General features: G+C 73.4%; 48 protein-coding genes, 3 tRNA genes and 3 pseudogenes (1 of these 54 only partly in view). 30 read left to right on the top strand and 24 right to left on the bottom strand.

Annotation, left to right across the window (positions count from 1 at the left end; genetic code table 11):
* From ACFVZH_RS05540 to ACFVZH_RS05525, 4 genes are all read right to left on the bottom strand, one after another.
* Positions 1-2,301, bottom strand: the 5' portion of a protein-coding gene (locus ACFVZH_RS05540) for a S8 family serine peptidase (RefSeq protein WP_384893498.1). 1,383 nt of this gene lie to the left of the window's left edge; the window shows 2,301 of its 3,684 coding nt (coding positions 1-2,301); it begins with the start codon at positions 2,299-2,301; its stop codon lies off the left edge, out of view.
* Between the two features lie 153 nt (positions 2,302-2,454).
* Positions 2,455-3,717, bottom strand: a complete 1,263-nt coding sequence (locus tag ACFVZH_RS05535; protein WP_384893496.1) for an MFS transporter — start codon at positions 3,715-3,717, stop codon at positions 2,455-2,457.
* Positions 3,714-4,160: a GNAT family N-acetyltransferase gene (locus tag ACFVZH_RS05530; protein WP_384893494.1), complete on the bottom strand. Its 447-nt coding sequence runs from the start codon at positions 4,158-4,160 to the stop codon at positions 3,714-3,716. Before ACFVZH_RS05530 ends, ACFVZH_RS05535 begins: the two co-directional genes overlap by 4 nt.
* A 79-nt stretch (positions 4,161-4,239) precedes the next feature.
* The gene (locus ACFVZH_RS05525; RefSeq protein ID WP_384893492.1) at positions 4,240-5,592 is read right to left on the bottom strand and encodes a cytochrome P450; all 1,353 of its coding nucleotides are present in this window, start codon (positions 5,590-5,592) and stop codon (positions 4,240-4,242) included.
* Between the two features lie 125 nt (positions 5,593-5,717).
* Between ACFVZH_RS05525 and ACFVZH_RS05520 the strand changes: the two genes are divergently transcribed.
* The 3 genes from ACFVZH_RS05520 (at position 5,718) to ACFVZH_RS05510 (ending at position 9,369) form a co-directional block, all read left to right on the top strand.
* A complete protein-coding gene (locus ACFVZH_RS05520) occupies positions 5,718-6,971 on the top strand; it encodes a cytochrome P450 (RefSeq protein ID WP_384893490.1) in 1,254 nt (417 codons plus the stop codon).
* Positions 6,968-7,621: an NUDIX domain-containing protein gene (locus ACFVZH_RS05515; protein ID WP_384893488.1), complete on the top strand. Its 654-nt coding sequence runs from the start codon at positions 6,968-6,970 to the stop codon at positions 7,619-7,621. Before ACFVZH_RS05520 ends, ACFVZH_RS05515 begins: the two co-directional genes overlap by 4 nt.
* Before the next feature lie 146 nt (positions 7,622-7,767).
* Positions 7,768-9,369: a prenyltransferase/squalene oxidase repeat-containing protein gene (locus ACFVZH_RS05510; RefSeq protein WP_384893486.1), complete on the top strand. Its 1,602-nt coding sequence runs from the start codon at positions 7,768-7,770 to the stop codon at positions 9,367-9,369.
* A 198-nt stretch (positions 9,370-9,567) separates the two neighbouring features.
* On the opposite strand, the gene ACFVZH_RS05505 is transcribed toward ACFVZH_RS05510, so the two are convergent.
* Complete coding sequence (locus tag ACFVZH_RS05505; protein ID WP_384893484.1) at positions 9,568-10,050, bottom strand: MarR family winged helix-turn-helix transcriptional regulator; 483 nt, start codon at positions 10,048-10,050, stop codon at positions 9,568-9,570.
* Positions 10,051-10,160: 110 nt separating this feature from the next.
* Between ACFVZH_RS05505 and ACFVZH_RS05500 the strand changes: the two genes are divergently transcribed.
* From ACFVZH_RS05500 to ACFVZH_RS05485, 4 genes are all read left to right on the top strand, one after another.
* Positions 10,161-10,577 (top strand): organic hydroperoxide resistance protein, encoded by a 417-nt coding sequence (locus ACFVZH_RS05500; protein WP_384893482.1) that lies wholly within the window; start codon positions 10,161-10,163, stop codon positions 10,575-10,577.
* A 231-nt stretch (positions 10,578-10,808) separates the two neighbouring features.
* On the top strand, positions 10,809-12,869 hold the full coding sequence (locus ACFVZH_RS05495) for a phosphocholine-specific phospholipase C (protein WP_384893480.1): 2,061 nt from the start codon (positions 10,809-10,811) through the stop codon (positions 12,867-12,869).
* 186 nt (positions 12,870-13,055) lie between these two features.
* Positions 13,056-13,505 (top strand): hypothetical protein, encoded by a 450-nt coding sequence (locus tag ACFVZH_RS05490; protein WP_384893478.1) that lies wholly within the window; start codon positions 13,056-13,058, stop codon positions 13,503-13,505.
* A gap of 55 nt (positions 13,506-13,560) precedes the next feature.
* Complete coding sequence (locus ACFVZH_RS05485; RefSeq protein WP_384893476.1) at positions 13,561-14,991, top strand: DUF2252 domain-containing protein; 1,431 nt, start codon at positions 13,561-13,563, stop codon at positions 14,989-14,991.
* Between the two features lie 19 nt (positions 14,992-15,010).
* Here ACFVZH_RS05485 and ACFVZH_RS05480 read toward each other — a convergent pair whose 3' ends face one another.
* The gene (locus ACFVZH_RS05480; RefSeq protein ID WP_384893474.1) at positions 15,011-15,568 is read right to left on the bottom strand and encodes a potassium channel family protein; all 558 of its coding nucleotides are present in this window, start codon (positions 15,566-15,568) and stop codon (positions 15,011-15,013) included.
* Positions 15,569-15,846: 278 nt separating this feature from the next.
* Here ACFVZH_RS05480 and ACFVZH_RS05475 point away from each other — a divergent pair, with 278 nt between their 5' ends.
* The 4 genes from ACFVZH_RS05475 (at position 15,847) to ACFVZH_RS05460 (ending at position 19,101) form a co-directional block, all read left to right on the top strand.
* Positions 15,847-16,263: an SHOCT domain-containing protein gene (locus ACFVZH_RS05475; RefSeq protein ID WP_384893472.1), complete on the top strand. Its 417-nt coding sequence runs from the start codon at positions 15,847-15,849 to the stop codon at positions 16,261-16,263.
* Positions 16,264-16,305: 42 nt separating this feature from the next.
* Positions 16,306-17,010 (top strand): GAP family protein, encoded by a 705-nt coding sequence (locus ACFVZH_RS05470; protein WP_384893470.1) that lies wholly within the window; start codon positions 16,306-16,308, stop codon positions 17,008-17,010.
* Positions 17,011-17,112: 102 nt separating this feature from the next.
* Positions 17,113-17,745: an amphi-Trp domain-containing protein gene (locus ACFVZH_RS05465; RefSeq protein WP_384893468.1), complete on the top strand. Its 633-nt coding sequence runs from the start codon at positions 17,113-17,115 to the stop codon at positions 17,743-17,745.
* 24 nt (positions 17,746-17,769) lie between these two features.
* Positions 17,770-19,101, top strand: a complete 1,332-nt coding sequence (locus ACFVZH_RS05460) for a chloride channel protein (RefSeq protein WP_384893466.1) — start codon at positions 17,770-17,772, stop codon at positions 19,099-19,101.
* A gap of 138 nt (positions 19,102-19,239) precedes the next feature.
* Here ACFVZH_RS05460 and ACFVZH_RS05455 read toward each other — a convergent pair.
* From ACFVZH_RS05455 to ACFVZH_RS05445, 3 genes are all read right to left on the bottom strand, one after another.
* Positions 19,240-19,316: transfer RNA gene (locus ACFVZH_RS05455), tRNA-Ile, on the bottom strand.
* Between the two features lie 162 nt (positions 19,317-19,478).
* Positions 19,479-19,554 (bottom strand) — tRNA-Asn (locus ACFVZH_RS05450).
* Between the two features lie 5 nt (positions 19,555-19,559).
* Positions 19,560-19,632, bottom strand: a tRNA-Asn gene (locus ACFVZH_RS05445).
* 136 nt (positions 19,633-19,768) lie between these two features.
* Between ACFVZH_RS05445 and ACFVZH_RS05440 the strand changes: the two genes are divergently transcribed.
* From ACFVZH_RS05440 to ACFVZH_RS05420, 5 genes and pseudogenes are all read left to right on the top strand, one after another.
* Positions 19,769-20,080: a YtxH domain-containing protein gene (locus ACFVZH_RS05440; protein WP_384893464.1), complete on the top strand. Its 312-nt coding sequence runs from the start codon at positions 19,769-19,771 to the stop codon at positions 20,078-20,080.
* Positions 20,081-20,109: 29 nt separating this feature from the next.
* Complete coding sequence (locus tag ACFVZH_RS05435; RefSeq protein ID WP_384893462.1) at positions 20,110-21,549, top strand: FGGY family carbohydrate kinase; 1,440 nt, start codon at positions 20,110-20,112, stop codon at positions 21,547-21,549.
* A gap of 97 nt (positions 21,550-21,646) precedes the next feature.
* Entirely contained in the window at positions 21,647-23,380 is a 1,734-nt protein-coding gene (locus tag ACFVZH_RS05430) for an ABC transporter ATP-binding protein (protein ID WP_384893460.1), read from the top strand.
* On the top strand, positions 23,380-25,332 hold the full coding sequence (locus ACFVZH_RS05425) for an ABC transporter ATP-binding protein (protein ID WP_384893458.1): 1,953 nt from the start codon (positions 23,380-23,382) through the stop codon (positions 25,330-25,332). Before ACFVZH_RS05430 ends, ACFVZH_RS05425 begins: the two co-directional genes overlap by 1 nt.
* A 15-nt stretch (positions 25,333-25,347) precedes the next feature.
* A pseudogene (locus tag ACFVZH_RS05420) lies at positions 25,348-25,431 on the top strand (hypothetical protein); the annotation flags it as partial.
* Between the two features lie 141 nt (positions 25,432-25,572).
* On the opposite strand, the gene ACFVZH_RS05415 reads toward ACFVZH_RS05420, so the two are convergent.
* From ACFVZH_RS05415 to ACFVZH_RS05390, 6 genes are all read right to left on the bottom strand, one after another.
* A complete protein-coding gene (locus tag ACFVZH_RS05415) occupies positions 25,573-26,637 on the bottom strand; it encodes an RNA polymerase sigma factor (protein ID WP_384893456.1) in 1,065 nt (354 codons plus the stop codon).
* 53 nt (positions 26,638-26,690) lie between these two features.
* The gene (gene dnaG / locus ACFVZH_RS05410; RefSeq protein WP_384893454.1) at positions 26,691-28,580 is read right to left on the bottom strand and encodes a DNA primase; all 1,890 of its coding nucleotides are present in this window, start codon (positions 28,578-28,580) and stop codon (positions 26,691-26,693) included.
* Positions 28,581-28,609: 29 nt separating this feature from the next.
* Positions 28,610-29,869 carry an NAD(P)/FAD-dependent oxidoreductase gene (locus ACFVZH_RS05405; RefSeq protein WP_384893452.1) on the bottom strand — a complete coding sequence of 420 codons (1,260 nt, stop codon included), beginning with the start codon at positions 29,867-29,869 and terminating at the stop codon, positions 28,610-28,612.
* A gap of 117 nt (positions 29,870-29,986) precedes the next feature.
* Positions 29,987-31,306 carry a deoxyguanosinetriphosphate triphosphohydrolase gene (locus ACFVZH_RS05400; protein WP_384893450.1) on the bottom strand — a complete coding sequence of 440 codons (1,320 nt, stop codon included), beginning with the start codon at positions 31,304-31,306 and terminating at the stop codon, positions 29,987-29,989.
* A 35-nt stretch (positions 31,307-31,341) separates the two neighbouring features.
* A complete protein-coding gene (locus ACFVZH_RS05395) occupies positions 31,342-32,295 on the bottom strand; it encodes a sirohydrochlorin chelatase (protein ID WP_384893448.1) in 954 nt (317 codons plus the stop codon).
* Positions 32,296-32,464: 169 nt separating this feature from the next.
* On the bottom strand, positions 32,465-32,926 hold the full coding sequence (locus tag ACFVZH_RS05390) for a GNAT family N-acetyltransferase (protein WP_384893446.1): 462 nt from the start codon (positions 32,924-32,926) through the stop codon (positions 32,465-32,467).
* A gap of 76 nt (positions 32,927-33,002) precedes the next feature.
* On the opposite strand from ACFVZH_RS05390, the gene ACFVZH_RS05385 reads away from it, so the two are divergent.
* Genes ACFVZH_RS05385 through ACFVZH_RS05375 form a run of 3 tightly spaced genes read left to right on the top strand, consistent with a single transcriptional unit; the run spans position 33,003 to position 36,654 of the window.
* Positions 33,003-33,725 carry an aquaporin gene (locus ACFVZH_RS05385; protein WP_384893444.1) on the top strand — a complete coding sequence of 241 codons (723 nt, stop codon included), beginning with the start codon at positions 33,003-33,005 and terminating at the stop codon, positions 33,723-33,725.
* A gap of 37 nt (positions 33,726-33,762) precedes the next feature.
* On the top strand, positions 33,763-34,503 hold the full coding sequence (locus ACFVZH_RS05380; RefSeq protein WP_384893442.1) for a vancomycin high temperature exclusion protein: 741 nt from the start codon (positions 33,763-33,765) through the stop codon (positions 34,501-34,503).
* Between the two features lie 45 nt (positions 34,504-34,548).
* Positions 34,549-36,654, top strand: a complete 2,106-nt coding sequence (locus tag ACFVZH_RS05375) for a molybdopterin oxidoreductase family protein (protein WP_384893440.1) — start codon at positions 34,549-34,551, stop codon at positions 36,652-36,654.
* Here the strand turns inward: ACFVZH_RS05375 and ACFVZH_RS05370 are convergent.
* The 5 genes and pseudogenes from ACFVZH_RS05370 to ACFVZH_RS05350 form a co-directional block, all read right to left on the bottom strand.
* Positions 36,641-36,949: pseudogene (locus ACFVZH_RS05370) on the bottom strand (gamma-glutamylcyclotransferase family protein); the annotation flags it as partial. The gene ACFVZH_RS05375 and the pseudogene ACFVZH_RS05370 sit on opposite strands and share 14 nt — an antisense overlap.
* A 102-nt stretch (positions 36,950-37,051) precedes the next feature.
* Positions 37,052-37,360, bottom strand: a pseudogene (cutA, locus tag ACFVZH_RS05365) (divalent-cation tolerance protein CutA); the annotation flags it as partial.
* Positions 37,357-39,231 (bottom strand): ABC transporter ATP-binding protein, encoded by a 1,875-nt coding sequence (locus tag ACFVZH_RS05360; protein ID WP_384893438.1) that lies wholly within the window; start codon positions 39,229-39,231, stop codon positions 37,357-37,359. The gene ACFVZH_RS05360 and the pseudogene cutA, both read right to left, overlap by 4 nt.
* On the bottom strand, positions 39,228-40,961 hold the full coding sequence (locus ACFVZH_RS05355) for an ABC transporter ATP-binding protein (protein ID WP_384893436.1): 1,734 nt from the start codon (positions 40,959-40,961) through the stop codon (positions 39,228-39,230). Before ACFVZH_RS05355 ends, ACFVZH_RS05360 begins: the two co-directional genes overlap by 4 nt.
* A 12-nt stretch (positions 40,962-40,973) precedes the next feature.
* A complete protein-coding gene (locus ACFVZH_RS05350) occupies positions 40,974-41,588 on the bottom strand; it encodes an NADPH-dependent FMN reductase (RefSeq protein WP_384893434.1) in 615 nt (204 codons plus the stop codon).
* Between the two features lie 92 nt (positions 41,589-41,680).
* Between ACFVZH_RS05350 and ACFVZH_RS05345 the strand changes: the two genes are divergently transcribed.
* The 5 genes from ACFVZH_RS05345 to ACFVZH_RS05325 all read left to right on the top strand — a co-directional run bounded on the left by ACFVZH_RS05345 (position 41,681) and on the right by ACFVZH_RS05325 (position 46,162).
* A complete protein-coding gene (locus tag ACFVZH_RS05345; RefSeq protein WP_384893432.1) occupies positions 41,681-42,442 on the top strand; it encodes an aminotransferase class IV in 762 nt (253 codons plus the stop codon).
* Positions 42,443-42,473: 31 nt separating this feature from the next.
* On the top strand, positions 42,474-44,183 hold the full coding sequence (locus ACFVZH_RS05340) for a right-handed parallel beta-helix repeat-containing protein (protein ID WP_384893430.1): 1,710 nt from the start codon (positions 42,474-42,476) through the stop codon (positions 44,181-44,183).
* The gene (locus ACFVZH_RS05335) at positions 44,180-44,587 is read left to right on the top strand and encodes a hypothetical protein (RefSeq protein WP_384893428.1); all 408 of its coding nucleotides are present in this window, start codon (positions 44,180-44,182) and stop codon (positions 44,585-44,587) included. Before ACFVZH_RS05340 ends, ACFVZH_RS05335 begins: the two co-directional genes overlap by 4 nt.
* Positions 44,588-44,934: 347 nt before the next feature.
* Positions 44,935-45,447: a hypothetical protein gene (locus ACFVZH_RS05330; protein ID WP_384893426.1), complete on the top strand. Its 513-nt coding sequence runs from the start codon at positions 44,935-44,937 to the stop codon at positions 45,445-45,447.
* A 97-nt stretch (positions 45,448-45,544) separates the two neighbouring features.
* Positions 45,545-46,162 carry a class F sortase gene (locus ACFVZH_RS05325; protein WP_384893424.1) on the top strand — a complete coding sequence of 206 codons (618 nt, stop codon included), beginning with the start codon at positions 45,545-45,547 and terminating at the stop codon, positions 46,160-46,162.
* Positions 46,163-46,174: 12 nt separating this feature from the next.
* On the opposite strand, the gene ACFVZH_RS05320 is transcribed toward ACFVZH_RS05325, so the two are convergent.
* From ACFVZH_RS05320 to ACFVZH_RS05310, 3 genes are read right to left on the bottom strand one after another with little or no spacing between them, the layout of a single operon-like run.
* On the bottom strand, positions 46,175-46,960 hold the full coding sequence (locus ACFVZH_RS05320) for a sulfite exporter TauE/SafE family protein (RefSeq protein ID WP_384893422.1): 786 nt from the start codon (positions 46,958-46,960) through the stop codon (positions 46,175-46,177).
* A gap of 37 nt (positions 46,961-46,997) precedes the next feature.
* Positions 46,998-47,189: a hypothetical protein gene (locus tag ACFVZH_RS05315; RefSeq protein ID WP_384893420.1), complete on the bottom strand. Its 192-nt coding sequence runs from the start codon at positions 47,187-47,189 to the stop codon at positions 46,998-47,000.
* A complete protein-coding gene (locus ACFVZH_RS05310) occupies positions 47,182-48,489 on the bottom strand; it encodes a ferric reductase-like transmembrane domain-containing protein (RefSeq protein ID WP_384893657.1) in 1,308 nt (435 codons plus the stop codon). The genes ACFVZH_RS05315 and ACFVZH_RS05310 overlap by 8 nt, the downstream gene beginning before the upstream one ends.
* A gap of 329 nt (positions 48,490-48,818) precedes the next feature.
* Between ACFVZH_RS05310 and ACFVZH_RS05305 the strand changes: the two genes are divergently transcribed.
* The 6 genes from ACFVZH_RS05305 to ACFVZH_RS05280 all read left to right on the top strand — a co-directional run bounded on the left by ACFVZH_RS05305 (position 48,819) and on the right by ACFVZH_RS05280 (position 55,881).
* Positions 48,819-50,027: an NAD(P)/FAD-dependent oxidoreductase gene (locus tag ACFVZH_RS05305; RefSeq protein ID WP_384893418.1), complete on the top strand. Its 1,209-nt coding sequence runs from the start codon at positions 48,819-48,821 to the stop codon at positions 50,025-50,027.
* Between the two features lies 1 nt (position 50,028).
* A complete protein-coding gene (nirB, locus tag ACFVZH_RS05300; RefSeq protein ID WP_384893416.1) occupies positions 50,029-52,590 on the top strand; it encodes a nitrite reductase large subunit NirB in 2,562 nt (853 codons plus the stop codon).
* Entirely contained in the window at positions 52,587-52,940 is a 354-nt protein-coding gene (nirD, locus tag ACFVZH_RS05295; protein WP_384893414.1) for a nitrite reductase small subunit NirD, read from the top strand. Before nirB ends, nirD begins: the two co-directional genes overlap by 4 nt.
* A gap of 37 nt (positions 52,941-52,977) precedes the next feature.
* On the top strand, positions 52,978-53,562 hold the full coding sequence (locus ACFVZH_RS05290; protein WP_384893413.1) for a TetR/AcrR family transcriptional regulator: 585 nt from the start codon (positions 52,978-52,980) through the stop codon (positions 53,560-53,562).
* An 82-nt stretch (positions 53,563-53,644) separates the two neighbouring features.
* Entirely contained in the window at positions 53,645-55,096 is a 1,452-nt protein-coding gene (locus tag ACFVZH_RS05285; protein WP_384893411.1) for an MFS transporter, read from the top strand.
* A gap of 23 nt (positions 55,097-55,119) precedes the next feature.
* Positions 55,120-55,881 (top strand): SDR family NAD(P)-dependent oxidoreductase, encoded by a 762-nt coding sequence (locus tag ACFVZH_RS05280; protein ID WP_384893409.1) that lies wholly within the window; start codon positions 55,120-55,122, stop codon positions 55,879-55,881.
* 15 nt (positions 55,882-55,896) lie between these two features.
* On the opposite strand, the gene ACFVZH_RS05275 is transcribed toward ACFVZH_RS05280, so the two are convergent.
* The gene (locus tag ACFVZH_RS05275) at positions 55,897-56,310 is read right to left on the bottom strand and encodes a VOC family protein (RefSeq protein WP_384893407.1); all 414 of its coding nucleotides are present in this window, start codon (positions 56,308-56,310) and stop codon (positions 55,897-55,899) included.
* Positions 56,311-56,394 lie beyond the last annotated feature (84 nt).

Here is a 56,394-nt window from a genome sequence, read left to right as displayed (position 1 = left end):
GCCGGAGAGACGGGTGCCGTCGACGCTCGCCTCCAGCATCGGCTTGCCGAGGCGCCAGACGGTCCGGTACTCGAAGGTGCCGGTCGCGGGCTTCGCGGTGGGCGCGGCGAAGATCGAGTCGTACTTCGGCGGGACCTGGACGGCTCCGCCGTAGGAGGCGCCGTTCGCGTCGCGGTCGAACTCCATGAGGAGCTGGCGGGTCTCGGTCCGCTTCTCGACCTCGGCGCGGATCTCGCGCAGCTGCCGGCCGTCGAGGGTGATCTCGCGGTCGCGGTCGAGGGTGATCTCCGGCTGGGTGAGGAAGCCGAGGCCGAGGGAGTCCTTGCCGTGCGAGCCGCGCACGTCGAGGAAGGTGTCGACGGTGTACGTGCCGGGCTTGAGGCGCAGTTCGAGGGTGCCGGACTCGCCGACGAGGGCCGGGAAGGGGTCCTCGCCCTGTGCGAGCTTCTGCACGCCCAGGTAGGCGGGGGCGGGGGCGCCGTCGCGGTCCTTGACGTGGACGGTGAGGGTGTAGCGCTCCTCCTCCTTCACCAGGCCGAGCGCGGTGTGCGCGACGGCCGCGCCGCCGACGGTGGCGGTGACCCGTCCGGAGGACTGGCCGACGGGGGCCTTGGCGCCGTCCCCGGTGACGGTGGTGGACGCGGAGCCGTGGGCGGGGACGGTGAGGGTGGTGTCGGCGAGGGTGGCGACACCGGCCGGCATGCCCTCGACGGCCAGGTTCAACTCGACGGCGTCGTCGGAGGCGTTGGTGTAGGTGACGGTCTTGGTGACCGGCTTGTTCCCCTCGTACGGCCAGGAGAAGAAGCCGAGGTCGGCGGAGCCGGTGGCGGTGACGTTCGCGGAGATCGCGGCGGCCACGTCGACCCGGCCGGCGCCCAGCTCGTACGAGCCGGCGTCGAGTGTTTTGGACGAGGACATGAGGGCGTCCTTGAGGCGGGCGCCGGTCCAGTCGGGGTGCTTCTCGGCGAGCAGCGCGGCGACGCCGGCGACGTGCGGGGTCGCCATCGACGTACCGCTCATGGAGGTGTAGAGGCCGCTGCCGGCGACGAGCTGGGAGCGGGCGGCGAGGATGTTCACGCCGGGTGCCGACACGTCGGGCTTGAGGGCCTGGTCGCCGTAGCGGGGGCCTTGGCTCGTGAAGTAGGCGGCCCGGTCGGCGGAGTCGACGGCGCCGACGGTGAGCGCGGCGTCGGCGGCACCGGGCGAGCCGATGGAGCCGGGGTAGCCGGAGTTTCCGGCGGCGATGACGAAGAGGGCGCCGGTCTCGGCGGAGAGCGTGTCGACGGCCTGGGCCATCGGGTCGGTGCCGTCACTGGGTTCGCTGGAGCCGAGGCTCATCGAGACGATCTTCGCGTCGATGTCCTTGGCCGCCCACTCCATGCCGGCGATGATCTGCGACTCGGTGCCGGAGCCCTGGTCGCTGAGGACCTTGCCGACGGCGAGGGTGGCGCCGGGGGCGACGCCCTTCTCCTTGCCGTCGGAGCCGGCTCCGCTGCCGCCGACGGTGGAGGTGACGTGGGTGCCGTGGCCGCCGCGGTCGGCGACCTCCTGGCCCTCGATGAAGGACTTGGTCTCGGCGATGCGGCCGACGAGGTCGGGGTGCGCGAGGTCGGCGCCGGTGTCGAGGACGGCGACCTTGACGCCCTTGCCGGTGAGCCCGGCCTCCCATGCCTTGGGGGTGCCGATCTGCGTGTTGGACTCGGCCATCGCGGCCTTGACCCGGCCGTCGAGCCAGACCTTCGCCGGGGCGGCCGCGGCCCGGGCGGTGGCCGGGGCGGTGAAGCCGCGCCAGAAGGCGGCGGGGTCGGTGGCGGTGACGGCGGCGCCGCCGATGCTCGGCAGGGCGCGAACGGTCTCGGCGCCGCGCGGGGCGGGGGCGGCGGACCTCGCGGCCTTGGCGCCGCCGTACGTGACGATCAGGGGCAGTTCGCCGGTGATGCCCTGCTCGACGAGGCCGGTCACGTCGAAGAGGCGCGGGTCGAGCGCGCCGGAGGCGAGGTAGGGGCGGGCCTCGTCGGGGACGACCGTGACGCGGCCGTCGGAGATCTGGCTGCGGACCGCGCCGGTGGCGCCCTTTGCCCGGTCGACGGTGACGGTGCGCTGTCCGCCGCCGAGCTCGGTGAGGGTGACGCGGTCGCCGGTCACCAGGGTGACGGTGCTGCTCGTCGCGGTCGCCTTGAAGGTGTCCGGCACGGCGGAGGCGGTGTTCCCGGCGGCGGCGGTCTGCCCGGCCGAGAGCATCACGAGGGAGATGCCCGCGGCGAGCAGCCCGGCCCTCCCTCTGGCGATGGGTGTGGTCATCGTCGAACTCCTCGCGGACCCGGGGTCGGGGGTGTTTCCGGGTGCCGCGAGGAGTCTTGGCCTGTGGGGCGGGTGTTGACCCCCGTTACTCCTGGCGGTTATGTGCCGTGGCGGTCAACCGCCAGGCAGGGATGGGGCGTTCGGGGAGAAGCGTCACGGAGTGGGGTCGAGGGCGTCATAGCGGCGGAATCCGCGTCCGTACAGCGCGAGGACGCCGATCGCGAGGACGCACGCGATCCCGCCGCCCGTGAGGGCCACCGTCGGGGAGGTCAGATCGGCGACGGAGCCCGCGAGGAAGTCGCCGAGCCGGGGCCCGCCGGCGACCACCACGATGAAGACGCCCTGGAGCCGGCCGCGCATCTCGTCGGGTGCGGCGACCTGCATCATCGTGTTCCGGAAGATCATCGACACGGTGTCGGAGTAGCCGGCGAGGGCCAGCAGGAGCAGGCCCAGCCAGAGGTTCCGGGTCAGGCCGAAGGCGGCGATCGCGGTGCCCCAGCAGGCCACCGAGATGAGGATCGCCTGCCCGTGGTGGCGGATACGGCCCTGCCAGCCGGAGAGGACCCCGCCGAGGAGCGCCCCGAACGCGGGCGCGGCGACGAGGAGTCCGGTGGTCCTGGCGTCCCCGCCGTACCAGAGGACGGCGACGGCGGGGAACAGGGCCCGGGGGTGGGCGAGGATCATCGCGCAGAAGTCCGAGAAGAACGTCATCCGCAGATTGGGGCGGGTCGCGAGGAAGCGGAGTCCGTCGAGGACCGAGGCCCGCTTCGTCCCCGTCCGGTCCGGGAGCATCGACGGCAGCCGCCACATCGCGTAGAGGCTCGCGGAGAAGGCGACGGCGTCCACGAGGTACGCGGTCTGGTAGCCGGCGACTCCGACGATCAGGCCGCCGAGGCTGGGTCCGACGAGCGTGCCGAAGGTCATGACCATCGAGTTGAGCGCGTTCGCGGCCCGCAGCTGCTCGGGCGGCAGGAGCCGGGGGATCATCGACGTGCGGGCGGGCGAGTTGAGCGCGGCGCACACGGCCTGGAGGGCGACGATCCCGTACAGGAACCAGACGCGGTGGAAGCCGGCGAACGCGGCCCCGGCGAGGGCGATGGACAGCACCGCGGACCCGCAGGCGCTGGCCAGTCCGAGCTTGCGGCGGTCGACGGTGTCCGCGATCGCCCCGCCGTACAGGCCGAACACGACGAGCGGGACGAGGGAGAACAGTCCGACGAGCCCGACGGAGAACGGCGAGCGGGTGATGTCGTACACCTGGAGGGAGACGGCGAGGGCCGTCATGCCCTGCCCGACCCAGGAGACGGTGCTCCCGAACCAGAGGCGGCGGTAGTGCACGGAGGTCCGCAGCGGGGTGAGGTCGGCGAAGACCCTGCGGCGGTCCTGGTGTTCCTTCTGTTCCTCGGTAGTGGTCACGCGACGTCGTACCGCAGTTCGGGGCGCGCCCAGTGGATCCGTCCGGTGGGCGGGACGGTCCCGGTGCGGACGGCGCCCGTCCGCAGGTAGAACTCCTCGGCCGGCGGATGCGCGACGACCCGTACGGAGGCCAGCCCGGCGGCCCTCGCCTCCCCTGCCATGTGCTCCATCAGCAGCCGTCCGATGCCGAGGCCCTGGGCCGCGTCCGCGACGAACGCGAGGTCGAGCTCCGCCTCGTCGACGAGCAGCGCGTAGAACCCGAGGACGCGGCCGCTCCCGTCGACGGCGACGAACACGGGGTGGTGCTCGATGTACGCGCCGCCCACCTGGTACCCGTCGACCATCGAGGCGTAGTCCCCGCGATAGGCGCGGGAGGCCCGGACGAGCCGGGTGAGCCGCTTGGAGTCGTCGGCGGTGGCGCGCCGGACGGTGATGTCGAACATGGGGCGAGTATAGGACCGAGGTCCGGTGATGATCCTTACAATTGAGTGAACGCGAGCACGGCCGGGCGTTCAGTGATCCTCAGTGGTCCGCGGCGCCCCGCTCCGCGAGCAGCATCGGCTGCGGCCCCGGGGAGAGCACGATGCGCGGGACCGGCCGGGGCGGGCGTGGGGAGGCCGGGGTCATGCGCCAGCGCGAGGCCATGGCGGCGAGGGCGAGCGTGGCCTCGACCGTGCCGAAGACGTCGCCGATGCACTTGGTGGCGCCGAGGCCGAACGGCACGCAGGCGTCCCTCGGCACCTCTCCGGCGGCCCAGCGGCCCGGGTCGAAGCGGGCCGCGTCCCGGAAGACGTCATGGCGCCGGTGCACCAGGTAGAGACAGCAGATCACGAGGGAGCCGGGCGGCAGCGAACGTCCGGCCAGCTCCGTCTCCCGGACGGCGGTGCGGGTGACCGCCCACGCCGGCGGATAGAGCCGCAGCACCTCGCGGACCACGTCGCCGGTGTACGGCAGCCGGGGCAGGTCGGCCCCGGTGACCGGCCGCCCGCCGAGGACCGCGTCGAGTTCCCCGTGCAGCCGCGCCGCGACCTCCGGGTGGTCGGCGAGGAGCCGCAGGGCCCAGGCGACGACCGAGGAGGTGGTCTCGGCGCCGGCCAGGACCAGGGTGGCGACCTGGTCCCCGAGTTCGGCGTCCGAGAGCGCCCGGCCCCGTTCGTCCCGTACGGCCAGGAGCAGCGAGAGGGCGTCGCCGTGGTCGACGCCGGTGGCGCGGTAGGCGGCGACGATGGCGGCGACGCCCGCCCGCCACCGGGCGAGGGCGCGGCGGTAGCGGCGGCGGGCCGGGGAGGGCACGCGGTCGAGGGCGGGCGCGACGACGCGGGCGTAGACCCCGCGCAGCAGGACGTCGAGGGCCTCCCGCAGCTCCTCGGCGGCCCGCGCGGTGACACCGGCGGAGAACAGGGTGCGGACGGCGACGGCGGTGGTGAGCCGGAACGCCTCCTCGGTGACGTCGACGACGGCCCCCGACCGCCAGCCTCCCGTGACGACCGCGGTCTCGGCCGCCATGACGGCGGCGTAGCGCTCCATCAGCGAGTGGTGGAAGGCGGGCTGGAGGACCCGCCGTTGGCCGCGGTGCTCGGCGTTCGAGCAGGTCGCCAGGCCGTTGCCGAGGACCGCGCGGACCTTGTCGTAGAGCACCCCGCCCCGGTCGAAGCTCCCGCGGTCGGTGAGGACGCGGCGGACGAGCGCGGGGTGGCTCACCACGTGGACGGTCCGGGGCCCCATCCGTACGCGCACCACGTCCCCGTGGTCGGGCAGGGAGTCGAGGAAGGCCAAGGGCCGGACGGCGAGGTACGGCAGGTGCCCGAGGAACGGCCAGGCCCCCGGCGCCGTACCGTGACGCGGCTCCTCCGCCCCCGTCACGTGCGGGGTCATCACACCTCCACCCCGGCCCCGGTGACGGCGCGCCGCCCGGGTCCGGCAGTGAGTCCCGCGGAAGATCGAACCGGATCTGAAGATCGCACAGAGCGCTACGATACGTCATCATGCAATCGCAATGCGTGACAGTCGGCACGCCTCCCGACTTCCTCGACGACGACACGGTGGCGGCCTGGAGCGCCTCCCGGGCACCCCTGGTCGACCTCCTGCGCCAGGCCCGCACACCGGGCCGGCTCACCGGCTTCCGCCGCTCCGGCGGGCCGGCGGTCGTGATCACGGAGCCCCGGCACGTGCACCAGGTGCTCGGCGTCGGCGGCGACCGCTTCGTCAAACGGTCGCACCGGGCGCGGCCGCTGCTCGGCGACGGGGTGCTGAGCGCCACGGGCGACGCATGGCGGTCCCAACGGCGGCTGCTCCAGGCGATGTTCACGGGCCGGGGCATCCGGCGCTGGGAGCATCACATCACCGGGGCGGCGGCGCGCGTCGCCGACCGCTGGGCGGACCGGGCCCGCCGGGGCGAGCCCACGGACATCGCCGAGGACGTGCAGTTCTTCACCGTCGACACGATCTGGCGCTCGCTGACCGACCGTCCGCTGGACCACGCGACGTACGTCGACCTGGCGGCGGTGCAGGACATCGTCGCGGTACTGCCCGCCGACGGCGGCGGCGCGGCGCTCCCGCCCGAGGCGGTGGCCGGCATCGCGGCGCTCGACGAGCGGATGAGCCGGGCCCTCGCCGCCGCCCGGACCCGTCACGCGGCCGACGGCGGAGGCGTGAGCGTCCTGCACCGGCTGCTCGACGCCGCCGGGACCGATCCGGCGTACACGGACCGGCTGATCCGCGACGAACTGGTCACGCTGCTCGTCGCCGGGTACGAGAGCAGTGCCCGCACCCTGACCTGGGCCTTCGTGCTCCTCGACCGGCACCCCGAGGTCATGGAGCGGGCCGCGGGCGACGCCGGGGCCGTCCAGGGGGTGATCTCCGAGACCCTGCGGCTGTACCCGACGGCCTGGCTGCTGCCCCGGCACAGCCCGGCGGACGAGACGCTGGACGGCTGGCACATCGCGGCCGGCACGGACCTGCTCGTCTGCCCGTACCTCACCCATCGCGATCCGGAGGTGTGGCCGGACCCCGAGCGGTTCGACCCGGGCCGCTTCGCCGCCCGTACGCCGCCGCCCGGCGCGTACCTCCCCTTCGGCATCGGCCCGCGCGCCTGCCTCGGCACCCGCTTCGCGATGCGGGAGATGGAGGAGCTGCTCGGCGCGCTGCTCGCCCGGTTCACCGTCGAGGTGACCGGGCCGGCGGGCGAGCCCGTGTTCGGCATCAACCTGCGGCCGGCCGGGCCCCTGCACGCCCGGATCCGCGAGCGGACGTGAACGCGCACGCCCCCGACCCGCACGCCCCTGACCCGCACACCTCCGACCCGCACGCCTTCGGTGCGCCCGCCCCCGGTACGCCTGCCCCCGACCCGCGCCCCTTCGGTACGCCCGCTCCCGGCACCTCCGGCTCCGGCGCGCACCGCCCCGAGCGCCCGGACCGCGTCGAGCGCGTGGACTACGTCGATCCCGGGGACCGGGTGGTGGCGCAGGGCCGCCGTGCCGCCGTGGCACCGGACGGGCTGCTCCGCCGGTACGCGGCGACCGTCTGCACCGACCGCGCCGGCCGGGTCCTGCTCTACCGACGGACCGCCTCGGCCCGGGCCTACCCCGGCCACTACGACGTGCTGGTGGGCGGGGCGGTGCGGACCGGCGAGGAGTACCGGGCGGCCGCGCTCCGCGAGCTCCGGGAGGAACTGGGGTGGGCGACGGCGCCCGGTCTCGCCGAGGTCTACCGGGTCCGCGTCGACGACCCGCACGGCGCCTGCTTCCTGACGGTCCACCGCTGGGCCGCGGACCGTGCGCCCCGGCCCGATCCGCGGGAGATCGCCTGGTGCGGCTTCGTCTCCCCGCTGGTGGTCGTGACCGGCGGCTACACCCCGCTGGTTCCCGCCGGCGCGGAGGCCGTGCGGCGCCTCTTCCTCCTCTGACCCCCGCCCTCCGTACCGGCTCCCCCGCCTCCGTGCCCGCTTCCCCACCCTCCGTACCGCCCCACCCTCCGTACCGCCCCACTCTCCGTACCGCCCCACTCTCCGTACCGCCCCACTCTCCGTACGACACCGATGAAGGACACCCCATGCCGATGTACTGCGCGCTGCCCTTATCCGGCGCCTCCCTCGCCGTCCCGGGCCGGGCGTCCGGGCCGACGCCGCCAGGGAATCCCCTCGACCGCGCCCGGGCGCACCTGGCCACCCGGCTCGTGGCGGCCGCCGGGCCGGACGGCCTGCTGCGGGCGCCGTGCGACAGCCGGCTCCTGGAGTCCGCGCTCGCCCTGCGGCTGCTCACGGTGACGGGGGTGGACCCGGACGCCCAGGAGCGGCTCACCCGCCGTCTGAAGACGGCCCTCGACGAGGGCGCCCCCGACCCGTTGCAGGAGGCGGCGGCCCGGGCGGCACTCGGCGAGTACGCGGACGGGCGGGCCGCGCTGACCCGGCTGCTCGGCGGCTTCGACCACTTCACGGCCGCCCGCAAGCGGCTGATGTTCCAGACGGTCCTGGCGGAGCTGGGCGCCGACGCCTTCCCCGAACTCCCCTCCCCCGAAGCGGTCTTCGACGCGCGTGGCCAACAGCGGTGGCTGGTCACGGAGATGGCCGCGCTGAAGGTCCTGTACGCCTTCGGCACCGGCGCCCCGCACCTGGTCGGCGAGGACGACTGGCGGGTCCTCGCCCCGTCCTCGCTCCCCGGCCCGCCCCCGTACGGCAACCACCTCGCGCGGCTCCTCGCCCTGCTGGCGCTCCGGCGCCGCCCCCGGTACACGACGGCCGTCCGGGCGCGGGCGCGGGAGCTGCGCGACGGGCTGCACGAGGACGGCGGGCTGCCGTTCATCACGGGCATGGACGTGTTCGCCACGGCGACCGGCGGTCTCGCCCTGGCCGGCGCGGGTGCCCCCGCGCACACCCTGCGGGCCCTGGCCACGGCCCTGGCGGAGCACCGGAACCCGGACGGCGGCTGGGGCTTCGACCGGGGTGTCGCCCAGAGCGACGTCGACGACACCTCGTACTGCGTGGAATTCCTGCGCGCGGTGGCCCCGGAGCGGTTCGGGGCCGAGGTGGCGGCCGGCGAGCGGTATCTGCTGGCGCGGCAGGGCGAGGACGGCGGCTTCCCGACCTTCGAGCGCGGGACCGCCTCCGAGGCGGCGATAACGGCGGCGGCGGTGAACGCGCTGGCGCCCGAGCCGGCGCACCGGCCGGCGGTGGAGGCGGCGGTCCGGTTCGTCGCGGCACGGCAGGAGGCCGCCGGGCCGTTCGAGCGCAGCTGGAGCCTGAACGAGAGCAACGCCCTGTTCCGTACCGTCCTCGCCTGCGACTCCTTCCGGGCCGTGTCGCCCGGCCACCCGGCCGGGACCGAGGTCGCCCGGGCCCGGGAGCGGGCGGTGGCCCGGCTCGTGGACACCCAGAACGCGGACGGCGGGTGGGGGCACCTGCCGTCCGACCCGAGCGACCCGATCAGCACGGCGTACGCGCTGATCGCGGTGGCGCGGACGCCCGCCTCGCCGCCGGCCAGGGGCGCGACCGAGCGGGCGGTGCGCCACCTTCTGGAGCGGCAGCGGCCGGACGGCGGCTTCGTCTCCCGCCCTGACCAGGCCGGGCCGCGGCCGCTGGCCTATCACGTACCGCTCCTGACGGACGTGTGCGTCCTGCTCGGCCTGAACCACGCGCGCGCGGCCGCCGGCCGCTGAGACCGCCCGCGTCCACCGGCGGCCGCCGGGTCGGGCGGCCCGGGCACCCGGGCAGCCGCCCCGGCCGCCCGGGCTCCACCGGCAGTCCCCGAGACCGCCCGGCTCGCCCCGGCAGCCCTGGGCACCGCCCGCCTCGCCCCCGGCAGCCCTGGAGACCGCCCGCCTCGCCCAGGCGGCCGCCGAGACCGCCCGGGCGCCCTAAGCGCAGCCGCTCAGGGCGTCCGGGTCGACGGCGTCGAGGCGGGCGGCCAGGGCGTCGAGGCGCTCGCGCAGTCCGCGGATCTCGTCGAGTTCGAGGCCGGTGGCGGCGGCGATGCGCCGCGGGACGCCGAGGGCCTTCTCCTTCAGGGCGGCCCCGTCGCCGGTGAGGCGGACGGTGACGGACCGCTCGTCCTCGGGGCTGCGGCGGCGCTCGACGTATCCGGCCGCCTCCAGCCGCTTGAGCAGCGGCGACAGGGTGCCGGAGTCGAGCCGGAGCCGCTCGCCGATCCCCTTCACGGGCAGCTCGCCGTGCTCCCAGAGCACGAGCATGGCGAGGTACTGCGGATAGGTGAGCCCGAGCTCCTTGAGGGCCTCGCGGTACACGCCGTTGAAGGCGCGGGTCGCCGCGTGCAGCGAGAAGCAGATCTGGTGGTCGAGCCGGAGGAAGTCCTCGTCCGGGACGGTGTCGAGCGTCTCCATGACTCCAGGATACGCGAGACCCCTCACACGCGATTGAGTTGTGCACAACTTAATCGTGCGCTACTAATAGAGAGCCACCCCACCGCAGGACAGGACAGGACGGAAGAACCATGGACGCGATCTACACCGCAGTCGCCACCGCGAACGGCCGCGAGGGCCGGGCCGTCAGCTCCGACGGCCACATCGACCTCCCCCTCGCCCACCCCCAGGCCCTCGGCGGCAACGGCCTGGGCACCAACCCCGAGCAGCTCTTCGCCGCCGGGTACGCGGCCTGCTTCGCCAGCGCGATGGGTCTGATCGCCCGCCAGGAGAAGATCGACATCTCCGAGGCGTCGGTGACCGCCGAGGTCTCCATCGGCAAGGACCCCGCCGACGGCGGCTTCGGGCTGGCGGTCGTGATGCGCGCCGAGTTCCCCGACCACCTCCAGGGCGAGCCGGGCCTGAACCTCCTGGAGAAGACCCACGCCTTCTGCCCGTACTCCAAGGCCACCCGCGGCAACATCAAGGTCGAGCTGGTCGTCGAGTAGGTTCCTGTCGGTTTTTGAGCGCCTCCGTGGGTCAATGGCCCACCGGGGGCGTTCGCTTGTGAGTTTTCACGTCCGGGCACGGGGGATTCGTCTGGCGTACGACGGGCAGTCATGGGACGGCTGCCGGGCAGTGGTTCGCGGGCGCTCTCCTTGGGGCGCCCGTCGGCCGGTCCGCCCGGCCGCCGCATCCGCACCCCACCGTCCGTACGACACCCGGAGGGCAACTCCCCCATGACCGACCTCAATCGCCGCCGGTTTCTCCAGCTGACCGGCGGCGCCGCCGCGTTCACGCTCCTCTCGGAGAGCATCGCCCGCGCCGCCTCCATACCGGCGCAGGGCTCCACCGGCACCATCCAGGACGTCGAGCACATTGTCGTCCTGATGCAGGAGAATCGTTCCTTCGACCACTATTTCGGGGCGATGAAGGGCGTACGGGGCTTCGGCGACCCGCGTCCCGTGACCCTGCCCAGCGGGAAGTCGGTCTGGAACCAGGCGGACGGCGGCGGCAAGGTCACCCTGCCGTTCCGTCCGACCAGCGACAAGCTGGGCATGGAGTACCTCCAGGGGCTCAACCACGACTGGGCGGGCGGCCAGAGCGCCTTCAACAAGGGCAAGTACGACAACTGGATTGCGGCCAAGACCAAGGCCACCATGGCGCACCTCACCCGTGAGGACATCCCGTTCCACTACGCGCTCGCCGACGCCTTCACCATCTGCGACGCGTACCACTGTTCGTTCATCGGCTCCACCGACCCCAACCGCTACTACCTGTGGAGCGGGCACACCGGCAACGACGGCACGGGCGGCGGCCCCGTCCTCAACAACGCCGAGGCGGGCTACGGCTGGACCACCTACCCCGAGCGCCTGGAGGCGGCCGGGGTCTCCTGGAAGGTCTACCAGGACATCGGCGACGGCCTGAACGCCGCCGGCTCCTGGGGCTGGATCAACGACGCCTTCCGCGGCAACTACGGCGACAACTCGCTGCTGTACTTCAACAACTACCGCAACGCCCAGCCCGGCAACCCGCTGTACGACAAGGCCCGCACCGGCACGGACGCCAAGAACGGCGACGGCTACTTCGACGTCCTGCGCGCCGACGTCCAGGCCGGCCGGCTGCCGAAGGTCTCCTGGATCGCCGCCCCGGAAGCCTTCTCCGAACACGCCAACTGGCCCTCCAACTACGGCGCCTGGTACATCGCGCAGGTCCTCGACGCGCTCACCTCGAACCCGGACGTGTGGGCCCGTACGGCCCTGTTCATCACCTACGACGAGAACGACGGCTTCTTCGACCACGTCGTCCCGCCGTACGTCCCCGGCTCGGCGGCGCAGGGCCTCTCCACCGCCCCGACCGCGCTCGACCACTTCGCCGGGAAGGCGGGGTACGTCGCCGGCCCGTACGGCCTCGGCCCCCGCGTCCCGATGATCGTCGTCTCGCCCTGGTCCACCGGCGGGTACACCTGCTCCGAGACCTTCGACCACACCTCGGTCATCCGCTTCATGGAGAGCCGCTTCGGGGTGCGCGAAACCAACATCTCGCCCTGGCGGCGGGCCGTCTGCGGCGACCTGACCACCGCCTTCGACTTCACCCGCACCCAGACGCAGGCGGCCGCGCTCCCGCCGACCGCGGGCTACTACCCGCCGGACCGCAACCGCCACCCCGACTTCCTGGCCACCGCCCCGGCCGTCGGCACGATGCCCCGCCAGGAGCCGGGCGCCAAGCCCACCCGCCCGCTGAAGTACGCCCCCTACGTCGACGGCAGCGCGGACACCGCGGCCGGCACCTTCCGCCTCGCGTTCAGCGGCGGCCCGGCGGCCGGCGCCCAGTTCTACGTCACCTCGGCCAACCGCACCGACGCCCCCTGGACGTACACGGCCGAGGCGGGCAAGTCGATCGCCGACACCTGGAACACCAAGTACTCCAAGGGTGTCACCGACCTCACCGTCCACGGCCCCAACGGCTTCCTGCGCCGCTTCCGCTCCCCCGGCAAGACCGCCGTCCCCGAGGTCAACGCCCGGCACAACGCCACCACGGGCAACCTGGACCTCACCTTCACCAACGCGGGCACGGCCGACGCCCGCCTCACCGTCACCCACGCCTACGCGGGCGGCCCGCGCACCGTCACGGTCCCCCGCGGCGCCACCGTCACCCACACCGTCGACCTGAGCACCAGCCGCGCCTGGTACGACGTGACGATCACCTCGGACACGTCCGCCGACTACGTCCGGCGCCTCGCCGGGCACGTGGAGACCGGCGCCCCGGGCGTCACGGACCCGGGCATCCTGACGTACTGACCCGGTGCGGCGGGTGCGGCCCCTCGCCCGCGCCCGCCGCCACCGCGCCCGCCGCCGAGCAGGCCGCCCCGGCGACCGCGATACTCGGAGGTGGGCACCCTGGCCCGGCATCCCGAGGAGGCACGAGCAGACCGACGGCCCCAAGGGATGCCCGGCAGAGCGACCGCGAGCTGCGAGGTGACTTCCATGAGCCAGCACACACCCACCGGCGGGCAGGGGAACGCCGGTACCGCACCGAGAAAGGCGCAACGGTCCGAAAGCGGCATCGCCGGCGGAGGCACCGTGTTCGCCGCGGTGCTGCTGTCCGTCTCCGGCGTCATGGCCGTCCTCCAGGGCATCGCGGCCATCGCCGAGGACGACGTGTACGCCCGGCTCGGCAGCTATGTCTTCGAGTTCAACCTGACCGCCTGGGGCTGGATCCACGTCGTCCTCGGCGCCGTCGTCGTCCTGACCGCGGTGGGCCTCTTCATGGGCTCGAACGCGGCGAGGGCGGCGGGCATCTGCCTGGTCAGCCTCAGCCTGATCGCCAACTTCCTCTGGCTGCCGTACCAGCCGTGGTGGGCGATCACGATCATGGCGATCGACGTGTTCATCGTCTGGGCGCTGTGCGCCAGCTGGACGCACACCGCCGACTGACCCGGTCCCCAGGTGTTCCGACGGCCGGTACAAGGGCCAGGCAGGAGGGTTCCCGATGCCCCGGAAAGCGACCACGTCGATGCGCGCGGCACGCCACGCCACTCCGCAGGAGCGCGCCGCGCTCGGCAGGAAGGCCCGGCGCCGCTCACCGCGGTCGGGCCACTCCGTGTACCGGCCGGCCGGCGACCGGCCCGACCCGCTGACGATCCTGGAGGCGCAGTCGTCGACACGGGTCCCCGAGCTCGTCCCGATCCGCTACGGCCGCATGACCGAGTCCCCGTTCCGCTTCTACCGCGGCGCCGCCGCGATCATGGCGTCCGACCTGGCCGGCACCCCTCGCTCGGGGCTCACGGCCCAGCTGTGCGGGGACGCGCACATGCTGAACTTCCGCCTCCTCGCCTCACCGGAGCGGCAGTTGATGTTCGACATCAACGACTTCGACGAGACGCTCCCGGGCCCCTGGGAATGGGACGTCAAACGGCTGTCGGCGAGCCTCGTCATCGCCGCCCGGGCGAACGGCTTCGACGACGCCGAGCGCTCCCGCATCGTCCGGCGCACGGTCCGCGCGTACCGCGAGGCGATGATCCGCCTCGCGGGCATGCGCACCCTCGACGTCTGGTACGCGAAGATCGACGCGGACCGCCTCGAAGCGCTGGCCACGGACGCGCTCCACAAGCGCGGCCGGAGGAACCTGGCCCGCGCCATGGCCAAGGCCCGTACCCGTGACAGCCTGCAGGCGTTCGACCGGCTCACCGAGACGGTCGACGGCCGGCGGGTGATCGCGGCGGACCCCCCGCTGCTCGTTCCGGCGGCCGACCTGCTGCCCGACGTCGAGCGCAACGCCCTCGAAAAGCAGTTCCGCCGCCTGATCGAGCAGTACGGCGCCACCCTGCCGTCCGACCGGCGCACGCTCCTGGCGGACTATCGCCTGGCCGACGTCGCCCGCAAGGTGGTCGGCGTCGGCAGTGTCGGCACCCGCTGCTGGATCTTCCTGCTCCTCGGCCGGGACGACCAGGACCCGCTCTTCCTCCAGGCCAAGGAGGCGGACACCTCCGTGCTCGCCCCGCACGTGGGCGCGAGCGCGTACCGCAACCAGGGCGAGCGCGTCGTCGCCGGCCAGCGGCTGATGCAGGCCACCAGCGACATCTTCCTCGGCTGGGAGCGCGTGGACGGGTTCGACGGCCGACGGCGCGACTTCTACGTGCGCCAGTTGCGCGACTGGAAGGGCATCGCGATGCCGGAACGGATGCGCCCCAGGGACATGGCGGCGTTCGGCGACCTGTGCGGGGTCACGCTGGCCCGCGCGCACGCGCGCTCCGGCGACCGGATCGCCATCGCCGCGTACCTGGGCGGCGGTGACTCCTTCGACCGCGCCCTCGCGACCTTCGCGGAGCTCTACGCCGACCAGAACGAGCGCGACCACCAGGCCCTGGTCGACGCCGTACACGCGGGCCGGCTGCCCGCGGAGGAACTGCCGTCGGCCTGACCGGAGCAGGCCCGCCGGGTCACGGCGCGAGGGGCGGGCCGCCGTGCTCGTCGCCCCGCGCCTCCAGGCTCCGCAGGCGCCGGCCCTCCTGGACCGCGCCCAGCAGGAATCGGGCCGCCACGCCGATGAGCAGGAAGTTGGCCGTCATCTGCCCGGTGGTCAGCAGCCGGGCGAATTCGGTGCGCGGGGTGATGTCGCCGAAGCCGACCGTGCTGAACACGGTCATCGTGAAGTAGAGGGCGTCGGTACGGGACAGTGTCTCGCTGAAACTCTCGGGTGCGCTGCGCCCCAGCAGGTAGTAGGTGGCGGAGAAGAGCAGTACGAAGAACGGCAGCGCCGTCGCCACCGCCGCGATGGCCCGGAGTCCCGGGCGTGCGGCGCGTATGACCGTGCGCACCTGCCAGGCGATGAGCAGGGCCACCAGCACGACGCCGCCGACGAGCACCGCCACGGTGCCCGCGTCGAAGGACGAGTCCAACGGCAACAGGTAGTAGGCGGCCAGCACGGCCGCCAGCGACAGCATCGCCCGCACCGCGGTGAGCACGGCCGACCGGCGGACCCCCGGATTCCCGTCCACGTTTCCCCTCTCGCTCGCACGGAACGCGTGACCGTGCCACACCCCTGCCGGCGGGCGGTCACTGTCCCAGGGGACCCCGGCGCCCTGCGGCAGGCGCACCGGGAGATCACCGTCCCGGCGGAAGCCGTACTCCGCCGACCGGGTGACACGGCCCTGGCCGGTCCCCGCCCGGCGTGCGGCGAACGCCGCCCCGGCGCAGTCTGGAGGCAATTCGTCTCGCCGGACCGCGGGCTTCCGAACGGCTGCCGCGGTCCGTCACGACCGGCAGGAGATCGGCGATGAAGGACTCGATGGTGACCCTGGCAGCGGACTACCCGCTGCTGAACGTGTTCTGGACCATGCTGATGCTGTTCCTGTGGGTCCTGTGGTTCATGCTGCTGTTCCGCATCATCGGCGACATCTTCCGCGACGACGAGCTGGGCGGCTGGGGCAAGGCGGGGTGGACCGCCTTCGTCATCCTGCTGCCCTTCCTGGGCGTGTTCGTCTACCTGATCGCCCGCGGGCGCACCATGGGCGAGCGCGAGCTGAAGCGGATCCAGCAGAACGAGGAGCAGTTCCGCACCTATGTGCGCGAGACCGCCGGGAGCGGCGGCAGCCAGGCGGACGAACTGGCCCGGCTCGCCGAGCTGAAGAACAGCGGCGCGATCACGGAAGCCGAGTTCGCGCAGGCCAAGGCGAAGGTCCTCGCGAGCTGACGGGGCCGGCCGGAGCACGGCTCAGGCGCGGGGTGCGCGCCCATGGTCCTCGACCTGTTCCTCATCGGCCTGGCCATCACGCTCTACCCCCTGCCGGTCATGGCCTTCGTGCTGGTCGTGTCCGCGCCCCGCGGGGTGTACAAGGGGCTGGCCTTCATCCTCGCCTGGCTCGCCTGCCTCGTGGCGGTGATCGCCATGGTCCTGCTGTTCACGGGCGGGCAGCCGCCCGCGCCCCGCTCCGCGCCCTCGATCGCGGCGCTCGCGGCGACGCTGGTCATCGGCGTGAGCCTGATCGTCTACAGCGAGCACCGGCGTCGCCGAAGCCGCCGCGCCGTCGCCGCCGCGGCCGCTTCTCCCGCCTCCCCGCCCGCCGGGGAGGCGGAGGGGTCCGGCGGTTCCGGGCGGTCGCTGCCCTCCCGGATGGACCAGGCCACCGGATGGTCGGCGGCCGGGCTCGCCGTTCTCCTGCAGCCCTGGGGGATGGTCAGCGCCGCGGCCACCACCGTCGTGAAGGCCGACCTCTCCCATGCCGAGTCCTTCCTGGTCCTCCTCGGCTTCTGCGTCCTGGCCACCGCCAGCCTGCTGGCCATGGAGCTGTACATGGTGTTCGCGCCGGAGAAGGCCCAGCTCAGCCTGGCGCGCCTGCGCGCGTGGCTGACGCGCCACAAGGACCCGGCGATCGTCCTCACCTGTCTCCTGCTCGGGCTGTGGCTCGTCGGCCGGAGCCTGTACCAGCTCACGGGATGAGCCCCCGCCCAGGGGCAGTTCGCGGGTGCCGTGGGATGTCGGATCCGGCATCCGGCATCAGAATGGGCGATATCCACTGTTCGCCCCGGTTTGGAGACATCCATGAAGGATCTCAAGTTCGAGCAGAAGCGCTCGTTGTCGCGCCTCGAAGCGGCCGCTCAGCTCACGGCGCTCGCGGCGGCACTGAGGGAAGGCGGCGAAGTCGACCTGGAGTTCGGCCTCGGGACGCTGACCCTGAACATTCCCGAGGACCTCCGCACCGAGGTGGAGGTCGAGGTCGCCGACGGAGAGGTCGAGCTGGAGATCGAACTCAAGTGGCCGACAGCACCGAGCCGGAAGGCCCGGGAGACGGAACCGAAGAAGCCCGCCCCGAAGGGCAAGACCCCGACGGCGGGCAAGGAGAAGCCCGCGCCCAAGGCGAAGACCCCGACGCCGAGCACGGCAAAGACCGCGCCGAAGGGCAGGACCCCGGCCGCGAGCACCGCGAAGACCCCGCCGAAGGCGAAGACCCCGACACCCGGCACGACAAAGACCACGCCGAAGGGCAAGACCCCGGCCGCGAGCACCGCGAAGACCGCACCGGCCGGTAAGACCCCGGCGGGCGCGAAGAAGGCCGCGCCGAAGGGGAAGGGCGCGCCCGCCAAAGCCGGGCCGACCGGCGCCGGCACGAAGCGGGGCAGCGCCGGTACGAAGAAGGGCACGAGCGCCAAGCCGCCCGCCGCGAAGAAGCGCTGAGCGAGGCCGTGAGGAGGGCCGCCCATGGCGGAGACCGATGCCCGGCCGGAGGAGTCCGACAGCGGGGAGCAGCCCCTGGAGGCGGACCGGCTGCGCGACCTGCTCCTCGCCCCCGGCTATCTCCAGGCGCTCGCCTTCTCCGCCCTCGTCGGCGTCCCGGTCTCGCTCGTCGCGTTCTGGTTCCTCGCCGGGCTGCACAAGCTGGAACACCTCGTGTGGGCGGACCTGCCCCACGAGCTGGGCTGGGACACCCCGCCGTGGTGGTGGCCGCTCCCCCTGCTCCTCGTCGCGGGGGTCGTCGTCGGGCTGGTCGCCGTGCGTCTGCCCGGTGGCGGCGGGCAGGTCCCCGCGTCCGGCCTGCACGCCGGCGGGGCCGCGCCGGTCACGCTGCCGGGCGTCCTGATCGCCGCGACCGCGAGCCTGCCCCTGGGTGCGGTGCTGGGACCGGAGGCACCGCTGATCGCTCTGGGCGGCGGTCTGGCCCTGCTCTTCCGCGGCCTCGTCCGGGGTCCGGCGACCCCGAAGACCACGATGCTGCTGGCGGCGGCCGGGGCCGCGGCCGCCATCGCGGCGATCTTCGGCAACCCGCTGGTCGCCGCGGTGCTCCTGATGGAGGTGGCGGGGGCCGGCGGGCCGCAGCTGTTCGCGGTCATGCTTCCCGCCCTGCTGTCCAGCGGCGTCGGGGCCCTCGTCTTCACCGGTTTCGGGCACTGGACCGGGCTGGAGACGGGCAGCCTCAGCCTCCGTCTGCCCATGCCGTTCCCCCGTCTGGACGCGGGGGACGTGCTCTGGACGATCGCCCTCGCCCTCGCCGTCGCCGTCTTCCTCCACCCGGTCCTGACGGCCGCCCGGCGGGTCGCCGCCTTCGTCTCCGCCGGAGTGCTCGGCCGTACCGTGCTGTGCGCCGTGGCGGCGGCGGCCTGCGCCGCGCTCTACGCCCTGATCACCGGCCGCACCCCCGCGGACGTGGCCCTGTCGGGCCAGGCCACCCTGGGCCGGCTGGCCGCCGACCCGCAGGCGTGGGGGGTGGGGGCACTGGTCGCCGTGCTGCTCTTCAAGGGCGTCGCGTACGCCCTCTGCCTGGGCAGCCTGCGCGGCGGCCTCGTCTTCCCCGCCCTCTTCCTGGGCGCCGCCGCCGGCGTCCTGGTGGCCCCCCTGCCCGGCCTGGGCCTCGCCCCGGCGATGGCGGCGGGCATGGCGGCCGCCTCGGCCGCCACCCTGCGCCTGCCGGTCAGCAGCGTCGCCCTCGTCGCCCTCCTGCTGGGAGGCGTCGCGATGATGCCCGTCGTGATCCTCGCGGCGGTGATCGCCTTCGTCACGACGGAGCTGCTGCCCCGGGACACCTCCTCCGGCTGACGCGGACGAGCCGCGGGCCCCGGCGGCGCATATGGGTGATCCCGGCGTGTCGCTGCCGTGACCCGCGCCACCCGGGTGCACCGTGGTGCATGAAAAAGCTCGTGGCGCAGGGAAAAACCTTCCTGCGTCCACGAGCGGTGGTGGGGCGGGTGGGACTCGAACCCACGGCCGACGGATTATGAGTCCGCTGCTCTAACCGGCTGAGCTACCGCCCCGATCGATGAGGCGCGTACATGTGTGCGCGCCGTCTGCCGCAGCATAGCCGCTCATACGATCTCCTGCTCCGGAAGATCGGCTCTGCTGACCAGGAAGACCGCGCAGCGCAGCGCATGGTTCCCGGAGACGCGAAAAAGGACCCCGAAGGGTCCTCTTCCTGGTGGCTCCCCCGACTGGACTCGAACCAGTAACCCTCCGGTTAACAGCCGAATGCTCTGCCAATTGAGCTACAGGGGATCGCGCTCCCCCGACTGGACTCGAACCAGTAACCTGCCGGTTAACAGCCGGCTGCTCTGCCAATTGAGCTACAGGGGATTGCTGCGTTGCACCGAACGTACCCAGTCCGGCTGAACCGGGAGGGCGCTCGTTCGCTGCGAGACATACATTAGCGCAAGCAGGGGGGTGCTCCGCCAATCGGTATCCCCAGGACCTCCAGGGAAGGATCGCAGCCGTGCGGTACAAGCTGACCTTCGTCGTGGGCCTAGCCCTCGGTTACGTGGTGGGTACGCGGGCAGGCCGCGAGCGCTACGAGCAGATGAAGAAGTCCGCGAAGGACTTCACCAGGAACCCGGCCGTGCGCAACGCCGCCGAGTCGGCCGCGCAGACCGGACGTCAGGTCGCGGGCAAGGCCGCCCACCTCGTGGGCGACAAGGTCGGCGACCGACTGCCCGCCTCGGTCACCAACCGGGTGCAGTCGCTGCGCGACCGCGGCCGGGTGAACGGCAAGGTCGAAGAGGACGACTGGGGCACGAGCAACACCTGAGGGCCCCGCGTGCGGCAGAATCATGTGCCATGGGGATAGTCGCCGGACTGGACAGCTCTGCTGAGTTCACACGCATCGTCGTCTGTGACACGGACACGGGTGCCGTACTGCGCCAGGGGTACGCACCTCACCCCGGTGAACCGAAGGCCGTCGACGTCGATCCGCAGGCGTGGCTGCTCTCGCTCGGGGAGGCCGCCACCGGCGGGATCCTGGAGGGCGTGGAGGCCATCGGCGTCTCCGCGCAGCAGCACGGGCTCGTGCCCCTCGACGCACAGGGCGGCCTGGTGCGGCCCGCGCTCGTCCGCAACGACAGGCGGGCCCAGGTGGCCGCCGCCGACCTCGTCGAGTCGCTGGGCGGACGGCAGGCGTGGGCCGAGGCCGTGGGCTGCGTCCCCGGTCCCGGGCAGGCGGTCGCCAAGCTGCGCTGGCTGGCCCGGACCGAGCCCGACCACGCCCGCCGGATCGCGATGATCCTCCAGCCGCACGACTGGCTGGTCTGGCAGCTCCTGGGCCGGCCGGCCCGCCGCACCACCGACCGCGGCGCCGCCTCCGGCACCGGCTACTGGTCCGCCCGCACCGGCTCCTACCGCCCCGACCTGGTCGAACTGGCCCTCGGTCACCAGGCCATGCTGCCCGAGGTCCTCGGGCCGGCCGAGGCGGCCGGCACCACCCCCGAGGGGCTGCTGATCTCCGCCGGCACCGGCGAGACGATGGCCGCCGCCCTCGGCCTCGGTCTGGGGCTCGGCGACGCGGTCGTCTCGCTCGGCGCCTCCGGCTCCGTGATGGCCGTCCACCACGAGGCCCTCGCCGACCCCGGCGGCATGATCACCTCCTTCGCCGACGCCACCGGCATGCACCTGCCCGTCGTCCACACCTCCAACGCGGTACGGGCGCTGCGCGGCACCGCCGAGATGCTGGGCACCGAATCCCTCGAAGAGCTCTCCGCGCTCGCCCTGAAGTCGACCCCGGGCGCCTCCGGGCTCGTCCTGCTGCCCTATCTGGAGGGCGAGCGGACCCCGAACCTGCCGCACACCGCGGGCACGCTCAGCGGGCTGCGGCGCGAGTCGATGAAGCCCGAGCACCTGGCGCGGGCGGCGTTCGAGGGCATGCTCTGCGCGCTCGCCGACGCCCTGGACGTGCTGCGCGGGCGGGGTGTCGAGGTACGCCGGATCTTCCTGCTCGGCGCCGCGGGCGCCCTGCCGGCCGTGCAGGCGCTGGCGCCGGCGCTGTTCGGCGCGCAGGTCGTCGTCCCCCAGCCGGCCGACTACGCGGCACTCGGTGCGGCCCGGCAGGCCGCGTGGGCCCTCGGGGCGGCCCGGGGCACCCTGTCGCCGGCCACTCCCCCGGCGTGGCAGGGCGCGGCCGCGCAGATCCTGGAGCCGGGCGACGAACGGGCGGCGGGCCAGGCGGTACGCCAGCAGTACGTGGCCACGCGGGAGCAGATCCATCCGGGCGCCTTCGGCGGGTAGGACGCCGCGGGAACGGTTCGTAAAGTCTTCCCCAGGGCTCGCCCCGCACGGCAAAACCGAGTCGTAACGCCCCGAGGCCGCGGGCGATAGTGGAGCCGTGCTCATAAGACTTCTCCGAACCCATCTGCGGCCCTACCGAAAACCGATCGCGCTGCTCGTCCTGCTCCAGTTCCTGCAGACCTGCGCGAGCCTCTACCTGCCGACCCTGAACGCCGACATCATCGACAACGGTGTCGTGAACGGGAACACCGGCTACATCCTGCGGTTCGGCGCCCTGATGATCGGCGTGTCCGTTGTGCAGGTCGTCTGCAACATCGGGGCCGTGTTCCACGGCGCCCGGACGGCGTCCGCGCTCGGCCGTGACGTGCGCGGCGCGGTCTTCGACCGCGTGCAGTCGTTCTCCGCGCGGGAGCTCGGCCACTTCGGCGCGCCCTCGCTGATCACCCGCACGACCAATGACGTGCAGCAGGTCCAGATGCTGGTCCTGATGGGATTCACCCTGATGGTCTCCGCGCCCATCATGTGTGTCGGCGGCATCGTGATGGCGCTCGGCCAGGACGTGCCCCTTTCGGGCGTACTGCTCGCGGTGGTTCCGATCCTCGCCGTCTCCGTCTCGCTGATCGTGCGCCGGATGAGGCCGCTCTTCCGGACCATGCAGGTGCGGCTCGACACCGTGAACCGGGTGCTGCGCGAGCAGATCACCGGCAACCGGGTGATCCGGGCCTTCGTGAAGGACGGGTACGAGGAGGAGCGGTTCCGCGGGGCCAACGCGGAGCTCACGGACGTGTCGATGTCGACCGGCCGGCTGATGGCGCTGATGTTCCCGGTCGTGATGACCGTCGTGAACATCTCCAGCGTGGCCGTCGTCTGGTTCGGCGCGCACCGCATCGACAGCGGCGGGATGGAGATCGGCGCGCTGACCGCCTTCCTCGCCTATCTGATGCAGATCGTGATGGCCGTCATGATGGCCACCTTCATGTTCATGATGGTGCCGCGGGCCGAGGTGTGCGCGGAGCGCATCGAGGAGGTCCTCTCGACCGAGTCCAGCGTCGTACCGCCGTCCCGGCCGGTGACGGAGCTCGACCGGCGCGGACACCTGGAGGTCCGGGGCGCCGACTTCCGGTATCCGGGTGCGGAGGAACCGGTCCTCACCGACGTCGCCCTGGTCGCCCGCCCCGGCGAGACCACGGCCGTCATCGGCTCCACCGGCAGCGGCAAGTCGACCCTCCTCGGACTCGTCCCCCGCCTCTTCGACGCCACCGGCGGCACAGTCCTCGTCGACGGCGTCGACGTCCGCGAACTCGACCCCCGACTCATGGCCAAAACCGTCGGCCTCGTCCCCCAGAAGCCCTACCTCTTCTCCGGAACCGTCGCCACCAACCTCCGCTACGGCAAACCCGACGCCACCGACGACGAACTCTGGCACGCCCTCGAAGTCGCCCAGGCCGCCGACTTCGTACGACAGCTGGAAGCCGGGCTCAACGCCCCCATCGCGCAGGGCGGCACCAACGTCTCCGGCGGCCAGCGGCAACGGATCGCCATCGCGCGGACCCTGGTGCAGCGGCCGGAGATCTACCTCTTCGACGACTCCTTCTCCGCGCTCGACTACGAGACGGACGCCCTGCTCCGGGCCGCGCTGGCCCGGGAGACGGCGGACTCGACCGTGGTGATCGTCGCCCAGCGCGTCTCCACCATCCGGGACGCCGACCGGATCGTCGTCCTCGACGAGGGCCGGGTCGTGGGCACCGGACGGCACCGGGAACTGATGGCGGACAACGAGACGTACCGGGAGATCGTGCTCTCCCAGCTGACCGAGGCGGAGGCAGCCTGATGGCCGGTCCTGGCGGACGCATGATGGCCGGTGGCGGCCCCGACCAACGGTCGATGGACTTCAAGGGCTCGGGCAAGCGGCTGCTGAGGCAGCTGGCGCCCGAGCGCGGCACGCTCTGGGTGATGCTCTTCGCCGGTGTGCTGTCGGTGGCGGCCTCCGTGGTCGGCCCGAAGATCCTCGGCAAGGCGACCGACCTCGTCTTCGCGGGCGTCGTCGGCCGGCAGATCGAGAGCGGGACGAAGGCGGAGGCGATCGCGGGGCTGCGCGCCTCGGGCGACGACGGCATGGCGGACATGCTGTCCGGGGTCGACTTCACGCCGGGTCAGGGCATCGACTTCGCCGCGGTCGGCGAGGTGCTGCTCGTGGTCCTCGGGGTGTACGTGGCGGCGGGCCTGCTCATGCTGGTCTCCACCCGCATGTCGATCAAGGTGATCAACCGGACGGTCTACCGGATGCGGGAGGACGTCCAGACGAAGCTGGCGCGCCTGCCCCTGTCGTACTTCGACAAGGCGAAGCGCGGCGAGGTGCTGTCCCGGGCGACCAACGACATCGACAACATCTCGCAGACGCTCCAGCAGTCGATGGGCCAGCTGATCAACTCGCTGCTCACCATCGTCGGCGTCCTCGGCATGATGTTCTGGATCTCGCCGCTGCTCGCCCTGGTGGCGCTCGTGACGGTGCCGGTGTCGGTGTTCGTCGCGGCGAAGATCGGCAAGCGGTCGCAGCCGCACTTCGTCCAGCAGTGGAAGTCCACGGGCACGCTCAACGCGCACGTGGAGGAGATGTACACCGGGCACACCCTGGTGAAGGTCTTCGGCCGGCAGGAGGAGTCCGCGCGGGACTTCCGCGAGCAGAACGAGGCCCTCTACGAGGCCGGGTTCAAGGCGCAGTTCAACAGCGGTGTGATGCAGCCGGTGATGGTGTTCCTCTCGAACATCAACTACGTCCTGGTGGCCGTCGTCGGCGGTCTGAAGGTGGCGAGCGGCACGCTCTCCATCGGTGACGTGCAGGCGTTCATCCAGTACTCGCGCCAGTTCTCGATGCCGCTGACGCAGGTCGCGTCGATGGCGAACCTGGTGCAGTCGGGCGTCGCCTCCGCCGAGCGGATCTTCGAGCTGCTCGACGCCGAGGAGCAGGCGCCGGACACCCCGGCCGACGAGCTGGGGACGTCCCCGGCCGACCGCAGGGGGACGGCCGACCTCAAGGGCAAGGTCGCCCTGGAGGACGTCTCCTTCCGCTACGAGGCCGACAAGCCGCTCATCGAGGACCTGTCGCTCACCGTCGAACCGGGCCAGACGGTCGCCATCGTCGGCCCCACCGGCGCCGGCAAGACGACGCTGGTGAACCTCCTCATGCGGTTCTACGAGGTGACCGGCGGCCGGATCACCCTGGACGGGGTGGACATCACCCGGATGACCCGCGAGGAGCTGCGGACCGGCATCGGCATGGTCCTCCAGGACACCTGGCTCTTCGGCGGCACCATCGCGGAGAACATCGCGTACGGCGCCACCCGCGAGGTGACCCGGGAGGAGGTCGAGGAGGCCGCGCGGGCCGCGCACGCCGACCGGTTCGTCCGCACCCTGCCCGACGGCTACGACACGGTCATCGACGACGACGGGGCGGGGGTCAGCGCGGGCGAGAAGCAGCTGATCACCATCGCCCGGGCGTTCCTGTCCGACCCGGTGATCCTCGTCCTCGACGAAGCCACCAGCTCCGTCGACACCCGCACCGAGGTGCTCATCCAGAAGGCGATGGCCCGTCTCGCCCACGGCCGCACCTCCTTCGTGATCGCGCACCGGCTCTCCACCATCCGGGACGCGGACGTGATCCTGGTGATGGAGAACGGCTCGATCGTCGAACAGGGCACCCACACCGAGCTGTTGGCGGCCGGCGGGGCCTATGCCCGGCTGTACGCCGCGCAGTTCGCGCGGGCGGTGGCGGAAGTCGACTGACCCGGCGTGTGGCCCATGCCGCACGATGTGCGGCATGGGTCATACGGCGACGCCGTCGCCTTCGGGGAGTTCATCCGGAAGTCGGGCGGCTGGAAGTTCGCGGGGATCGGTCAGGGGTACGCCTCCGGGCTCGCCGGGCTCGTGAGGCGTCGTCCGCGACGGTCACGGGCGACGGCGACCAGGTGGTCACCGTGGCTTCGACGCCGACGGCCCGTGGACGCTCGCGGTCGACGAGCTCGACTAGTCGAGGTAGCCGCGCAGCTGGTCGGCGTAGGCGTGGTCCCGCAGTTTGGTGAGGGTCTTGGACTCGATCTGGCGGATGCGTTCGCGCGTCACGCCGAAGATGCGTCCTATCTCCTCCAGGGTGCGGGGCCGGCCGTCGTCGAGGCCGTAGCGGAGCTGGACGACCTTCCGTTCGCGTTCGCCGAGGGTGGAGAGGACGTCCTCCAGGTGGCGGCGGAGCAGCAGGAAGGCGGCGGACTCGACGGGTGAGGCGGCGTCGCCGTCCTCGATGAGGTCGCCGAGGGCGACGTCGTCCTCCTCGCCGACGGGGGCGTGCAGGGAGACCGGTTCCTGGGCGAGGCGCAGGACCTCGCCGACCCGTTCGGGGGCCAGGTCCAGCTGGGCGGCGACCTCCTCGGCGGTGGGTTCGTAGCCGCGTTCCTGGAGCATGCGGCGCTGGACGCGGATGACCCGGTTGATGAGTTCGACGACGTGCACGGGGACGCGGATGGTCCGGGCCTGGTCGGCGAGGGCCCGGGACATGGCCTGGCGGATCCACCAGGTGGCGTAGGTGGAGAACTTGTAGCCGCGGGCGTAGTCGAACTTCTCGACGGCCCGGATGAGGCCGAGGTTCCCCTCCTGGACGAGGTCGAGCATGGTGAGGCCGCGGCCCACGTACCGCTTGGCGACGGAGACGACGAGGCGGAGGTTGGCCTCGATCAGCTTCCGCTTGGCGATCCGGCCGAGGACGACGATCCGGTCCAGGTCGCCCGCCAGCCGGGAGTCCAGGTCGGGGGTACTGGCGAGCTTCTCCTCGGCGAAGAGCCCGGCCTCGACGCGGCGGGCGAGTTCGACCTCCTCCTCGGCGGTGAGCAGCGGGATGCGGCCGATCTCGCGGAGGTACTGGCGGAAGAGGTCGGAGGAGGGCCCGTTGCCGCCGAGGTCGGTCCTGCGCCGCTGGACCGGGACCTCGGGGCGTTCGGCCTGCTCGTCCGGTTCGGTGGTCTGGATCTCGGTCTGCACGGCGGGCGACCTCCAGGTGGGGCGGAACGGCACCGTCGTCCAGTGTGGGGTACGACACATCGCCGCCACGAGGGGCGTGCGGTGACTTTTTGAATCCGGACCGTGACCGACGGTCAGAGTGCGGCGGCGCCGTTGTTCCGCAGGGACTGCCCGTACTGGGTGAGCACCCACAGCTCGTTCTGGACGGCCGTGTGCTGTTCCGGGTCGCCGTGGGCGCCGAGCCGGGCCAGGGTGCCCTGGACGTCGCGGATGCGGCGGTCGACGGCGCGGAGCCGGACGGTGACGAGCTGGTCGCCGGCGTATGCCTCGTCGACGTTCTTGGCGAAGATCGTCTCGACGGCGAGTTCGGTGACGAGGGCGCGGACCGTGTCGTTCGGGGCGGCCTCGCGGACGGTGGCGAGGTAGTCGGAGGGGGCGCCGGTGGCGCCGCCCGCGTCCTGGACGCACTGGCGTACGGCGGCGTACGGCGGGGCGGTGAACTCGTCGATGCCGTACGCGTCGAAGGCCGGGGAGACCAGTTCGGGGCGCTGGAGGGCGAGCTTGAGCAGTTCGCGCTCGGTGCGGTGGGCGGGGCTGCGCAGGTTGAGCGCGGGCCCGGAGGGGGCGGCCGTCGGGGCCGGGGTGTCGTAGCCGCGCTGCGGGGCCGGCTGCGCCGGGCCCTTGCCGCCGCGGTCGCGGGCCCAACGGGCGAGCTGGGCGACCCGCTTGACGACGAACTGGGTGTCGAGGATGCCGAGCATGCCGGCGAGCTGGACGGCGACCTCGTGCTGGGCGCCGATGTTCTTGATGCGGGCGACGACGGGGGCGGCCTCGTCGAGGGCGGCGGCGCGGCCGGCCGGGGTCTCCAGGTCGTAGCGCTTCACGATCTGGCGGAGCGCGAACTCGAAGAGGGGGGTGCGGGGCTCGGCCAGCTCCGCGACGGCGGCGTCGCCCTTGGCGAGCCGCAGGTCGCAGGGGTCCATGCCGTCGGGGGCGATGGCGATGTACGTCTCGGCGGCGAACTTCTGGTCGTCCTCGAAGGCGCGCAGGGCGGCCTTCTGGCCGGCGGCGTCGCCGTCGAAGGTGAAGATGACCCGGGCCGAGCCGTTGTCCATGAGGAGGCGGCGGAGGATCTTGATGTGGTCGCCGCCGAAGGCGGTGCCGCAGGTGGCGATGGCGGTGGTGACGCCGGCGAGGTGGCAGGCCATGACGTCGGTGTAGCCCTCGACGACGACGGCCCGGCTGACCTTGGCGATGTCCTTCTTGGCCAGGTCGATGCCGTACAGCACCTGGGACTTCTTGTAGATCGGCGTCTCGGGCGTGTTGAGGTACTTGGGGCCGTTGTCGTCGTCGCGGAGCTTGCGCGCGCCGAAGCCGACGACCTCGCCGCCGACGTCCCTGATCGGCCACATGAGGCGGCCGCGGAAGCGGTCGATGGGGCCGCGGCGGCCCTCCTGGGAGAGGCCGGAGACGGTCAGTTCCTTGTCGGAGAAGCCCTTGCCGCGCAGGAAGCGGGTGAGGTGGTCCCAGCCGGCCGGGGAGTACCCGACGCCGAAGTGCTCGGCGGCGGCCTGGTCGAAGCCGCGCTCGGCGAGGAACTTCCGGCCGATCTCGGCCTCGGCCGAGCCGAGTTGGTCGACGTAGAACTGGGCGGCGGCCTTGTGCGCCTCGACGAGGCGGATGCGCTCCCCGCGCTGGTGGCCGGGGTTGTAGCCGCCCTCCTCGTACCGCAGGGTGATGCCCGCCTTCGCGGCGAGACGCTCGACCGTCTCCGAGAAGGAGAGGTGGTCGATCTTCATCACGAAGGCGATGGTGTCGCCGCCCTCCTGGCAGCCGAAGCAGTGGAAGAGTCCCTTGCCCGGGCTGACCTGGAAGGAGGGCGACTTCTCGTCGTGGAAGGGGCAGAGCCCCTTGAGGTTTCCGCCGCCCGCGTTGCGCAACTGGAGGTACTCGGACACGACGGCGTCGATCGGGACCGCGTCCCGTACCGCCTTCACGTCGTCATCGTTGATCCTGCCTGCCACGCATGAAGTCTACGGGGACGCGGAGGGTGTCAGAGGAGTGTCTCCAGGGGGACGGAGGGGTCGGCGAGGGCCTCGGGGTCCACGGCCGTACGGGAGCGGATGAGGTCCTGGATGGGCTCTGTGACGTCCCACACATTCACGTTCATGCCGGCCAGGACCCGGCCCTCCTTCAGCCAGAAGGCGATGAACTCGCGCTTGCCTGTGTCGCCGCGCACCACGACCTGGTCGTACGTGCCGGGGGGTGCCCAGCCCGAGTACTCCATGCCCAGGTCGTACTGGTCGGAGAAGAAGTAGGGGACGCGGTCGTACGAGACGTGCTGCCCCAGCATGGCGCGGGCGGCGGCCGGGCCGCCGTTGAGGGCGTTGGCCCAGTGCTCGACCCGGAGCCGGGTGTGCAGGCGCGGGTGGAGGGCGGCGGCCACGTCCCCGGCGGCGTAGATGTCGGGGTCGGAGGTGCGCAGCGACTCGTCGACGGCGATGCCGCCGCCGTCGGCGCGGTCGACGAGCGCGAGCCCGGAGTTCTCGGCGAGGGCGGTACGGGGGGCGGCGCCGATCGCCGCGAGCACGGCGTGCGCCGGGTGCTCCTCGCCGTCGTCGGTGCGGACGGCGAGGACCATGCCGTCCTGGCCGACGATCTCGGTGAGCCGGACGCCGAAGTGGAAGCGGACGCCGTGGTCGGTGTGCAGGTCGGCGAAGAGCTGGCCGAGCTCGGGGCCGAGGACCCGGTGGAGCGGGGTCGGGTCGGCCTCGACGACGGTGACCTCGGCGCCGTAGCCGCGGGCCGCCGCGGCGACCTCCAGGCCGATCCAGCCGCCGCCGGCGATCACCAGGTGGCCGTTGTCCCGGCCGAGGCCGGCGAGGACCTGGCGGAGCCGGTCGGCGTGGGCGAGCCGGCGCAGGTGGTGCACGCCGGCGAGTCCGGTGCCGGGGACGTCGAGGCGGCGCGGCTCGGCGCCGGTGGCGAGGAGCAGCTTGTCGTAGCGGATGACGGTGCCGTCGCCGAGGCGCACCGTGCGGGCGTCGCGGTCGACGGCCGTGACGGACTGGCCGAGGTGCAGCTCGATGTCGTGCGCCGCGTACCAGGCGGCCTCGTGGACGAAGACGCCGTCGCGCTCCTTGGCGCCGGTGAGGTAGCCCTTCGAGAGCGGTGGGCGCTCGTAGGGGTGGTCGCGTTCGTCGCCGATGAGGATCACCCGGCCGTTGAACCCCTCGGCGCGCAGGGTCTCCGCCGCTTTGGCCCCGGCCAGGCCCCCGCCGACGATGACAAAGGTCTGATCTGCGTCGACCACGTCGTTTCCTCCTCTTTGCGACCGCTTCCAACCTACGCCCCCCGGCGTTCGTCGGGCCGTTCCGGCTCGGGGCGTGCATGCGAGCGTCCCGCACGGAGGGGGGTGAGGGAAGAGGACCTACGCCCGGTGGCGGCGGAGGTGGGCGTGGAGGGCCCGGGCGGAGGCGTCGGTGAGGTTGGCGATCTGGTCGACGATGACGCGCTTGCGGGCGCGGTCGTCGCCCGCCGTGTCGAACGCCGCGCGGAACTGCGGTTCGAGGCCGTCGGGGGCGCGGACGACGAGGGCCTCGGCGAGTTCGGCGACGACGATGCGCTGGTCGGCGCGGAGAGCCTCCTGCTCGGCGCGCTGCATCACGTACCGGTCGGCGACGGCCTTGAGGACCGCGCACTCGTTGCGCGCCTCGCGGGGGACGACGAGTTCGGCGGCGTAACGGGTGAGGCGGCCGGAGCCGTACCGCCCGCGGGTGGCGCCCTCGGCGGCGAGGCAGAAGCGGCCGATGAGCTGGCTGCTGGCGTCCTTCAGACGGGCCTGGGCGACGGCCGATCCGTCGTAGCCGTGCGGCCACCACTCCTGGTCGACGAGCCGGTCGAGGGCGTCGGCGAGTTCCTGCGGGTCGGTGTCCTCGGGGACGTAGCGGCCGATGGCGACCGCGAAGACGTCGGCGCGCTCGGGCTCGGCGAAGAGGAGGTTGGGGTCGATGTGCCCGGCGTGCAGGCCGTCCTCGAAGTCGTGGACCGAGTAGGCCACGTCGTCGGACCAGTCCATCACCTGGGCCTCGAAGCACTTGCGGTGGCCCGGGGCGCCCTGCCGGACCCAGGCGAAGACGGGCAGGTCGTCCTCGTACACGCCGAACTTGGGCGAGCCGGGGTCCTCGGGGTGACCGCCGCGCGCCCAGGGGTACTTGGTGGCCGCGTCCAGGGCGGCCCGGGTGAGGTTGAGGCCGACGCTGACCAGCTCCCCGTCGGCGTCCTTGACGAAGCGCTTGGGCTCGATGCGGGTGAGGAGGCGGAGCGACTGGGCGTTGCCCTCGAAGCCGCCGCAGTCCTTGGCGACGTCGTTGAGCGCCTGCTCGCCGTTGTGCCCGAACGGCGGGTGGCCCATGTCGTGGGAGAGGCAGGCCGCCTCGACGAGGTCGGGATCGCAGCCGAGGGCGGCGCCCAGCTCCCGCCCGACCTGCGCGCACTCCAGGGAGTGCGTGAGCCGGGTACGGGGACTGGCGTCCCAGGCGTGGCTGCGGGTGCCGGGGGTGACCACCTGCGTCTTCCCCGCGAGCCTGCGCAGCGCGGCGGAGTGCAGGACACGGGCCCGGTCGCGCTGGAAGGCGGTACGGCCGGGGCGTTTGTCGGGTTCGGCGGCCCAGCGCTCGGTCGCCGCGGGGTCGTAGCCGGGGGTGTCGGTGGTGGTGTCCTGTCCTGAGGTGTCCGTGATGCCTTCCATGCGTCGACGGTAACCGGAGGGACCGACAGAAGCGCTCAGACGGCGGCGAGTTCCCGCGTGTGAGTGGTGGTGCGGGCCGTGCGGGCACGGTCGTAGCGGTGCAGGACGAGCCGGGCGAGGGCCGGGTGGGCGCCGAGCGGGGCGGCGGCGATCCAGGGGGCGTGGGCGGCGGCGCGGGTGGCGAAGAGGCCGGGGGCGGTGAAGCAGGAGGCGATCGCGACGCGGTGGCGGCCCCGGGCGGCCAGGGCGCGGACGGCCTCGGGGACGGTGGGCGCGGCGGCGGAGGCGTACGCGGGGACGACCGGGACGCCGCCGAGGCGTTCGCCGAGCAGGGCGGCGATCCGGCGGATCTCGGCCCCGGACCGGGGGTCGCGGGAGCCGGCGGAGGCGAGGACGACGCCGGTGGTGCCGGAGGCCCCGTCCCCGGGCGCCCAGCCGGCGTCGGCGAGCCGGCCGGCGAGCGCCTCGACGAGCAGGGGGTGGGCGCCGAGCGGCTCGGCGACCTGGGCCCGCAGCGCCGGTACGGCGGCGACGGCGGCCGGCAGGTCGTGCGTGACGTGGTGTCCGGGGGCGAAGAGCAGGGGGACGAGTACGGCGTCCCGGCCTTCCGCGGCGACCTCCGCGAGGGTGTCGTCGAGCAGCGGCGCGTTCAGCTCGATGTGGGCGAGGCGCACGTCGAGTGCGGGGCGCAGCTCGCGGACCCGGTCGAGCAGCCGGCTCAGCGTGGCCCGCGCCCGGGGATCCCGGCTGCCGTGTCCGACGGCGACGAGGGTCGGGGCGGGTGCGGCCGGGGCGGGGGTGGCGGTGACGAGCCCGGTGCGGCTCTGTCCGGCGAGGGTGGTGACGTTCATCGGTGGGCGTGCCTCCTCGACGTTCTTCCGCTGTGGACGGCCGTCCGGACGCACCTGGGCGAGCTGCGCCCCGAGCTGTCCGGCGATCCTTCCCGGCAGCCCGGCGGCGCCGGCGAACGTACTGTCCGGCTCCGTCATGCACCGATCGTGACGGCGGCACGTTGCCGTCCCGTTGCGTGGGGGTCACGACTGTTTGCCGTGGCCTCACCGACGCGGTGCGGGCCGTGTCAGGGGCTTGGCGGCCCCGGCCCGGGGGCTTCGCGCGCTTGGCGCCGTCGGGCCGGGGCGGCGTGAACGCCCGGAGCCCTTACTCCGCCGGGCTCCACACGTATCGGACGTCCGGCTCGCGCTCCTCGTTGCGCCGGCCGTCGGTGTGCTCGGCGGCGACGAAGCCGTGCCGTTCGTAGAAGCGCCGCGCCGGGGCGTTGACCTGGAACGTCCACAGCGCCAGCCCGTCCGTACGGCGCTCCTTGGCCAGCTCCACGAGACGGTCGCCGATGCCCCGGCCACGCCACGGCGGGTCGATGTAGAGCTGGTCCAGGTCCTCGCCGTCCAGCACCATCATGGCGACGACCGAGTCGTCGACCGTCGCCACCCAGGTCTCCAGGCCGGGGACGACGATCTCCCGGAGCCAGTAGCGGACCTCGTCGTCCGTATGAGCCCGGCGCACGTCCGGGAGCGCCGCCGTGTACGAACGCAGCCACACGTCGGCCACGGCGGCGGCGTCGGAGTCGACCGCACGGCGGATGACACAGTTGTCGATCTTCATGGCCCGGATCGTACGGGCCCGCCCGCTTCTCCCTCTCCTCTTTTTTCCTTCCGAATCACGGAATATCTTTTCCGCTATGAGAATGTCCCCGCCCGCGCTCCCCCGGCGCGCCGCCGCCGAGTTCATCGGCACCGCCGCCCTCGTCGCCGTCGTCGTCGGCTCCGGCATCCGCGCCGACTCCCTGAGCCAGGACGTCGGCGTCCGGCTGCTGGCCAACGCCGCCGCGTCCGCCCTCGGCCTCGGCCTGCTCATCGCCCTGATCGGCCCGCTCTCCGGAGCGCACTTCAACCCCGTCGTGACGCTCTCCGAGTGGTGGTCGCGGCGCCCCGAGCGCGGGGGGCGCGAGGCCCTCGCCTACATCGCCGCCCAGCTCGCCGGGGCCGTCGCCGGCGCCGTGCTCGCCGAGGCGATGTTCGGGCGGGCGCCCGGCGCCTGGGCCACCGAGCCGCGCTCGGCGCCGCACCTGCTGCTCGGGGAGGCCGTCGCCACCGCCGGGCTCGTCCTCGTCGTGCAGGGCCTGCGCCGCATCGGCCGCCTGGGCCTCGCCCCGGTCGCCGTCGCGGGGTACATCGGCGCGGCGATCTGGTTCACCTCCTCCGGCTCCTTCGCCAACCCGGCGGCCACGGTCGGCCGCGCGTTCTCCGACTCGTTCACCGGCATCGCCCCCGCGTCGGTGCCCGCCTTCGCCGCGGCGCAGCTGCTGGGCATGCTGCTCGGCCTGGTCCTGGCCGGTGTGTTGTACGGAACACACCGGCCCTCCGGTGAACCGAACGCCTCCGACGCGCGTCGGACGGGGTGACAGTCCCTCACCGATCCGCATCCCACGGAGGCCCCGCATGCCGGCACGGCTCACCCGGCTGATCCCCCGCACCACCCGGGCCCGCCGCCGCACCGTCCAGGCCGTGATGCTGGGCGCCGTCCTCGCGCTCCTGCCCGTCACCTGGATGCACACCGCCGCCGCCGGGAAGCTCCGTACCACCGCCGACGTGCCCGCCCGGGACGTCGCCGTCGTCTTCGGCGCCGGCCTGTGGAAGGGACGCCCCACCCCGTACCTCGCGCACCGGCTCGACACGGCCGCCGAGCTGTACCGGACGGGCAAGGTGCGGGTCCTGCTCGTCACCGGGGACAACAGCAGGACCGCATACGACGAGCCGAGCGCGATGCGCGCCTACCTCACCGCCCGCGGGGTGCCGGACGGCCGGATCGTCAGCGACTACGCGGGCTTCGACACCTGGGACTCCTGCGTCCGGGCGCGGAAGGTCTTCGGCGTGGACCGGGCCGTCCTCGTCACCCAGGACTTCCACATCAAGCGGGCCGTCGCGCTGTGCGGCCGGGCGGGCGTCGACGCGTACGGCGTCGGGGTCGCCGAACCCCACGACCGCACCTGGTACTTCGGCACCACCCGGGAGCTCTTCGCGGCGGGCAAGGCGGCCCTCGACGCGGGTCTGCGCCCCGACCCGCACTTCCTGGGCCCGGCGGAGAGGGGCGTCACGGAGGCGCTGGCCTCGGCCGGGGCCGGGGCGCCGGCCTCACCTCGCGACCGGCCGCGAACGGAGCGGAGAGCACCGCGCCCGTAATACGCGGCGCGGCCCGGCGTAACACGCCGGACGCATGCTGGCCGCATGTCCGACGCCACCACGGTCCCCACCCACTGCCCCTACTGCGCCCTGCAGTGCGGCATGTCGCTCCGCCCCACCGGCAACCCGGAGCTGCCCGCCGAGGTGGTCGAGCGGACCGAGTTCCCCGTCAACCGGGGCGCGCTGTGCGGCAAGGGCCGCACCGCCCCCTCCGTACTCTCCTCCCGGGTCAGGCTCACCGAGCCCCTGGTCCGATGCCCTGACACGGGGGCCCTGCGGCCCGCGACCTGGGAGGAGGCGCTCGCCGCCGTCGCCGACGGGCTGCGCCGGACCCGCGCCGACCACGGTCCCGATGCCGTGGGGGTCTTCGGCGGCGGCGGTCTCACCAACGAGAAGGCGTACACGCTGGGCAAGTTCGCCCGGCTCGTCCTCGCCACCTCGCAGATCGACTACAACGGCCGCTTCTGCATGTCGTCCGCGGCCGCCGCGCACCAGCGGGCCTTCGGCCTCGACCGGGGACTGCCCTTCCCCCTGGAGGACATCCCGAAGACCGGCTGTGTGATCCTCGTCGGCTCCAACCTCGCCGAGACCATGCCGCCCGCCCTGCGCTACCTCACCGAACTGAGGGAGAACGGCGGCAAGCTGATCGTCGTCGACCCGCGCCGCACCCGCACCGCCGAACAGGCCGACCTGCACCTCGCCCCGCGCCCCGGCACCGACCTGGCGCTCGCCCTCGGCATGCTCCACCTCGTGGTGGCGGAGGGCCGGGTGGACGAGGAGTTCGTCGAGGAGCGCACCGACGGCTGGGCGGCGGCCCGCGCCGGGGCGATGGCGCACTGGCCCGAGCAGGTCGAACGGATCACCGGGGTGTCCGTGCCGCAGCTGCGCGAGGCGGTCGCGATGTTCTGCGACGCCGAGAACGCCATGGTGCTGACCGCGCGCGGCCCCGAGCAGCAGTCCAAGGGCACCGACACCGTCGGCGCCTGGATCAACCTCTGCCTGGCCACCGGCCGGGCCGGCCGGCCGCTCAGCGGCTACGGCTGCCTCACCGGCCAGGGCAACGGCCAGGGCGGCCGCGAGCACGGCCAGAAGGCCGACCAGCTGCCCGGCTACCGCAAGCTCGACGACCCGGCCGCACGCGCGCACGTCGCCGGGGTCTGGGGCGTCCCGCCGGAATCGCTGCCGGGGCCGGGGCGGAGCGCGTACGAGCTCCTCGACGCGCTCGGCGGCGAGGTGAAGGCGCTGCTGCTCATGGGCTCCAACCCGGTGGTCTCCGCGCCGCACGCCGCGCACGTCGAGGGGCGGCTGCGGTCGCTCGACTTCCTCGCCGTCGCCGACGTGGTGCTCTCCGAGACCGCCGCACTCGCCGATGTCGTCCTGCCCGTGACCCAGTGGGCGGAGGAGACCGGCACCATGACGAACCTGGAGGGCCGGGTGCTGCTGCGCCGCCGCGCCCTCACCCCGCCGGAGGGGGTGCGCAGCGATCTGGAGGTGCTGCACGCGCTGGCCGGGCTGCTCGGCTGGGAGAAGGGCTTCCCGGCCGACCCGGAGGAGGTCTTCGACGAGCTGCGCCGCGCCTCGGCGGGCGGCCCCGCCGACTACGCGGGCATCAGCTACCGCCGGATCGAGGAGGAGCAGGGCGTCTTCTGGCCCTGCCCGGACGACGGCCACGCGGGCAGCCCCCGGCTCTTCCTGGACCGGTTCGCGACTCCCGACGGGCGGGCCCGGTTCGTGCCGGTGGTGCAGCGGGCGGCGGCCGAGGAGACGGACGCCGACTACCCGGTGGTGCTGACCACCGGCCGGGTGGTGTCGCAGTACCAGTCGGGCGCGCAGACCCGGCGGGTCGACGAGCTGAACGCGGCGGCGCCGGGTCCCTTCGTGGAGCTCCACCCGCGGCTCGCGGAGCGGCTCGGGGTGGCCGAGGGCGAGCGGCTCGCGGTGGTCTCGCGGCGCGGCCGGGCCGTCGCGCCGGCCCGGATCACGGCGGCGATCCGGCAGGACACCGTCTTCATGCCGTTCCACTGGGCGGGCGAGGGCCGGGCGAACACGCTGGTGAACCCGGCGCTGGACCCGGTCTCGCGGATGCCCGAGTTCAAGGTGTGCGCGGTGCGTCTGGAGCCGGTCGCCCCGGGGGACGCTACGGCCGACTGAACCAGTCGCCGCTCTCGATGACCGGGCCGAGGGGCGCGTCCGGCGCCGCCAGGAACACCCACGCGGACACCAGCGCCCCGTCCCGTACCCGGACCACGTCCTTCGCCACCCGCTCGTAGCCGACGGGCAGCTCAAGGCGGTCGAGGAGGCCGAAGAGTTCGCCGTAGGAGCCGGGCGCGGGGGTGAGCAGGGTGCCGACTACGCGGCCCCCGTCCGCCGGGACGACGTACGGATAGCCGGGCCCGTCGTGCAGGACCGCCCCGTGCAGCACGGCGTCCGCCTCGGTGCCGATCCGGCCGGCGAGGAACCGGTCGTGGTTGTACGCGCCGGGGCGCAGCGTGCCGTACACGAAGAACGGCAGCTCGTCGTCCGCCGGGCCCGCGATCTCCTGGGCCGCCGCGGTCTCGTCCTCGACCCAGCGGGCGTAGCCCTCGCTGACGCGGGTCACCCGGGTGGCGAGGACCTCCGGCGTCTCGTAGTCGTGGGCGGCGAGGAGGTGGGCCTCCAGGGCCGGGTAGCGGGCCTCGGTGGTCTTGAACTCCACCTGCCACTCCTCGGCGGTCTCGATCGCGTGCTGCCAGTGGTAGACGGAGGTGACGGGCCCCGAGATCTGCGCACAGGCGGCGACCCGGGCCTCGACGGCGCCGCGCGCCAGGGCGTCGGCCTTGGCGCGCGCGTCGGTGGTGGTGCGGACGGTGACGATCACGTCTCCACCGTACGGGCGAACTGGGCGGCGTGCAGCCGGGCGTAGGCGCCCTGGGCGGCGAGGAGTTCCTCGTGGGTGCCCTGTTCGGCGATCGAGCCGCTCTCCATCACCAGGATGGTGTCGGCGTCCCGGATCGTGGAGAGCCGGTGGGCGACGACGAAGCTGGTGCGGCCCGCGCGCAGCGAGGCCATGGCCTGCTGGACGAGGAGCTCGGTGCGGGTGTCGACGGAGCTGGTGGCCTCGTCGAGGACGAGGATCACCGGGTCGGAGAGGAAGGCGCGGGCGAGGGTGACCAGCTGCTTCTCGCCGGCGCTGAGGCCGCCGCCGTCCTCGTCGAGGACGGTGTCGTAGCCGTCGGGCAGGGTGCGGACGAACCGGTCGGCGTGCGCGGCCCGCGCGGCCTCGACGATCCGCTCCCGGGAGACCTCGCCGGGCACTCCGTAGGCGATGTTGTCGGCGATGGTGCCGCCGAAGAGCCAGGTGTCCTGGAGGACCATGCCGGTGGCGGAGCGCAGCTCCTCGCGGGTCATCGCGGCGGTGTCGACGCCGTCGAGGGTGATCCGGCCGCCCGTCACCTCGTGGAACCGCATGAGGAGGTTGACCAGCGTCGTCTTGCCGGCGCCGGTGGGGCCGACGATGGCGACGGTCCGGCCGGGTTCGACGGTGAGCGACAGGTCCTCGATGAGCGGCTTGCCGTCCTCGTAGCGGAAGGCGACCTTCTCGAAGGAGACCCGGCCGCGGAGTTCGGCGGGCCGGACGGGCTCCGCCGGCTCCGGGGACTCCTCCTCCGCGTCGAGGAGGTCGAAGACCCGCTCGGCGGAGGCCACGCCGGACTGGAGGAGGTTGGCCATGGCGGCGACCTGGGTGACGGGGCCGTTGAAGTCGTACGAGTACTGGATGAACGCCTGCACGTCGCCGACGGTCAGGGTGCCGCTCGCCACCCGCAGTCCGCCGACGACGGCGACGGCGACGTAGGTGAGGTTGCCGGCGAGGGTCAGGGCGGGCTGGATGAAGCCGGAGACGAACTGGGCGCGGAAGCTCGCCCGGTACAGCTCCTCGCCGAGCTCGTCGAAGCGGCGTACGGCCTCGTCGCGGCGGCCGAAGGCGACGACCTCGGTGTGACCGGTGATCATCTCCTCGACGTGGCTGCCGAGCCGGCCGGTGACGGCCCACTGCCGCACGAACTGCGGCTGCGCGCGGCGGCCGATGAGGGCGGCGACGGCGACCGAGACGGGCACGGTGGCGAGGGCGACGAGGGCGAGGACCGGGGAGATCCAGAACATCATCACGAGGACGCCGACCAGGGTGAGCAGGGCGCGCGTCATCTGGCTGAATGCCTGCTGGAGGGTCTGGGTGATGTTGTCGATGTCGTTGGTGGTGCGGGAGAGGACCTCGCCGCGCGGCTGCCCGTCGAGGTAGGTGAGGGGCAGCTTCGCCAGTTTGTGCTGGGCCTGTTCGCGGAGCCGGTGCCCGGCCCGCTGGACGACGGTGGTGGCGATCCGCAGCTGGACCCAGGTGAGGGCGGACGAGCCGGTGACGACGGCGACGGAGAGGGCGAGGATCCGGCCGACGGCCGCGAAGTCGACGCCGGCGGGGCCGGTGGCCCCGGTGACGACGAGGTCGGTGGCGCGGCCGAGGAGGAGGGGGCCGAGGACGGAGAGGGAGACGGCGGCGGCGCCCGCGGCGAGGACGGCGAGCAGCCGCGCCCGGTCGGGGGTGAGGGTGCGCAGCAGGCGGAGGCCGGAGGAGCGGAACGAGAGGGAGCGTTCGAGGGAGGGGGTGGTGAGGCCGGGGCCGCGCTGGGGCGGGGGGCCGGTGCGGGCGGGAGCGGTGGCGGCGCCGGTGGCGCGGGGCGCGGTCGCCGTGCTCATGCGGCTTCCTCCTCGGTGAGCTGGGAGAGGACGATCTCCCGGTAGGTGGCGTTGTCCCGCATGAGGGACGTGTGGGTACCGGTGCCGACGGTCCGGCCCCGGTCGAGGACGACGATGTGGTCGGCGTGCCGGATGGTGGAGACGCGCTGGGCGACGATCACCACGGTCGCGTCGGCCGTCTCCTCGCGGAGGGCGGCGCGGAGCAGGGCGTCCGTCCGCGGGTCGAGGGCGGAGAAGGAGTCGTCGAAGAGGTAGAGGCGGGGGCGGGCGACGAGGACGCGGGCGATGGCGATCCGTTGCCGCTGGCCGCCGGACAGGTTGGTGCCGCCCTGGGAGACGGGTGCGTCGAGCCCGTCGTCGAGCTGTCGTACGAAGTCGGCGGCCTGGGCGACTTCGAGGGCGTGCCAGAGTTCGTCGTCGGTGGCGTCGGGTTTGCCGTAGCGGAGGTTGGTGGCGACGGTTCCGGAGAAGAGGTAGGGCTTCTGGGGGACGAGGCCGACGGTTCTGGCCATGAGTCGGGGGTCGAGTTCGCGGACGTCGACGCCGTCGACGAGGACTGTGCCGCCGGTGGCGTCGAAGAGGCGGGGGACGAGTCCGAGGAGGGTCGACTTGCCGCTGCCGGTGGAGCCGATGACGGCCGTGGTCTCGCCGGGGCGGGCGACCAGGGCGACGTCGGTGAGGACCGGTTCCTCCGCACCCGGATACCGGAAGGCCACGCCGTCGACGTCCAGCCTGCCGTCGCCGTGGAGGACGCGGACGGGGCGTGCGGGCGGGGCGACGGAGGGACGGGTGCCGAGGACCTCGCGGACGCGTTCGGCCCCGGCCTCGGCCCGCGGCATGTGCATCAGGAGGAAGAGGACCATCATCACGGACATCGAGGTCTGGAGGAGGTAGCCGAGGAAGGCGAAGAGCCCGCCGGGCTGGAGGTCGCCGGAGTCGATGCGGTGGGCGCCGACGTACACGAGGGCGACGGTGGTGAGCTGCCAGACGACGAGCACCGTGGGGAACATCAGGGCCTGGAGCCGGCCGGCCCGGAGGCCGACGGAGAACAGCTCGTCGTTGGCGGCGGCGAAGCGTTCCCGCTCGTGCCGGTCGCGGACGAAGGCGCGGACCACGCGGACGCCGGTGATCTGCTCGCGCAGCACCCGGTTGGCGCGGTCGACGCGTTGCTGCATGCCGCGGAAGAGGGGGCGCATCCGCAGGACGACGGCGCCGACCGCCCCCGTCATCACGGGCACGAAGAGGAGCAGGACGAGGGCGAGCGGCACGTCCTGGCGCAGGGCCATGACGATCCCGCCGACGCACAGCAGCGGTGCGGCGACCAGCATCGTCAGGGCGAGGACGGTGAACGTCTGGATCTGCTGGACGTCGTTGGTGGTGCGGGTGATGAGGGAGGCGGCGCCGAAGCGGCCCCGCTCCCGGGCGGAGAAGTCCTGGACCCGGCGGAAGACCTCGGACCGCAGGTCGCGGGCGACGCCCATGGCGATCCTGGCTCCGGTGTAGGTGGCGGCCGCGGCCGCCACCGCCTGGAGGAGGGTGACGGCGGTCATCGCGGCGCCGCCGGTGAGGACCCGGCCGGTGTCCCCGCGCAGGACGCCCTGGTCGATGACGCCGGCGTTGAGGGTGGGCAGGGCGAGCGAGGCCAGGGACTGGACGAGCTGGAGGGCGACGAGCAGGGCGAGGAGGGGGCCGTAGGGCCTGAGGCGGGGGACGAGGAGCCGCAGCAGCATGGTGGCGTGTCCTCACGAGCCGTACGGGCGGACGGACTTGGCTTCCTTGAGGGCGCGCCCCCACCAGCCGAGCTGGTCGAGGAGGGCCTTGGCCGCGCCCTCGGCGGCGGCGGGGTCCCGGTGGCGGCCGTCCTCGTCGAACTGGCCGTGGGCGTGGTGGAAGGAGACGGTGTCGCGGACGGTCACGGCGTGCATCTCGGCGAAGACCTGGCGGAGTTGCTCGACGGCCCGCAGTCCGCCGGAGATGCCGCCGTAGGAGACGAAGCCGACGGGCTTGGCCTGCCATTCGGTGTAGTGCCGGTCGACGATGTTCTTGAGGGAGGCGGGGAAGGAGTGGTTGTACTCGGGGGTGAGGACGACGAAGGCGTCGGCGCCGTCCAGGAGCGGGGAGACCTTGGCGAGTTCGGCGCGGACGGCCGGGGACGGGTCGTGGGAGAGGGAGGTCGGGAGGTCGACCTCGGCGAGGTCGACGACGGTCACGGTGAAGTCCTCCCGTTCGGCGAGCCGGGAGCGGAACCAGTCGGCGACGACGGGCCCGAAGCGGCCTTCGCGGTCGCTCGCGACGATCAGGGCGAGGGCCAGGGGGGCCGGGGCGGCGGCGGGCGCGGTGGTGTGGGTGAGGTCCATGCGGATGATCGTGGTACCTCAAGTTTGGTTGAGGTCAAGCGCCGCCTCCGGGCACTTCCCCAAGACCCTTTTCCGGGACGTACGGTGAACGCATGACGACTCCGCCCCCGCACATCGAGATCGACGGCGCCCCGGCGACCGACCCGGAGCTGCTGGCCGCCGTCATGACCGGCTTCGGCCACTTCACGGCCATGCAGGTACGGGACGGCCGGGTGAAGGGACTCGACCTGCACCTCGCCCGCCTCGACCGCTCCACCCGCGAGCTCTTCGGCCGGGAGCTGGCGGGCAAGCGGGTCCGTGCCCTGGCCGCCGGCGCCCTGGAGACGGCCGGGCAGCGGGACGCCTCGCTGCGGGTGTACGTGTACCCGGGCGTCCGCGTCGCGGTGACCGTCGCCCCGCCCGCCCCGGACGGCCCCGGCGCCCCGCAGCGGCTGACCGCCGCCGAGTACTGGCGCCCGGCACCGCACATCAAGCACCTGGGCGGCTTCGGCCAGAGCTACCACCGCGAGGCCGCCGTGCGCGCCGGCTTCGACGAGGCCGTGCTGACCTCCCCGTACGGCGAGATCGCCGAGGGCGCCGTCACCAACATCGCCTTCTGGGACGGGACTTCCCTGGTCTGGCCGTCCGCCCCCTGCCTCGAAGGCATCACCATGGGCCTCCTGGCGCCCCGGCTGGCGTCGGTCCGCCGCCCCGTCACCCTGGCCGACCTCCCGGGATACCGGGCCGCGTTCGTCACCAACTCCCGTTCCATCGCGCCCGTCACGGCGATCGACGAGGTCGCGTACGCGGTGGACGAGGAGCTGATGGGGCGGGTGTACTCGGCGTACGACTCCGTCGAGTGGGACGAGCTGTAGAACGACGAGCGGGACCGGGGGGATCCACACGATGGTCACGAGGTACACCGTCTCGCCGCACGGCGGCCGCCGCGCCCACCCCGACATCACCTCGGCGCTCCGCGCGGCGGCGGCCCGGGGCCGGCCGGCCCTGATCGAGATCGCGCCCGGCCGGTACGAGGAGGCGCTCACCGTCCGGGGCGAGGTGCAGCTGGTCGCCACCGGGGGCCCCGGCTCCGTCGTGGTCGGCCGGCCGCAGGGCGGTGTCCTGGACGCCTCCGGGCAGGTCCGGGTCCACGGGCTCACCCTGATCGGCGGCGACGCGGACGTCGTCGGCTGCCACGGGGGCACGCTGACCCTGGAGCGCACCGAGGTCCGCGCGCAGGGCGGTGCCGCCGTGCACGCCGGGCCGCACACCTCCGTCATCCTGCGGGACAGCGTGATCGCGCACGGCCGGACCGTCTTCACCGGAGGCACGGGGCTCGTCGAGCGGTGCCGGTTCACCGATGCCGCGGACAACGCGATCGCCGTACTGGCAGGGGCCCGCGTCTCGGTCCGGGGCAGCCGGATCGAGGGCAGCCGGATCCACGGCCTGCGCGTCAGCGGCGCGCACGCCGAGGTCACCGGCTGCGAGGTGACCGGCACCGGGAGGTCGGCCCTCATGGCGGACGCCCGGGCGCTCCTCACCGTGACGGACTGCGCGATCACCGCCGTGCACGCGGAGGGGGTCATGTTCATCGAGCAGTCCCGGGGCTCCGTCACCGGCACGCGCGTCACCGACGCGCGGCACGGGATCGCCGCGGCGAGCGGGGCGGACCCGGTGGTGCGCGACTGCGTCCTCGCCGACTGCCGCGACACCGGCATCAACGTCCAGACGGAGGCCAGGGGCCGGTTCGAGGACTGCCAGGTCCTGAACTCGGGGAACATCGCGGTGTTCTCGACCGACGGCGGCGCGCCGGAGGCGCACGGCTGCCGGATCACGGGAGGCAACGTCGGCATCGCCGTCGCCGGGGGCGCCCGGGGCCGCTTCACCCGCATCGTGGTCGAGGACCTGACGAACAGCGCGCTCCGTGTCTGGGACGGGGCCAGGGGCGTGTTCGAGGACATCCGCGTGGAGCGCTGCCCGACCGGCCTGGACACCCGGGGCGACGCCGGCACCACGGCCGACCTCGCCGACACGACGTTCCGCGACTTCCGCCTGCCCGCGGTGACCGCCGCCGGGCAGAGCCGGGTCACGCTCAGACGCGTGACGGCGGAGCGGGGCACGGTCGGCTTCGGCGTGACCGAGGAGGCCCAGCTGTTCGTGTACGACTGCCAGGTCAGGACCGTGAGCAGCGGCGGGGTCGGCGGGATGGGGAACGGAAGGCTCCTCGCCAGGAACCTGTCCGTCACCGGCTCCGAAGGGGTCGGCGTCTCCGGCAAGGACTCCGCGTACCTGGATGTCGAGCAGAGCGATTTCACCGACTGCGCCGTCGCCGGGGCCGTCTTCTGCGAAGGCGCCAGCGGGCGCTTCGCGGACTGCTCCGTGAACGGCACCGAGGGCCGGGCGGTCGTGCACAACGGCCATGTCGACCTGCACGCGCTGCGGACCTCGCTCCCCGTCGTCCGCAAGGCGGCGCCGGCCGCGCCGGCGCCGACCGTCGTCCACCACTACGACGGCCCGGTGTTCCACGCGGAGGTCCACGGCGCCCAGTTCGCCTGGAACAACGAGACCGTCACCCAGAACCAGCAGCAGACCGAAGGAGACGATCCCGCCCGATGAACGAGTCGCAGGACACCCCCCGCCCCGACGGACCGGTCTTCCACGGCGCCGTCTCCCACTCCCAGTTCGCCTGGAACAACGAGACCGTCACCCAGAACCAGCAGAGCAACGGCACGGTCGCGCCGGGGTACGAGACGGTCGCCGAGCGGGTGAACGAACTCCTCCGGCAGCTCCCCCGGGCCGGTCTCGCCGAGCGGGACCGCCAGGACACCCAGGAGGCGGCCGAGGAGGTCCTGGCCGCGATCACCGGGGAGGAGCCCGTCGAGGAGGGCAGGCTGCGCCGGGCGCTCACCACGCTGCGGGGCGCGCTCGCCCCGGTCGCGACGGGGGTCGTGGCCGGTACGGCGGCGGGGACGCAGGAGTGGGCCCTGGCGGCGATCGGCGGCCTGACCGGGATCGGGTAGGCCACGGGGGCAGGCAGACCACGGGATCGGGCGGGCGACGGATTCGAGCAGGTCACGGGATCGGGCAGGTCACCGGGTCGGGCAGGGCTCGGCCCCGGCCGGTCGGCGGGGCCCCGGTCACCCGTTCGGCACGGGGCGTCAACTGACGCGATACAACCCGCTCTGACCTGCGGAAACGACGGGAATCCAGTCGACACACCGTATCGGACGGCGCAATCCTGATGCCCCCTCAGGAGGCGCCGGGCGTGGCGCGGCCTTTATCTCGGTCACAGAAGGTCCGTTCGCCGGGAAGTCCCTCCCGGGAGGACCGTCCGGCATGACCGTACGCGCGCCCCGGAGGATCCCCTATGCGCACCACTGCCCGTCTGTTCACCGGTACCGCGCTGACGGTCGTCGCGCTCGGGGCGTTCGCCGCCCCGGGGGCGTACGCGAACAACGAGAACTCCGAACCGCTGGAGATCTTCCCGTCGACCGCCGAGCCGGGGTCCACCGTCACCGTCAACACCCTCGCGTGCGGCAAGCACGGGCACGGGGTCGGCGACGCGAACTCGCTCGGCGCGGGCGAGTTCCAGCTGAATCCGAGCACGCACAAGGAGGTCGTGGTCGGGCAGTTCACGGTGCCGGGACACGTCAAGGCCGGTTCGTACTGGATCAGCGTGGCCTGCGACAACGGCCGGACGGCGCGAGGCGATCTGATCGTCAAGCACCGGGGCCCGAGCGGGCATGTACAGACCGGTGTCGGGGGCAGTGTGGGCCCCGACACCGCCCAGGTCACGGCGGGCGCGGCGGTGCTGGCCGCGGCTGCCGTCGGCGGTGTCCTGCTCCTGCGCCGCCGGGCGAGCGGCGCGCGGGGGCACTGAGAGCACCGCCTTTCCCGCCCCCGCCGGGCGCCCGAACACGGCCCGGCGGGGGCGGGGTCACACGTGGCACGACGCACGGGACTGCGAAGGAAACCAGGTGAGCAACAGGACCAAGGGCTGGGGCATAGCCGCGGCCGCCTGCGTCGGACTCTGGCTCGTCCAGAACGGCTCGGAGCACGTCACCCCGCCCGTACCGTCGGCCGCCCAGGCGTTCGCCGCCGGGCCGAGCGTGCACACCGACGCGGCCGCCGATCCGCTGCCGCCGTCGGCGCCGGTCCGGCTGCGCATCCCGGAGACCGACGTGGACACCCCGCTGATGGGGCTCGGGCTGGACGCGAACGGCGCCCTCGACGTCCCGCCGGCCGGGAACCGGAACATGGCCGGCTGGTACGAGGCGGGCACGACGCCCGGCGCGAAGGGCACCGCGATCGTCGCGGGCCACGTCGACAACGCCGACGGCCCCGCCGTGTTCTACACGCTGGGCGCGCTGAGGAAGGGCCACCGGATCGAGGTGGACCGGCAGGACGGCCGTACCGCCGTCTTCACGGTCGACGCGGTCGAGGTCTACGGCAACGAGGACTTCCCGGACCGCAAGGTGTACGACGAGGCGGACCGCGCCGAGATCCGGGTGATCACCTGCGGCGGCGGCTTCTCGAAGAAGAACGGCTACCAGGGGAACGTGGTCGCCTTCGGCCATCTCATCGGGGTGCGCTAGCCGCCCGCCGCGTCACGCCCACTGGTCGAAGGCGAGCTTCGCGACCAGCGAGAGGACCACGACGAGCAGGACCCCGCGGACGAACTCGGCGCCCTTGCTCAGCGCCATCCGGGCCCCGAGCATGCCGCCCGCCAGGTTGAAGACCGCCATGACGGCGGCGAGCTGCCAGTACACGCTGCCCTGGTAGGCGAACATGGCGAGCGCGCCCGCGTTGGTGCAGACGTTGACGATCTTGGAGGTGGCGGAGGCCGTCACCAGGTCCAGGTGGAGCACGGCGGTGAGCGCGAGGACGAGGAAGGTCCCGGTGCCGGGCCCGAACAGGCCGTCGTAGAACCCGATGCCGCCGCCGACGACCACGATCGCGGTGACGATCCTGGCCCGGGTCAGCGGCGCCCGGTCCTCCCCCTCGGGCTTCACGCCGAAGGACGGCCGCAGCATCACGAACGCCGCGACCGCGAGCAGCACCACCATGATCACCGGGCGCAGCACCTCGCTGCTGATGCCGGCCGCGAAGAACGCGCCGCACATGGAGCCGACGAGCGCCGCGAGTCCGATCCGCACCGCCGTCCCCACCTGGACGGGCGCCTTGCGGAGGTAGGTGACGGCGGCCCCGGTGGTGCCCACGATGGAGACGGCCTTGTTGGTGCCGAGGATGTGCGCGGCCTGGACGTGCGGAAGGCCGAGCAGCAGGGCGGGCAGCTGGAGCAGCCCGCCGCCGCCCACCACGGCGTCGATCCAGCCCGCCACGAGCGCGGCGAGGCAGAGCAGGACAAGGGTGGTCAGCGATATCTCGGGCATGGCCGTGAGCCTAGGGAGAGGATCGTTGGCCCGTCCATCAATCTCCTGATCGTTGAGCTAGCTCAGAGGTTGCGGTGCCCGGCTCCCGGTCGGGCGCCGGGGGCGCCGCGGGGGCGACGGAGGCCGTGACGAGGGTCGCGGCGAGCGCCCCCGCGCCGAGGAGCCCGGCCGCGAGCCGCCGCCGGGCCCGCTGGACCGTGGAGACGCGCGGTGCGCCGTGTCTAGGCATGGTCGAAGTCCTCGCTGTGGATGCGGGAGGCCGGCACCCCGGCCCGGATCAGGGAGTCGGTCGCGGCGCGGGCCATCGGCGGCGGGCCGCACAGGTACACGTCGTGGGCGGCGAGGTCCGGTAGGAGATGGCGCAGCGCGCGGGGCGCGAGGGGGTCGAAGGCGCCGTCCGAGGGCCCGAGCAGGAAATGCAGGGCGGCCTGCCGTTCGCGGGCGATGGTCTCCAGTTCGGTGCGCAGGACGACGCCGGCCGCGTCGGAGGCCCGGTAGAGGAGGGTGATGTCGCCGGGCCCGCCCGGCAGGGTCTCGAAGAGGGCGCGCAGCGGGGTGATGCCGACGCCGCCGGCGAGCAGCAGGACCTTGCGGCGGGTGCGGCGGTGGGCGGTGAGCGCGCCGAACGGGCCGGCGGCCAGGACGCGGGTGCCGGGGCGGAGCCGGCGGATGCGGCGGGTGTGGTCGCCGAGCGCCTTGACGGTGATCCGCAGGGTGTCGTCGCGGACGGGCGCGGAGAGCGAGAAGGGCAGGGCGGTCGCCCAGAGGCCGCGCCGCAGGAAGCGCCAGCGGAAGAACTGGCCGGGTTCGGCGCACAGCCGGGCCACTCCCCTGCCCCGGACGAGGACGGAGACGACGCCGGGTCCTTCGTCGCGGACCTCGACGACCCGCAGTCCGTGGCGGAGGGCGGCCCGTACAGGGACGACGAGCCGGTACCAGAGGAGGAGGACGGCGACGGTGGCGTGGGCCATCGACCAGAGCCAGCGGGTGAGGAGGCCGCCGGCGAGGTCGGGTCCCGCGAGCTGGTGGACGAAGCCGAGGGCGGCGGCGAGGAGGGCGCCGAGGTGGACCGCCCGCCAGGTCTCGTGCCCGACCCGGCTCCGTACGGCCCGGGCGGAGGTGACGCCGACGGCGACGAAGAGGCCGGTGCCGGCGGTGGCGGCGGCGATCGCCCCGTAGGAGAGGAGGCCGCCGGTGGCGGTGACGAGGTCGGTACCGGTGTGGACGGCGTAGCCGCAGAGGGCGAGGACCGCGTGGGCGCCGATCAGGCCGAGGACGTACCGGCCGCCGCGGGCGTGCCAGCGGGAGAGCCGGTCGGCGCCGACGCCGTGCTCGACGGCCGGGACCCGGGCCATGAGCAGGAGGAGGACGAGGACGCCGTAGCCGGCGAGGAGGCCGGTGAGGTGGGCGCCGGTCGCGAAGAGCGCGTCGAGCCGGGCGGACGGCCGGGCCTGGACGCCCCAGAGGAGGGCGACGGCGCCCGCGCCGGCGGCGATCGTGTCCCGCAGCCGCTCGGGGGCGAGCCGCAGCGCCGGTACGGGTACCGGCGCCGGTACGGGTATCGGCGCGGGTACCGGGGCGGCGGCCGGCGCGGGGGACGGCTCGGTGCGCAGGGGTACGTAGAGGGGGTGGTGGCTGGCCTCGGTGGTCACACGCGGCACCCTAGGTCCGCCCGTATACGGGAATCCGCAGCTCAGTCCGGTCTCCCGGATCCTTAAGGCGGGCTTGAGCCGAGGCTGACCGCCGGTTAACCCTCCCGGTCCCTCACAGCGCTCCGGGCCGGGGGCGGAGATCAGCGTTCCGTACGGGAAACAGTCGGGATGCCGTCGGGTAACACCGGCCGCGCACTCTTCCGGGTATGAGTACACGGATCGTGGTGGTCGGGGGCGGAACGGCGGGCGCCCGGCTCGCCCAGCGCCTGCCCGTCACCCTCCTCGGCGAGGAGTCGCACGCACCGTACAACAGGGTGCTGCTCGCCGACGTCCTCGCCGGGCGGTACGCCCCCGAGGTGATCGCGCTGCCCGAGGCCCGCGAGCCGGCCCGGCTCGGGGTGCGGGCGGTGCGGATCGACCGTGCGGCGCGGACCGTCGAGTGCGCGGACGGCTCGCTCGTCGGCTACGACCGGCTGGTCCTGGCCACCGGCTCCAACCCGGTGCTGCCGCCGCTGCGCGGTCTGCGCGGGGCGGCGCTGCCGGAGGGCGTCCACCCCTTCCGTACGCTCGACGACTGCCTGGAGCTGCGCTCCGTGGTCCGGCCCGGAGTGCGGGCGGTGGTCATCGGCGGCGGGCTCCTCGGGGTCTCGGCGGCGCGGGCGCTCGCCGCGCTCGGCGCGGAGGTGGTCCTCACCCAGCAGGGCGAGCGGCTGATGGAGCGCCAGCTCGACGCGCAGGCGTCGGCCCTGCTGCGGGAGCACGTCGAGTCCCTCGGGGTCGAGGTGCACACGGAGTGTCGGGTGAGCGGACTGCGGCAGCGGGGCGGGGCGGTCACGGCGGTCGAACTCGCCGACGGCTTCGTGCTCGACGCCCAGGTCCTCGTCCTGGCCTGCGGGGTGCGCCCCCGGGTGGCCCTGGCCCGCGAGGCGGGGCTCGACGTCGCCGGCGGCATCGTGGTCGACGACGAGCTGCGGACCTCCGACCCGTTCATCCACGCGATCGGCGACTGCGCCGAGCACGGCGGCCGGACCTACGGGCTCGCCGGACCGGCGCTCGACCAGGCCGATGTGCTGGCGGAGGTGCTGCTGGCGGAGGCGGCCGCCGTCCCCGCCCACCCCCGCGCGGGCTACGCCGGGACCCGCGCCCTGACCCGTCTCACCCTCGGCGGCGCCACGCCGCTGGACCTCGCCGCGTTCGGCGAGGTCACGGCCCGGCCGGGCGACGACGTCGTCCAGCTGACCGATGCCACGCGCAGTGCCTACCGCAAGGTCGTCGTCCGCGGTGACCGGCTCGTCGGGGGCGTCCTCCTCGGCGATCTGGCCGCGGTCGGCTCGCTCGCCCAGGCGTGGGAGGGCGACGAAGCCCTTCCCGACGCCCCCCTGCTCCACCTGCTCACCCACGACGGAGGCTCCTGAGATGACCGCTGACATGACCGCGCACACCCCGACGATCGTCCTGGTCGGCCACGGAATGGTCGGCCAGCGGTTCCTGGAGGCGCTCGCCGACCGTGGCGTCACCGAGCGGGCCCGGATCGTGGTCCTCTGCGAGGAGCCGCGCCCGGCCTACGACCGCGTACAGCTGACCTCGTACTTCTCGGGCAAGACGCCCGACGACCTGTCGATGGTCGAGGCCGGCTTCATGGAGAAGCACGGCATCGAGCTGTACGTCGGCGATCCGGCCGAGTCGGTGGACCGGGAGGCCCGTACCGTCACCGCCCGCTCCGGGCGGGTCTTCGCGTACGACTCGCTCGTCCTGGCGACCGGCTCCTACCCGTTCGTCCCGCCGGTGCCCGGCAAGGACGCCCGCGGCTGTTTCGTCTACCGCACGATCGAGGACCTGCTGGCGATCGAGGAGTACGCGAAGACGGCGAAGACCGGCGCGGTCGTCGGCGGCGGTCTGCTCGGCCTGGAGGCGGCGGGCGCGCTCAAGGGGCTCGGTCTCGAGACGCACGTCGTGGAGTTCGCGCCCCGGCTGATGCCGGTGCAGGTCGACGAGGGCGGCGGCGCGGCCCTGCTCCGTACGATCGAGCGGATGGGCCTGAGCGTCCACACGGGGACGGGCACGCAGGAGGTCGTGACGGCCGACGGCGCCGTGACGGGGATGAGGCTCTCGGACGGGTCCGAACTGGCCGCGGACATGGTGGTGTTCTCGGCGGGCGTGCGGCCCCGGGACCAGCTGGCCCGCGACTGCGGCCTGACGGTCGGCGAGCGCGGCGGCATCGCGGTGGACGAGCAGTGCCGGACCTCCGACCCGGCGGTCTTCGCGATCGGCGAGTGCGCGCTCGCCTCCGACGGCCGGGTCTACGGTCTGGTGGCGCCGGGGTACGAGATGGCGCAGACGGCGGCCGCGGCGCTGGCCGACGAGGCCGGCGGCGGTTTCACGGGCGCCGACATGTCGACCAAGCTGAAGCTGCTCGGCGTGGACGTGGCCTCGTTCGGCGACGCGCACGGCACGGCCGAGGGCTGCCTGGACGTCGTGTACTCGGACTCCCGCTCGGGCGTCTACAAGAAGCTGGTGATCTCCGGCGACGGAGTGCTGCTGGGCGGTGTTCTGGTCGGCGACGCCGAGCAGTACGGGCTGCTCCGCCCGCTCACCGGCACGGTGCCGCCCGTCTCCGCCGAGCAGCTGGTGCTCCCGGCGGGCGCGGGGGCGGCGGTGGCGCTCGGCCCGTCGGCGCTGCCGGACGACGCGGTGATCTGCTCCTGCCACAACGTCACGAAGCACGCGATCGGCCAGTGCTCCTCGCTGCCCGAGGTGAAGAAGTGCACCAAGGCCGGTACGGGCTGCGGCAGTTGCGTGAAGGTGATCGAGAAGCTGCTGCCGGCGGCCAAGGACAAGGGGCTCTGCGGCTGCTTCTCGTACACCCGCAGCGAGCTGTACGAGATCGCCCGCACCCTGCGGGTGGCCTCCTTCGCGGAGCTGCTCGACTCGCACGGGCGGGACGAGGCGAAGGGCGGGGAGGGCTGCGAGGTCTGCAAGCCGACCGTCGGCTCGATCCTGGCCTCCCTTGCCCCGCTCCTCGGCATCGGCGGCTACATCCTGGACGGCGAGCAGGCGTCCCTCCAGGACACCAACGACCACTTCCTCGCGAACATGCAGCGCAACGGCTCCTACTCGGTGGTGCCGCGCATCCCGGGCGGTGAGATCACCCCGGAGAAGCTGATCGTGATCGGCGAGGTGGCCCGGGACTTCGGCCTCTACACGAAGATCACCGGCGGTCAGCGGATCGACCTCTTCGGCGCGCGGGTGGACCAGCTGCCCTCGATCTGGACGCGGCTGGTGGACGCGGGCTTCGAGTCGGGGCACGCGTACGGCAAGTCGCTGCGGACGGTGAAGTCCTGCGTCGGGCAGACCTGGTGCCGGTACGGCGTCCAGGACTCGGTGAAGATGGCGATCCAGCTGGAGCTGCGCTACCGGGGCCTGCGCTCCCCGCACAAGCTCAAGTCGGCGGTCTCGGGCTGCGCCCGCGAGTGCGCGGAGGCCCAGTCGAAGGACTTCGGCGTCATCGCGACGGCGAACGGCTGGAACCTGTACGTCGGCGGGAACGGCGGCGCGACCCCGCGCCACGCGGACCTGCTCGCCCAGGACCTTTCGGACGCCGAACTGGTCCGGCTCATCGACCGGTTCCTGATGTTCTACATCCGGACGGCGGACCGCCTGGAGCGGACGTCGACCTGGCTGGAGCGCCTGGAGGGCGGGCTCGACCACCTCAAGGACGTGGTGGTGCACGACTCGCTGGGGCTCTGCGAGGAGCTGGAGGGGCTGATGGCCGCCCACGTCGACGACTACCAGGACGAGTGGGCGCAGACCCTGGACGACCCGGACCGGCTGCGCCGCTTCGTCTCCTTCGTGAACGCCCCGGACGCGCCGGACCCCTCGGTCCGGTTCGTGCCGGAGCGCGACCAGATCAAGCCGGACCTCACGGTCCTGACGCTCGGACCGACGATCAGCACGCTGGAAGGGGCCTCCTCCCGATGACGACTCTCACCGAACTCCCCACGACCATGCTCGAACTCTCCCCCTCCCCCGACGCGTGGATGACGGTCTGCGAGGAGGCCCGGCTGACCCCGGGCCGGGGCATGGCGGCGCTCCTGCCGGACGGACGGCAGGCGGCGGTCTTCCGCGACCGGGCCGGGCGGGCGTACGCGATCGACAACCGCGACCCGTTCACGGGGGCGCAGGTGCTCGCCCGGGGACTGGTGGGCTCGGCGGACGGGCGGCCGTTCGTGGCCTCGCCGCTTCTGAAGCAGCGTTTCGACCTGGAGACGGGCCGCTGCCTGGACGACGACGAGGTCGCGGTGGCGGTCTACCCGGTGCGCACGGCCTGACTTGACCGATCGTTCCAGATAGCCGTACGGTCTTTCCGTGGCCAGGACCAAGGAATTCGATCCGGACGCCGCGCTCCAGGCAGCCCTTGAGCTGTTCTGGGCGCGCGGCTACGAGGCGACGACGATGTCGGACCTCGTGGAGCACCTCGGGATCGGCCGCGCGAGCATCTACGCGACCTTCGGGAACAAGCACGAGCTGTACCTGCGGGCGATGGACCGCTACCTGGAGACGCGGGACCCGCGGATCGTCGAGGAACTGTCCGCCCCGGGCCCGGCCCTGCCGGCCGTCCGGGCGCTCGTCCGCCGTTTCGCCGCCGAGGCGGCGACCGACGGGGAGCGCCTGAACGGCTGTTTCGTCACCAACTCGGCGGCGGAACTGGGCCCGCACGACGCGGCGGTGGCCCGCCGGGTGGAGCTGAGCTGGGAGCAGATCGAGACGCTCCTGTACGCGGCGCTCACCCGGGCCCGCGCCGGGGGCGAGCTGCCGACCGACCGCGACCCGCGGGCCCTGGCGCGGATGCTGCTCGTCCTGATGCAGGGCATCCGGGTGGTCGGCAAGGCGTCGAGCGACCCGGGCCGGGTCGGGGACGCGGCGGAGCAGGCATTGGGACTGCTGGACTGAGGAACGGGCGCCCATGGCGGGCGCCTTTTCTTCGGCCACATAATGGAATGTACGGTCAAGTTCAAATGGAGGGGGTACGGGCATGACGACGACGGAGGCACAGCAGGCCCCGGGGGCCACGGGGGCCACGCCCCGCAGGCCCGGCCGCGCCGGGTTCCCGCTGCTCGGCGGCGTGCAGATGACGCTCATCTTCACCCTCGCCTCCCTCGCCGTGCCGCTGCCCCGCATCGGCGCGGAGTTCCGGCTCGACCGCGCCGAACTGATCCTGCTCAGCGCCGCCTACGGACTGACCTTCGCCGGGCTGCTGCTCCTCGGCGGGCGGCTCGCCGACCGCTTCGGCGGCCGCCGGACCCTCACCGCCGGCCTCCTGGTCTTCGGCGCCGCGTCCGCCGCGGCCCCGCTCGCCCCCGGGTACGAGGCGCTGCTCGCCGCCCGGTTCGGCCAGGGCGCCGGCGCGGCGCTCGTCGCCCCGGCCGCGATGGCGGTCCTGCGGACACTGCTGCCCGAACCGGCCGCGTACGGGCGGGCGATGGCCACCTGGGGCGGCCTCTCCGTGCTCGGCGCCACCGCCGGGAACCTCCTCTCCGGGGTCATCGCGGCCGCCACGTCCTGGCGCGGCACCTTCGCCGTACCCGTCGCCGTGACCCTCGCCGCCCTGCTCCTCGCACCCCGGCTGCTGCCCGCCACCCCGCCGGGCGCCGGGCGGTCCCTGGACCTGCCCGGCGCGCTCCTCGCCACCGCCGGGATCACGCTCGCCAGTTACGGGCTCGTCCTCACCGACGCCCACCCCTGGGGGTCCGCCCCGGTCCTCGTCCCCCTCCTGGCCGGACTCGCCCTGCTCGCCGGCTTCGCGGCCGTCGAGCGGCGGGCCGCCGACCCGCTCCTTCCCCCGGACTTCCTGCGCGACGGCCGCCGCGCCCTGGGCCTCACGGCGATCGGACTCACGGCGGCCGGCACGGCCACGGTCTTCGTCCTGCTCTCCCTCGCCCTCCAGCAGCAGCGCGGCTGGTCGGCCCTGGTCACCTCCGCCGCCTTCGTGCCCTTCGCCGTCGCGCTGCTCGGCGCGGGCCGGCTCGCGGGCCCGCTGATCGGGCGGTACGGCCCCGGGCGGGTGACCGGCGCCGGGCTCGGCACGGCCGCCGCCGGGCTGGGGCTGCTCGCCGCGACCGGCTTCGAGACCTCCGTCCCGTACGCGTACGGGCTGCTGCCCGGCCTGCTCCTGCTGCCCGCCGGCGGCGCGCTGTCCTTCGCGGGCGCCGCCGTCCTCGCCACCGACGGCGTCCCGGCGCACCGCGCGGGGCTCGCGGGCGGCGTCCTGAACACGGCGATGGAGCTCGGGCCGACGGTGGTCTTCGCCGCCCTGCTCACCCTCGGCGGCGACGCGGTGTCGCTGGCGGCCTCGGCCCTCCTCTTCGCCGCCCTGGCCGCCCTCACCGCCGCCCCGCACCGCGCCCCCACGAACCGCTCCACCCCGCACCGCGCCGACACCGGCCACACCGGCACCGTCCGCACCCACCCGACCCGTTCCGACTGAGCACCACCACAGGGGAGTCACTCATGTCCGCACGCTTCACCGACCGCACCGTCCTCGTCACCGGCGCCGGTTCCGGACTCGGCCGGGCCATCGCGCTGGCCTTCGCCGCCGAGGGCGCGAAGGTCGTCGTCGCCGGCCGCACCGCCGAGCCGCTCGACGCGACGGTCGCCCTCGTCGAGGCCGCCGGGGGCACCGCGGCCGCGGTCACCGCCGACGTGGCGAGCGCCGCGTCGACCCGGGAGCTGGTCCGCCGCACGGTCGGGCTCTTCGGCGGCCTGGACGTCGCCGTGAACAACGCCGGGGTCTTCCGGGGCGGTCACAGCGCCGCCGACTTCCCGCTGGAGGACTGGCACACGCTGCTCGACACCAACGTCACCGGGGTCCTGCACGCCCTCCAGGCCGAGGTGGCGCACATGCGGGCGCACGGCGGCGGGGCGATCGTGAACATCGCGTCCAACCTGGGCCCGCACGTCCGGATCCCGGGGGTCTTCGGCTACCAGGTCTCCAAGGCGGCCGTCTCGGCGCTCACCCGGGCCGCGGCCCTGGACCACATCGCCGACGGGGTACGGATCAACGCGGTCAGCCCCGGCGCCTCGGAGTCCACGATGTCGCTGCTGCCCGGCGAGTCCGAGGCCGAGCGGGAGGTCCGCATGAAGGAGCAGTCGCCGCTCGGCCGCATCTCGTCCGCCGCGGAGGTGGCGGCGGCGGTGCTGTACCTCGCCTCGGACGACGCGGCCTCCGCCGTCGGCACGGACCTGGTGATCGACGGCGGCGTCTCGGCCTGAGGACGGCTCCGGGGCTCAGCCCTGGACGGCCGCCGGGTCCATCCAGAAGATCTCCCAGTGGTGGCCGTCCAGGTCGGCGAAGGACCGGCCGTACATGTGGCCGAGGTCCATCGGGTCCTTCGCCGGGGTGCCGCCGGCCGCGAGCGCGGCGTCCGCCAGCTCGTCGACCTTCGCACGGCTCTCGGCGCTCAGCGTGACGAGGACCTCGGTGGACCGGGTCGCGTCGGCGATCTCCTTGCCGCGCGCCATGAAGGACGTGAACTTGGGCTCCTCCAGGAGCATCGCGAAGATCGTGTCGCTGAAGACCACACAGGCGGTGGTGGCGTCGCTGAACTGCGGGTTGGAGGAGTAGCCGAGCTTCTCGAAGAAGGACTTGCTCGCGTCGACGTCCTTGACGGGCAGGTTCACGAAGATCATCTGCGGGGCCATGATGCGCTCTCTTCCTTCGGTCGGCCGGTCCGCTCGGTGCGTTCCGGCGCTTTCGAGAGGTAGGACGGGCGTCGCGCCCGGAAC

Source organism: Streptomyces sp. NPDC059534, assembly GCF_042743475.1.
GTDB lineage: Bacteria > Actinomycetota > Actinomycetes > Streptomycetales > Streptomycetaceae > Streptomyces.
This window is presented reverse-complemented; position numbering and strand designations above follow the sequence as displayed.

Coding starts and splice junctions, on each gene's coding strand:
- ACFVZH_RS05530 (WP_384893494.1), bottom strand. CDS start 4,160: ATGTTCGACATCACCGTCCGGCGCGCCACCGCCGACGACTCCAAGCGG.
- ACFVZH_RS05525 (WP_384893492.1), bottom strand. CDS start 5,592: ATGACCCCGCACGTGACGGGGGCGGAGGAGCCGCGTCACGGTACGGCG.
- ACFVZH_RS05510 (WP_384893486.1), top strand. CDS start 7,768: ATGCCGATGTACTGCGCGCTGCCCTTATCCGGCGCCTCCCTCGCCGTC.
- ACFVZH_RS05505 (WP_384893484.1), bottom strand. CDS start 10,050: ATGGAGACGCTCGACACCGTCCCGGACGAGGACTTCCTCCGGCTCGAC.
- ACFVZH_RS05500 (WP_384893482.1), top strand. CDS start 10,161: ATGGACGCGATCTACACCGCAGTCGCCACCGCGAACGGCCGCGAGGGC.
- ACFVZH_RS05495 (WP_384893480.1), top strand. CDS start 10,809: ATGACCGACCTCAATCGCCGCCGGTTTCTCCAGCTGACCGGCGGCGCC.
- ACFVZH_RS05490 (WP_384893478.1), top strand. CDS start 13,056: ATGAGCCAGCACACACCCACCGGCGGGCAGGGGAACGCCGGTACCGCA.
- ACFVZH_RS05485 (WP_384893476.1), top strand. CDS start 13,561: ATGCCCCGGAAAGCGACCACGTCGATGCGCGCGGCACGCCACGCCACT.
- ACFVZH_RS05475 (WP_384893472.1), top strand. CDS start 15,847: ATGAAGGACTCGATGGTGACCCTGGCAGCGGACTACCCGCTGCTGAAC.
- ACFVZH_RS05470 (WP_384893470.1), top strand. CDS start 16,306: ATGGTCCTCGACCTGTTCCTCATCGGCCTGGCCATCACGCTCTACCCC.
- ACFVZH_RS05465 (WP_384893468.1), top strand. CDS start 17,113: ATGAAGGATCTCAAGTTCGAGCAGAAGCGCTCGTTGTCGCGCCTCGAA.
- ACFVZH_RS05460 (WP_384893466.1), top strand. CDS start 17,770: ATGGCGGAGACCGATGCCCGGCCGGAGGAGTCCGACAGCGGGGAGCAG.
- ACFVZH_RS05435 (WP_384893462.1), top strand. CDS start 20,110: ATGGGGATAGTCGCCGGACTGGACAGCTCTGCTGAGTTCACACGCATC.
- ACFVZH_RS05425 (WP_384893458.1), top strand. CDS start 23,380: ATGGCCGGTCCTGGCGGACGCATGATGGCCGGTGGCGGCCCCGACCAA.
- ACFVZH_RS05415 (WP_384893456.1), bottom strand. CDS start 26,637: ATGTGTCGTACCCCACACTGGACGACGGTGCCGTTCCGCCCCACCTGG.
- ACFVZH_RS05400 (WP_384893450.1), bottom strand. CDS start 31,306: ATGGAAGGCATCACGGACACCTCAGGACAGGACACCACCACCGACACC.
- ACFVZH_RS05395 (WP_384893448.1), bottom strand. CDS start 32,295: ATGACGGAGCCGGACAGTACGTTCGCCGGCGCCGCCGGGCTGCCGGGA.
- ACFVZH_RS05390 (WP_384893446.1), bottom strand. CDS start 32,926: ATGAAGATCGACAACTGTGTCATCCGCCGTGCGGTCGACTCCGACGCC.
- ACFVZH_RS05385 (WP_384893444.1), top strand. CDS start 33,003: ATGAGAATGTCCCCGCCCGCGCTCCCCCGGCGCGCCGCCGCCGAGTTC.
- ACFVZH_RS05380 (WP_384893442.1), top strand. CDS start 33,763: ATGCCGGCACGGCTCACCCGGCTGATCCCCCGCACCACCCGGGCCCGC.
- ACFVZH_RS05375 (WP_384893440.1), top strand. CDS start 34,549: ATGTCCGACGCCACCACGGTCCCCACCCACTGCCCCTACTGCGCCCTG.
- ACFVZH_RS05360 (WP_384893438.1), bottom strand. CDS start 39,231: ATGAGCACGGCGACCGCGCCCCGCGCCACCGGCGCCGCCACCGCTCCC.
- ACFVZH_RS05355 (WP_384893436.1), bottom strand. CDS start 40,961: ATGCTGCTGCGGCTCCTCGTCCCCCGCCTCAGGCCCTACGGCCCCCTC.
- ACFVZH_RS05350 (WP_384893434.1), bottom strand. CDS start 41,588: ATGGACCTCACCCACACCACCGCGCCCGCCGCCGCCCCGGCCCCCCTG.
- ACFVZH_RS05345 (WP_384893432.1), top strand. CDS start 41,681: ATGACGACTCCGCCCCCGCACATCGAGATCGACGGCGCCCCGGCGACC.
- ACFVZH_RS05340 (WP_384893430.1), top strand. CDS start 42,474: ATGGTCACGAGGTACACCGTCTCGCCGCACGGCGGCCGCCGCGCCCAC.
- ACFVZH_RS05335 (WP_384893428.1), top strand. CDS start 44,180: ATGAACGAGTCGCAGGACACCCCCCGCCCCGACGGACCGGTCTTCCAC.
- ACFVZH_RS05330 (WP_384893426.1), top strand. CDS start 44,935: ATGCGCACCACTGCCCGTCTGTTCACCGGTACCGCGCTGACGGTCGTC.
- ACFVZH_RS05320 (WP_384893422.1), bottom strand. CDS start 46,960: ATGCCCGAGATATCGCTGACCACCCTTGTCCTGCTCTGCCTCGCCGCG.
- ACFVZH_RS05315 (WP_384893420.1), bottom strand. CDS start 47,189: ATGCCTAGACACGGCGCACCGCGCGTCTCCACGGTCCAGCGGGCCCGG.
- ACFVZH_RS05305 (WP_384893418.1), top strand. CDS start 48,819: ATGAGTACACGGATCGTGGTGGTCGGGGGCGGAACGGCGGGCGCCCGG.
- nirB (WP_384893416.1), top strand. CDS start 50,029: ATGACCGCTGACATGACCGCGCACACCCCGACGATCGTCCTGGTCGGC.
- nirD (WP_384893414.1), top strand. CDS start 52,587: ATGACGACTCTCACCGAACTCCCCACGACCATGCTCGAACTCTCCCCC.
- ACFVZH_RS05285 (WP_384893411.1), top strand. CDS start 53,645: ATGACGACGACGGAGGCACAGCAGGCCCCGGGGGCCACGGGGGCCACG.
- ACFVZH_RS05280 (WP_384893409.1), top strand. CDS start 55,120: ATGTCCGCACGCTTCACCGACCGCACCGTCCTCGTCACCGGCGCCGGT.
- ACFVZH_RS05275 (WP_384893407.1), bottom strand. CDS start 56,310: ATGGCCCCGCAGATGATCTTCGTGAACCTGCCCGTCAAGGACGTCGAC.